The sequence below is a fragment of the Chroococcidiopsis sp. genome (assembly GCF_051657925.1).
Lineage (GTDB): Bacteria > Cyanobacteriota > Cyanobacteriia > Cyanobacteriales > Chroococcidiopsidaceae > Chroococcidiopsis.
The window spans coordinates 1-49,603 of sequence record NZ_JBOFLP010000218.1; the positions used below are offsets into that span (position 1 = coordinate 1).

Below are 49,603 nucleotides of genomic sequence, written 5' to 3' on the forward strand. Positions count from 1 at the left end.
TGACGAGCTTGGTTTATCTCAATGGATTAAATTATCCATTAGCTATAGTGCTAACTAAGTACGATCTATTAGAATCTAATGCAGCAACTCAAAAAGTCATAAAAAATAAATTAGAACCTTTGATCGCTCATCTCAATACCGTCAAAGCTCGCTACGAGATTTTTCACTCCTCTATACCTCTAGTCCGAGAAAACAACATCGTCACTCTCAAACCCAAAGGAACAGCCATCGCTTTTCTTTGGTTAGTATGGGATCTAAACAAAATACATAGCTCCAGTGCAGATAGTCAGCTTTTGGGATTAATTCATCGCCTTATCCCCGGCGATGCCAACGCTCGCTCGAAGAACCCTAACGGAGTGATGCAATCTTTATTCGATTCTAACCGCAAACCGAGTACTCAAAGCGATCGCCACTCCTTTGTTAGAGAGAAAATGGGGTCGAAACTCGGGTGGTTCCTCGGCATTGGTTTTGTTGGAATAGCTGTATTGTCCCTACTCGGTTACCAACGGTCTACTTCACAGATTCGCACGGGTGAAGCATTGTACGATGTTGAAGCTTTACAACAAGCTGGAAAACTAGATAAAGCGATCGCTTCGTTAGAACAACTAGTACAAAACAATCCCGATAATATAGATTTGCGTTTGCGTTTAGCAGAGCAATACGAGCTAACAGGTAATGCTGCTGGTGCGGAAAAAACTTACGACCAAATTTTGGCAAGACAAAACAATAACCTTAAAGCTTTAGTACGCAAAGCTGTGCTGCGTCAAATTCATAAAGATAGTCAAGGTGCGGCTCAGTTATTTGAGCAAGCAGAAGAAGCGGCTCCAGATGCTCTGAAACCACAAATTCGCATCTTAGCTAAAAAAACCTTAAATTCTTCTCAAGAAAATCAGAAGTTGAAAGGAGCGAAAACCACAGAACTCAAGAGCGATTGATAGGTTTTATACTCCAGATAATTGCGGCTAGCCCTCAAATCTTCTCTGTCCGTATAGGGGAAAGTGTAGCATTTATAGCTGCTCAAAATTTGCAATTTGATTGGAAACTTGCCTCTAGCCTCTTTTTGATGAGTGTTGCGTTCAGAGAAGTTCTTCCATTAAAAAAGTCTTTACTAGAAGTGAATTGGCTGTATAATAATTTACAACGCTATCAAGATCGTTTGTATAATATGCAGTTGTCAGAGAAAAAACGTGACAGTCTTGATGCGCGCACTACTAGTAAAAGCTAGCTCAACAACCAACAGCCAATCGGCAATTTATAGGTTGAGTGCTAGCAGATTTACCAAAATAATGTATGAAAAAAAGCCGCAAGTTGCAATTAATAATTCTGTGGTTACCTATATCTAGTTTTTGCTTCTATTTCAATCTCCTTTCAATCGATATAGTAAGAGCAGAAGCATGTTCCGAGCGGGAAATTAATTCTTATATAACCAAGCTGGGCAACACTAACGAATGGATATTCACTGTAGCAGCGCTGAAAAAGTGTGGCGATCGCGCAGTAAAAGCATTGAGTCAAGAATTACAGCAAAAGGACGAAAGCATTAGAATTAATGCGGTTGCCGCTTTGGGAAGTCTGGGAGCAGCGGCGCACTCGGCAATTCCGGCTTTGAGCGTTACAGCTTTAGCAGATAAAAGTCCCGTAGTACGTTCTAGTGCAGCATACGCGCTTGGTAGTATGGGAGTAGCAGCAGAAAGTGCCGTCCCCGCGCTCACAGTCGCACTACAAGATGAAGATAGATCGGTGCGATCGATGGTCGTATCTGCAATTGGTAGCATGGGAGCAGCAGCAGAAAGTGCCGTTCCCGCACTGAGCCAGACGCTCCGCGATCCCGATCGCACGGTGCGATCGAACGCTATCTATGCTTGGGCTAAAATTGCGACTGGATGGCAGCAAAGAGCCGCAACGCTTTCCCATCTCCAATTAGAACGAGACATTCGAGAATTGGAAACGGCGCTGAAAATTATTGAAACCAGTCAAGAGTTATTTCCAGAAGCAGAGGTAGCGCTCTTACGTCAGTCATCGCAAATACTCAAATCGCATCGATACCCTAATTGGAGCGATAACGTACTGAAGTTGCCCTCACAGTATCGATGGCTACCAATTGGTGTAGTATATATCGCTACGCTGACATCATTTTGGTCGCTACTCCTCTGGCAGCGTCCGCTGTGGATTTTAGGTATTAACAATGCATTACAACGATACTCTAGCATTGCTTTACCTGGTTTTTCCGGCAGAATGAAATTGCCAATTAACTGGTTAGTTTTAGTTGGTTTTTTCCACTATCATCCCAGAGTGCTGAATGCTTGGTTTGCTACCCAAACGCTCGATCCTCAGACACAACAGCAGGCACTGGCTCAATCTAATTCTGCAAGCAAACCTAGTGATGTGCCGTTGTTAGAAGCAGACAGCGTGCAAAAATATGCCAAAGCAATCGCCTGGGAATGTATCAAGCAGACATTTCAGCCAGCCGCAGTCAAACGCGAACAATTACTCAGTGAGATTGGGGCGATCGCAGGATACGATACAGCTAAAATTTACCTAGAACATTTAGAACAGAATCTCGGTTTGCTGCAAGCGATCGGTAAGGCACAAGATAAAGTGCGCTTTACTCACGATCTGTTAGCGGAATATCTAGCTAGCCAATATCTAGTAGAATTATGCTGCGACAATGAAAACAACTGGCGCAAGTTTTTGGCGCGAGTAGACACCGTTCCCGATTGCGTGGCGATGAAGAGATTTTTATTATCTGTACGAGACTGCTGCATGGCTTTACAAGCAACAGTAAAAGTTCCTAGCTTTGTGACTGAAGAACTGAGTCAACGTGCTGGCATCGCTCAAAAATCACCATCACAGATCCAGGCTGTATAGCTGGTCGTAAGTCGATAATTAACTGCTCCCTGCTCCCTGCTCCCTGATAACTGACAACTGATTAGCTAAACTACTCGTATAAGAACGATAGTATTAGCAATACATGACACCAGAAGAAATTGCCAACACCCTAACAGATTTATTTCATTCTGCACCCGTACAAGCGATCGCTCCTGGTTCCTGGCAAATCGAAACACCGGAATTTCGCCTGTTAGTACTGCTGTCAGACGATCGCTCTTGGCTGCGAGTATTATTACCAATTGTATCGGCGCAGGCAGCTCAACCGTTTTTGGAACAGTTACTCGAAGCTAACTTTGACGACACTCAGGAAGTGCGCTATGCCTTACATCAAGGAGTCGTGTGGGGAGTCTTTCAGCACAGTCGTGAAAGTTTGAGTACGACAGATTTTACTGATGCGATCGCACGCTTAATTTCCTTAAATCAAGCGGGGTTAACAAATGCATTTAACCAATTAGTAGAAACGAAACTACGGCAAATCGTTACAGCGCAAAAGCAGCAAGGACAATCTCTAGAAGCTACCCTGCAAAATCTGAGCAGAATGTACGACGAGGGATTACTAGGCGACTTACAACAAGGAGCGGAGTCGCGGGAGCAAGTCATGGCAGCATGGAAATATCAGTTAGAAAGGTTGTGGTTGGAAGTAGAACCATAATGGACATTATTCAAATCCTCCGGCAAGACTACCAAAGATTCCCAGATAACCAGACATACAGCATCTATGCTTCAGATGTCTTTTTCCAAGATCCCCTCAACCGTTTTCGTGGTGTCGAGCGATACAAACAAATGATTAATTTCATCAATACCTGGTTTATTGCTGTCAAGATGGATTTACATGACATTCGCCAGGAAGGGGACACCATTAAGACAGAATGGACGTTGAGTTGGAATACTCCCCTCCCCTGGAAACCCCGCATTGCTATTCCTGGCTGGAGTGAGTTACACCTCAATCCCCAAGGATTAATTGATTCCCACATCGATTACTGGAACTGTTCGCGATTAGATGTCGTAAAGCAACATTTTGGTAGTGGAAAGGGGTGATGGGGTTGTCATTTGTCATTTGTCATTTGTCATGAGTGAATGGTAACTGATAACCAATCGCTGATTAGCGGAGTAAAGCTTATGATTGCTAGTCCACAATTACAATGGATGTCGTCGCAAGAGTATTTAGAATGGGAACCTATGCAACAACTGCGCCACGAGTATATCGACGGCGAAGTTGTTGCCATGACTGGAGAAACAAAACCCCATAATCGCATTGCTTTAAACTTAGTCACTGCTTTAGATAGTCATCTGGTTCAAAGTGGTTGTGAAGTTTACATTTCAGATGTGAAAGTACAAGTTGCTAGTGCTAATAGTTATTGTTATCCAGATGTTGTTGTTACTTGCGATCCGAGAGATCGGGAATCTAATTCAATCGTTCAACATCCTTGCCTAATTGTTGAAGTGCTTTCCCCTTCTACAGAAGCATACGATCGCGGTGGTAAGTTTGCTCGATATCGTCAGTTAGAAACTTTGCAAGAATACGTTTTAATTGATTCCGAACAAATCGGTGTAGATTGTTTTCGTTGCAACGAACAAGGTTTGTGGGTACTGTATCCTTATACGACAGAAGATACGATAACTTTGGCAAGTGTGGGGTTATCTTTACCCGTAACTGTACTCTATCGTCAAGTTAAATTTGATACCAAAGAAGCAAAAAGTTAAATCGCGATCGCATTTTGCACTTTCATCTTTTTCGACAGATATATTCAGCCATAGTTGGTGAAAGATAGTTTGATTCAAATTCCAATCTAACCCGATTCAGCATTCCTTCTATAATCCAAGCAAAAGTGCTGTATTCTTCCCGAACGTGCGTTTCAAAATCATCTGCGGGATCTTCAAAATCAACGCCAACTTGCTGTAAGTCATTATAGTACCAAGTAGGAAGTGTCTGCATAGTTCTTTTGCCTCAGTAATTCCTTGCTGCAAACAAAATAAGACATTAATTCGAGCCTAAGTGCAAAACAATACTACCCTGAAGCACATCAGTGCGATCGCCATAACTACTTACAGTAATCGATTGTGTTTTGTCAAAAAATGGTTTTGCTGCCACTTCTAATAGTTTAACTAAAGGTAATTGACGTTCTAAAATTGCTCGACTTTTAGGTAAATCCAAATATAGATAACCTTGATTTGGCTGAGGAATAGCTTTAATGGCAGATTGGAACTGAGAACTCTTCAGTAAAGAACTTGTTTTTGCTGCGTTTAGAGCTGCATCCATTGCTGCAACTGAAGACGTGAAAATTTCGTATTTATCTATGGTAGTATAAACACCTTGGACTTTAGCTTTAAGAGTAAGTAACGAGCGATCGCCTAGCTCGGATGGACTAGATGGAACTGTATTTACCTGCGTCCAAGCATAAATTTTTTGATCTCCAGAAAATAAAGGTGTAATGCTTAAACCTCGATTTTCAGCAATTGTATTGAAGCGCTCGATCGCTAAATCTGTCCCTTCAGACTTCTCGGCAACAAAAATCCAATCAGCACTCGTACTAGCATCTTTTTGGGGCAGCATTCCTAAAGCATATTCTCCTTGCACCCAGCTAAAAATATCTTGCGAGATATTTATACCCCAGCTATCTTGTAATTTAGCTAAAGGTTGAGTTATTAAGCGCGAAATCGCATCATTACTAGAACCAGATAGGACAGTTGTAATTTGTCTCCATAACTGATTTAAATTAGTATTTTGTAAATGGCTCAAATCTAAACCCGCGATCGCTAAATCGATTGTTGTAGGTAAATATTGTAATGCTTGCACGGGTTCAGATAGCATCTTGCCAGCAGGAGCGAGTTCTGTCTGAGTAGCAGTTATTGAGGTTTCTGCGACAATTCCTTGTGGATTCAATTTTAAGGCAATAATTTGACTGTCATAAATTCGATCTGGCAATTCTTTCCCCAACCAAGTTGTCACTTGAGGCAAATTGAGAAAGATTATACCAATTCGCTCAGTAGGTAATAAACTTAATGCGTGTTGATATTGAGCAGAATCATTCAAACTCAGATCGGGTGCTTGGACGTTATTAATTGCTTCTCGCAATACTTTAGGATGGTTGGCAAATAAAATAAAGCGATCGCCCACTGCTGCGCCGACAAGAGAGATTCGTTCTTGTAGGGGCGCACGGCTGTGCGCCCCTACATTTACCCGATCGCGATCGGATAGAATATTAACGCCTTGATAAGTTTCTGAAACTAAATCTCTACCCGCGATCGCCCGTTGGGAAAATAATAATTGTAAAAATTCTCTACTTTTAGGCGGATTTCTGCTAGTTAATACCATTAAATATCCTGGCTGATTGCCATTTGTCGCATCGCGATCGATATCTGGACTCGTCAAAGCCAAAGTAACTTCTTCCCCCAACCAAGGTTGAATGTCTTGGCGATAGTCGAGACTACTACTAGCTAGTAAACTAGATTTAAAGCGTTCTAATTCCTGACGAGACTGCCTGCGATCGCTCGGACGCGCTGCCAATTGCCGCAAAGACTCTAGTTTTTCTGGATTGACGAGCAAAGATACCATTGCAGGTGCTTGCTTAGGCACAAATATCGCTGCTGCTGGTGTATTTGTCGGACCACCTCGTAGTAAGCTGAGAGGACTTTGGCTATTAATCCAATAAAAACAGCCAATCCCGATCGATAGCAGTACTACCACACCAGCTGCTATGGCAGAAAAAAATAAGCTTCGCTTCATGATAATTTACAAATGTCTGGCTAATCGTCATCGGTCATTTGTAAGTCAATGTGGTAATTCACAAGTTTGTACAGACGTTACATGTAACGTCTGTAAACTGACAACTGATATCTGTCCCTAACCCACAGCCCCTCATTATGAATCCTTTTAGCCAAATTAGTGTAGAAGAACTGGCTCAGATGTTAAGTTCTGATGCTAGAGAGCAACTGCAATTGATCGACGTGCGCGAACCGGATGAAGTCGCGATCGCTTATATTGACGGGTTTGAAGTTCTACCCTTGAGCCAATTTGCTGATTGGGCTGATTCTATCCCCGCACGCTTCGATCCTCAAGCAGAAACCATAGTCATGTGCCACCACGGTATTCGTTCGGCTCAGATGTGCCAGTGGTTGAGCCGTCAAGGTTTTACAAATCTTAGAAATTTAGCAGGGGGAATTGATGCTTACTCCGCTGCGATCGATCCATCTGTTCCTAGATACTAGGACAGTTATCAGTTAACCAACAACTGTCTTCACGCCGTGAAGCAGAACGCGTTTACTGTTAACCAACAACCCTTCACTACTCACTATTCCCCGTTCCCCATCCCCAACAACGTTCAGTAATAATTGCTACCAAACAATTTTTAATTTTAAGCAAAAGTACAGTCTATATTAGATTTAGGGTTGCCAAAGCTACATAGAGGATCGCTCCGGTAGAATTTGTCTAGGTAGAGGTTTTAACTCTGCCGGATGTAGGTCATAAGATTTAACATGTATATATTGACAGACGGTAAGTTTTATGTAGACTCAGGGTATCTTTCCTGAGAAATAGCTAAAACCGTGTAGGAGTTGAGGCACAATCGAAATATAACTTTGTATTTATTTAAAACGGTCTATCTTTTTTGCTATCTTGAATAACTAAAAATTAAAAAAATCTACAGATTACATTTACATTTTTTAAACTCGCTTCTCATCTCACTAGTCTCGTTTTACCTATGCAAGTGCAGCTAAACGATCGCCAACAGCATATACTTTGGGCAACAGTACGACACTACATCGCCACTGCCGAACCAGTGGGTTCAAAAGCTTTATTGGAAGAATATAATCTCGGCGTGAGTTCTGCAACCATTCGTAACGCGATGGGAGTGCTAGAAAAAGCTGGTTTACTTTACCAACCTCACACCTCGGCGGGAAGAATTCCATCTGACTCCGGCTATCGAATTTACGTCGATCGCCTCATAACTCCTTCCGATGTGTGGGGACGACAGGTAGAACAGCTACTTCAAGAGCAATTAAAGTGGGAAGATTGGAGCTTGGAAGCTTTATTAAGAGGCGCAGCACAGATTTTAGCCAAGGTGAGTGGTTGCATTACTTTAATTACCATGCCCAGCGCTAACATGGCACGGCTGCGCCACATTCAACTCATTCAAATCGAGTCAGGGCGGATAATGTTGATTGTGGTAACAGATACTTATGAAACCCAGTCAGTATTGTTAGATTTGCCGACTTCAGAAGCGGATACACTCTTAGAATCAGATCCAGAAGTTATAGAAAGAGAGCTACAAATACTCTCCAACTTCCTAAATAGCCAACTGCGCGGGCGATCGCTATGTGAATTAGCATCGCTTGATTGGAATCAATTAGACTGCGAATTTCAACAATATGGCGATCGCTTGAAAACTGTATTTGCAGATATTTGTCGGCGGACTCAGCCGCTCCCAACTAGCACTCAAATTGCAATTCGAGGAGTGTCTGAAGTTTTGCGTCAACCTGAGTTTGCAGAATTACAGCAAGTCCAAACAATTTTACATTTATTAGAAGAAGAACAACAGCAGCTACTACCTTTTATTTTTGAAGAACCGGAATTAGATTCTAACTCCAGGCGGCGAGTTACAATTCGCATCGGCTCGGAAAATACACTCGAACCTATTCGTGGTTGTACCCTAATTTCATCCACCTATCGTCGCGGTACAGTTCCCGTTGGCAGCGTGGGAGTCTTAGGACCAACCCGTTTAGATTACGAAACTGCGATCGCCATAGTCGAAGCTGCTGCTGATTATCTATCTGAGGCATTAAGCAACTGATAGCGTCATTTGTTATTTGCTAATGACGCATGACAAATGACTATTCTACATCTTGCCTTTTTGCATGACTTCTTGTAAATGTTGCCGGATCTCTTGCGCCTGCTGTCTATCTTGTTCGCGTAATTTTTGGAACAACTCTACACAAGGTTGAGAATCCATTGACTGAGCGTCATTAATGTATGTTTCATATGCTTTGACAGCTTCAGCCTTATGGTGTAACGCTGTGAGCAAATCGTATTCTAAATTGCTCATTGCTCTTTCACTTCCAGTCGCAGTCATAGATTTACCCTCCGAAATTCAAAATCGTAACTAATAACCACCTTACTCATCCAAATGGAAGCTTCATCTGTCAAAAAGAGGATGCATGAGGAGTGAGGAGTGAGGAGTGAGGAGTGAGGAGTGAGGAGGGAGGAGAATGGCTGCAATTAACCAATGACCAATGACCAATGACTAATGACTAATGACCGACAAAAACATTGACTCTATCCTGAAACCATATCAGCGCTTCGGCGTACATCTCGGTTTAAAACGAATTCAACGACTGCTGGCTAATTTGGGTAATCCTCAGCAGCAAGTTCCAGTCATTCACGTAGCAGGAACGAACGGCAAAGGATCTGTCTGCGCTTACCTGTCTACCGTACTTAAAGAAGCAGGTTACCGAGTTGGGCGCTATACTTCTCCTCATTTGGTAGATTGGACGGAACGCATTTGCTTAGACGAACAACCGATCGCCCCAGAAACGCTACAGCAGACATTGCTACAAGTACAGCAAGCAATTCCGCCAGACGAGGAAACCCCAACTCAATTTGAAATTATTACTGCTGCGGCTTGGTTATACTTTGCCCAAGCTCAGGTAGATATCGCAGTCATAGAAGTTGGGTTAGGAGGAAGATTAGATGCTACCAACGTTTGCGATCGCCCCTTAGTGACGGTGATTACTTCCATCAGTCGAGAACACTGGCAGCAGCTAGGACCAACCGTAGCAGATATTGCCCGAGAAAAAGCAGGAATTCTCAAACCCAACTGTCCCGCAGTCATCGGACAATTACCACTAGAAGCTGAAACCGTCGTGCGATCGCGTATCGCAGAACTTGGATGTCCCGCTGTCTTTCCCCTGCCATCACGTCAGACTGAGCCTGGATGGGCAGAATTTCAAAGTCAAAAGTCAAAAGGCAAAAGTCAAAATTCCTCTACTCCCTGCTCCCTACTCCCTACTCCCTGCTCCCTCAAATACCCCTTACCTCTACTCGGAGACATCCAGCTGATGAATTCAGCCTTGGCAATTGCCGCTTTACAAATATTGCAGCAACAGGGATGGGAAATTTCGGATGAGGCGATCGCAAATGGGATGGGAAAAGCAAAATGGTTGGGGCGGTTGCAATGGACGACTTGGCAAGGACGTAAACTCCTGATTGATGGGGCGCACAATCCAGCAGCGGCGGAAGCTTTACGTCAATATGTCGATACGCTAGAACAACCTATTGGTTGGGTGATGGGGATGCTATCCACTAAAGACCATGGAGACATTTTTCGCGCCTTATTGCGCCCCAAGGATGAGTTACATCTCGCCCCTGTTCCAGACCATAGTACTGCCGATCCTGAGATACTAGCAAAGCTAGCCCGTGAAGTTTGTCCCCAACTAGCTACGTGTCACACTTATCCAGATCTCTTCGCTGCATTAGAAGCGGCGACAAAATCATCAAATTTAATGATTCTATGCGGTTCGTTGTATTTGGTTGGTTATTTTCTACACACCGCAGGGTAGGGGCGCACAGCTGCGCGCCCCTACATAGGAACTGTTATTTTCCAGCCTTAACATCCCACTCTTTCGCAGCATCTGCGATCGCCACATCGACTGTTTTTTCTCCCAGCATGGCGGCTTGGAGGTTTTCGTAAATGGCGCGTTTGAGGACGTTGATATTCTCCATTGCGGGAATTAGCACTTCTGCTTGTTTTAACTGGCTAGCGCTAACTACCCGCGCCCGATCCATTTCAGATTTATCACCTGTAGGCACGGATTTGAAATAGCTATCAGCTAAGGCGGGAATTGTTGAAGGGAGGACGTTGGCGGCTTTGGCAAAGGCGAGTTGATTATCGCTGTTGGTCACAAATAAAGCAAACTTTATTGCTGCGTCGGGGCGATCGCTATCTTTGGGAATCACGAGATTCATGACGGCAACATTCTTTTTACCTGTGGTTCCGGTAATTTCTGGTGCAACAGCAGAAACTTTCGCAATTTCTGGGGCATTGGTCGAAATTGTTTTGAGAAATTCTGCTCCCGTCCCCAATAAAGCTGTTTCTCCTGCTTGATACATCTCAATTCCGTGGCGATGTCCTTGGGTTAAGGATTCTTGGGGTAAGAGTTCCTGTTTATACAAATTTACCCAGTACTGAAAAGCAGCTTTGCCCGCGGCTGTATTAAATGCTGCTTTACCTTGGTCATCTACCAAAGTTACCCCCATTTGAACGAAAGATTGCAGCACTTCCGATGAGTCTTCTGGGACAAAAGTGGCAAAAAAGGCGTACTTACCAGTTTTTTCTTTGACTTGCTTAGCGACCTGTGCCAGTTCTGCGTAAGTTGCTGGCGGCTTGGCAACACCTGCTTGTTTGAGTAAATCGCTGTTATAAATCGTAACTCGCGTGGTGAGATACCAGGGAATGCCGAAACTTTTGCCGTCAAGCGTACTTGCTTGCCAAATGTTAGGTAAATAAGTGGAACGTACCTCGGGCAAAATTTTATTATCCAATGTCAGCCAAGCATTGCGACCAGCTAACACAGAGGCAAAATCTGGATTTAAGTTAACGACATCTGGAGCTGTTTTTGCTGCGACCGATGTTAAGATTTTGCTCTCCATTGCCGACCAAGGCACGTCTACCCAGTTGACTTTCATCTCAGGATTTTCTTTTTCAAAAGCTTGAATCTTCTGGTTGAAAAAATCAGTGAATTCCGGTTGCAACTGCATCGTCCAAAACTCAATTTCTTGGCTGTTAGAGTTAGATTGAGATGTTTGAGTAGCGACGTTCCCACTACCGCAACTGACTACCCAACTCAGAACAAAACCTAATAAGGTAAGAATTATTAACTTCGATGGTTGTAATCTATTTACAAGTCTTTTGGTCATTGACATTTTTAAGATCGTATGTATTCATTGAACAAGCTTGGTGATTCTAGGTTAAATTGAGTAGCTGTAATGAGTATCAAGTCTTTCAGCTAGACTAATTCTTTACTTCATAGACAAGTAGTAAAACAGTGATTGACCGTCTCAAAAGTTTACTGACAAAGCGTGGATGTGGAGTTGGCATTGAACTAGCTCCTGAACGAATTAATATAGCTCAACTGAAAAAGCAGCGACAGGGTTACAAACTGACAGCTTTTTCCTCCACCCCGGTTCCAGAAGGGCTGTTTCAAGATGGTCAAATTGCTGACCCTCCAGCCCTGGCAGAATTAATTCAAAAGGCACTAACTGACACTAAGATCAAAGCCCAATGGGTAGCGACAGCCGTGCCTGGGCGAGAGTCGATCGTGCGGCTAATTCCTTTACCAGCAGAGCTAAATGACCAAGAACTGAGGGAAATGGTACTGAATCACGAAGCTGGTTTGTACTTACCCTACCCGCGCGAAGAAGCTGATGTTGACTATCAAAAGCTAGGCTACTTCGTCGATGAAGATGGAATTGAGAAGGTACAAGTATTGCTGGTGGCGACTCGCAAGCAAGTTACAGATACCTATATGGATACCTTCCAACATGCGGGGTTAAAAGTTAATGTCATAGAAATTAACAGTTTTGCCTTGATTCGCACGATTCGGGAGCAATTACGGACGTACAGCACGAACGAAGGCGTAGCGCTCGTCGATGTTCAATTTGATAATACAGAAATTGCCATTATTGTTGATGGAGTGCCGCAATTTTCCCGTACTATTCCCATTGGGACGTATCAAATGCAGAGCGCTCTACTGCGATCGATGAATTTACCTGCATCTAGGGATACTCAAATGTTGGAGTCATTCAATCTGCCACTGACTAGTGGAGATGATGATGAACCAGAAGACATGCCAGATGTAGATTCTGGCACTTTGGCAGTGATGCGGGTTTTAGCCGAATTAGCAGACGAATTGCGTCGCTCGATTGATTTTTACCTCAGTCAAAGTGAGAATTTGGAAATGGTACAGGTTCTTTTGTGCGGACCTGGTGGTGGTTTGGGCAACTTGAGTGAATTTTTCCAACAAAAGTTAAACATTCCCACAGCGCCAATCGATCCAGTGGCAGCACTGTCTTTAGATGTAGACGAGGAGAAAATTACTCCAATGCAAAGACCGGGATTGGGAACGGCGATCGGTTTAGGAATCAGAGGTGCATGGGGCAATGTATAGTTTAGATGTAAATTTTCTAAAAGACCGCGCTCCCCAGAAGTCAGGGTTTGCAACTGGTGGAAGCAAACCGCGGATGTCAGCGGTCGGTCAAACACCTCTATTTGTCGGAGCGGCTGTAGCGGCGGTGATTCCAGTGGTGGTTGGAGCTTGGTGGTTATTGTTACAAACACAAAACACCCAGATGGAAAACAAACTAGCTGCGTTAGACGCAGAGTTAAACCGCTTGGGCTTGCAAGAAGAAGCATTGAAAAAAATTCAGGCTGAAACTAGCACATTGCAAACGGATACGAAAGCATTAGCTACTGTTTTCAACCAAATTCGCCCTTGGTCGGCAATGTTACAAGACTTGCGCGATCGCATTCCTAGAACGGTACAAATCGAATCGATCAAGCAAATTCCGGCGATCGCCTCCTCTGGCGCACCACAACCGCCTGCGGCAGCGGGTAATGCGGCTCCACCACCAGCTGCGAACCCAGCTGGTGGGATTGAAATTAGTGGCAAGGCGCGATCGTTTAGCGATGTTAACGATTTCCTATTAACTCTGAAACAGTCAGCGTTCTTCCAAGCGCCTGACACTCGCATTATTTCAGCAGAACTAGCCGAGGCTGCGGTATCGAATGAAAAATCAGCCGTAAAACCACCGTCACTTGTGAGATATACAATTCAATCTAACTTAAGTAATGTCCCAGCCGCCGATCTGCTCCAAGAGTTAGAGCGTAAAGGGACGTTAGGACTGGTGACTCGGATTCGCACCCTGCAACAAAAAGGAGTCATTCAACCATGACTATTAGTGAAGAATTTATTTCTGTAGAAGAAGATCTTGAGGCTGCACCGTCCTATCCTACTGTTTTTGGCGTGACTCTAACTCCAACGATTAGCGGAGCGCTGCTAGCAGTTGTTGGTCTTGGTTTAGGGGGGTACTTGTTTACTTCGTTCGTCACGCCAGCAATGCAAAAGCATGACGAGCTAACAGCAAAACAAAATGAAAAACAAAACTTGGTGCAGCAAAAATCCGCTAGCATGGCGCAGAAGCAGCAAGTAGAAACGGAATTAGCGAAAGCAAAACAGCAAAAAGCAGATATTTTGACTTTATTTGCCAACGAAAGTACGCTCGATACTTTGCTTATCGATCTCAATCGACTCGTACAGTCGGTTAATGGCAAGCAAAACGCTACTGCTAAATTGAAAAAATTTACTCCCGCCAATCAATCAGCCGAAACGATCGCTGATGGTTCGCTTGGCTCTGATGTCAACGGCAAACTCAAACGTCGAATAGTTGATATTAATATCTCTGGAACATTTGACCAAACTCAAGAAATTTTCCGAAGTATTGAACGATTGCAACCATTATTAATCGTGAGAGACTATCAATCAACAATGGTAGCTGCTACCGATAAGGATGGAAAACGTGCTAGTGGTGCGCCAAATATCGATACTTCCTTTAAATTACAGGCACTGATTCCCGTATCTCCAGAGGAAGCAGCAGCAGCGGCAGCGGCAGCGGCTAAGAAAGCGGAAGAGAAGAAATAAATTCGGAATTCGGAATTCGGAATTAAAGATCGGTCAGTTCTTATGGGCGGATTTATCAATAATCTCTGTACCTAACTGAAAAAATTGATCGACCCGCCCTTATAGATATTGTATTCAAGTTGTCGGAATTTGTAGATTTCATAATTTTGAATTTTCGATAGGGGCTGGTTTTCCAGTGAAATCTCGGGATAAATTCGAGAACTTTACTAAATCTGTCCCGTACGGGTATTGCGATCGCTATTTGGAATTAGATATAAGATATGGGGTTGCGATCGCAATCTAATTATCTAATTTTGGAGATATCATTATGTAACAAAATTACCGTACATTTACTGAGATTAGAGATAATGCCAAAATGAAGTCAAAGATTTATAAGTAAAATTTCGCTTGGGAAAAATGCCGAAATAAAGTTAGCTTGCTTGTGGAGTTTTTCAGGTGAAATTATCTCCTTAATTCAGCAAACAGTTATCAAGTGCATAGTGAGGAATTTATCCTACAAAAGCGCTTTCCAGTTCTTAAAAAATAGTTTTTTCATCCAAGGAATGAAACCGATAACTGATAACTGATAACTGTTATAACTCATTCTATTTCTGTAAACTGTCAGGCGAATTTGCGTTTACTAGCTTTCAAATTTAAGGCGATCGCCTGCAATGCGCGTAGAATACCTAAACTTTACTCAAAGTAGAAACAGAACTGTGAAACAGCTTCAAGGTAGTAACATACTATTTATCGGGGTAGCAGTCGCACTCGTCGCAGCGCCGCCAGTATGGGCAAAACCTGCAAAGGTAACAGCAGTCAAGCTAGATCCAACAAATAACGGCTTAAATGTGGTTTTGGAGACTTCCACGGCGGCTCGCCCCCAAGTCTTAACCAGCCAGCAGGGTAATACTCTAGTTGCAGATATTAGTAACGCTCAGTTGAACTTACCCGCAGGAAAAGATTTTCGTCAAGCCAAACCAGCACCAGGTATTGATTCAGTAATTGTTACCCGACTCGACTCTAGTAGCATCCGGCTGATGGTCACTGGTACTACCAATGCTCCCAACGGTCAAATGCAACGTAATGGTCAAAGTGTAACGTTTAGCGTTAGCTCTACGCCAGGAAGGATTGCCCAAGCAAAACCCGCTCCAACAACTGGTACGACATTGAAACCAGGGCAATCGGTAACAGTTCAAAAACCCCTTTTTCCCAATCCAGAAATTACGGTTGACGGAAAGCCAGTACCACCCTCAGCAATGCGCGGGAATCAAGCCCAACCGCCATTCTTGCCTAGAGCGGTTGCCCCACCTGTGGGAGATATGGCAATTTCCAACACCGATGCTTCTCCGGCTCTGATCGATCTTGGCAGTCAAGAACGAGTTCCGCGCCTAGTCTTGCGGGATGCTCCCGTGCGCGAAGTCCTCTCCCTACTTGCCCGTGCTGCTGGTCTCAACTTAGCTTACACAACAGCTACACCTCAAGGGCAACAAGGTCAACCAGCTCCGACTGCGCCTGGAGCGGGGGGAGCCGAGGGACCCAAAGTCACTCTCGATATTCAAGACGAATCCGTACAGGATGTTTTCAATCACGTACTGCGGATTACAGGCTTGCAAGCCAATCGGGAAGGACGCACGATTTTTGTCGGTCCCAGACTGCCTAACGATGCTCGTAATCTAGTAACGCGCAGCTACAGGCTAAATCAGGTCACGGTAGGCGTAGCACTTAACTTTTTGGTCGCAATGGGTGCAGAAAGTGCCGTCAGCCGCGAACGCACGATCACTAGCGTTCAAGCCGTACCTGTAGGTGGTGGACAAGCTCCCGCAACACAAACCCAAACGAGTACAGAGACGCGGATTGAAACCCAACGGATTGATTTTCAAGACTCTACACCCCTACTACGGGGATTAGAAGTTGTCGGTGACGAGCGGACGAACTCCGTTACACTGATTGGTTCTCCCAAGCAAGTTCAGGTCGCTAGCGCCCAATTGATTCAACTCGACTCTCGCCGTCGCCAGGTTGCAATTAACGTCAAGATTGCTGATATTAACCTCTTAGCAACTGAGGACATTAATACCAGCTTTTCGTTTGGGCTGGGTGACACTTTCTTACAAAACGATCGCGGTAGTGGCATCATCAATTTCGGTACGAGGAATCCTCAATCTGAAAGAGATTCAGTACTCCAGCCTGGGTTTGCCAGACAATTTCTATCTCGTTTGCAAGCTCAAATTGTTAGTGGCAATGCTAAGGTTTTAACCGATCCTACTTTGATCGTTCAAGAGGGGCAGCAGGCTACCGTCAACCTGACACAAGAAGTGGTAGGCAACATCACCAGAACCATTACTGGGGGTACAACAACTATCCCTCAAGACACCACGACGATTCAAAAAGAGCGAGTGGGTTTGACTGTTGGGATTAAGATCGAACGGGTTGATGACAACGGCTTTGTTGCCTTATCTGTAGCTCCTACAGTTAAAGCTGTACAAGGAACAGCTAGAACGCCCCAAGGCGATGAAATTGCTTTGATTAACGACAGATCGCTTACTTCTGGGCTTATTCGCCTGCGAGACAATCAAACTTTAATCCTGTCAGGTATTATTCAGGAATCAGACCGAACCAACGTTAGCAAGGTTCCTATCCTTGGTGATATTCCTATTATTGGCGCATTGTTTAGAAGCACTAATAAACAGAATCAGCGTCAAGAAGTCATCGTGTTGTTGACTCCTCAAATTATCGACGATTCAGAGCGATCGTCATCTATGGGATATAACTATAATCCCAGTCCTGATGCGCGTCAAATGCTAGAACGCAGCCAAAATCGCAAAGTTCAAACGCCTAACAGTAGTCGATAGATTGCCAAAGATTTATCATTGTTTTCAAACTTCGGCACGAAGATCCCCCCAACCCCCCTTACAAAGGGGGGCGATAGATCGAAAAGGGGGCAATGGAATCAGCGCTAGTGTAGCGATCTCTCAAAGTTATGCTAAGTTAAATTTCTTGTAGGATGCGAAATTTCGCATCTTTTTTATTATCTTCTATAACTGTCATTAGTCAGTGTTTTATTGCCAATTCCGTGAATTTTCCAGTACATTGCTACGCGATCGCTTCTATCTAAAGTCAGACACATACATTTCGTAAGTGGCTCTATAGAAAGATGTCATATCTATTTATATTTGTTCATCTAGATAATATCTAGACAATATCGGAAAACAACGTGAGAATTTTCTTCTGGGTAACTCTATCATTCGTCATTGTGGGCGCAATTATGCTAATTCTCCAACCCGTAATTGACTTTCACTAACACATTCCCTCTTAAAAAACTTTCCTAGTCCTGACAAAAATCCCAGGTAACCCTTAGCGCCTTAGCGCGACATTTTCTTTAGAACCATGAATTATCTAGTAGCAGTCTTACCAAACCGCATCCAAGCAGAAGCCGCCTATACAGCACTTGAAAAAGAAGGACTACCCAAAGAGCAAATTAACATCCTCGGTCAAGGCTACAAAAGTGCAGACGAATTCGGTTTCATCAATCCCAACGAACAAGCCCGTAAAGGAGCAAGTAGACTAGTAACATGGCTCGTCCCCTTTGGCTTTGCCGCAGGCTATCTCTTCAACTTACTCACTGGTATTGAAATTATTCCAGCATTAGGCGCGATCGGCAACCATCTAATCGCAGGTGTCTTAGGCGCAGTTTCCGGCGGATTAGGCGCGTATTTCGTTGGTGGCGGCGTAGGTTTATCTGTAGGTAGTGGCGACGCATTACCATACCGCAACCGCCTGAACGCAGGCAAATACCTTATTGTCATAGAAGGTACAGAAGAACTCACCCGACAGGCAACACGGATACTGCGATCGTTTGAACCAGAAAACATTCAGGGATATGCTGGATAAGTCGGAAGTCGTAGGGGCGGGTTTTTTGAAGAGATCCGTATAACAACAAATAGTTCTGCGGTTAAACCCACCCGTACACAAGTCAAAACACGTACCACGCACCACGCACCTGCTAGCCGTTCCATCTACAATACTGATAAAAGCCTACAGATCGAGCAGCTATGCAAGCAGAGTACAGCCAGCGTCGCGAACAGTTGATGGCTAAGATTGGCAACGGCACGGCAATTTTTCGCAGTGCGCCAATGGCAGTCATGCACAACGATGTAGAATATAATTTTCGCCAAGATAGCGACTTCTTTTATTTGACAGGGTTTGACGAACCAGAAGCCGTGGCTGTCTTAGCACCCCACCATACCGAACACCGCTTTATTTTATTTGTCCGCCCCAAAGAAAGAGAAAAAGAAGTTTGGACGGGCTATCGTTGCGGCGTAGAAGGGGCAAAAGAAATCTATGGGGCAGACGAAGCTTATCCGATTGCCGAACTTGATGAAAAGCTGCCGCAGTATCTAGAAAAAGCCGACAAGATCTATTATCGTCTGGGACGCGATCGCAATTTTAACGAAAAAGTCCTGCACCACTGGCAGCGTCTCATGGCAACTTATCCCAAACGCGGTACGGGACCAATCGCCATTGAGGATGCTGGCGTAATTTTGCACAGCATGAGATTGGTAAAAAGTCAAGCAGAATTAGAATTAATGCGGCAAGCTGCTGCTATTTCTGTTGAGGCACACAATTACGCCCAAGAAATCGCCAGCCCAGGACGTTACGAGTATGAAATTCAAGCGGAAATGGAACGCATCTTTCGCTTGCGGGGCGGGACGGGGGTAGCATATCCCTCAATTGTGGCTTCAGGAAACAATGCTTGCATCCTGCACTACATTGAAAATACGCGCCAGATGCAAGATGGCGACTTGCTATTAATTGATGCAGCCTGCGCCTACGGTTATTATAATGCCGATATTACCCGTACCTTTCCCGTGAATGGCAAGTTGACAGGCGAGCAGAAAGCACTGTACGACATTGTACTAGAAGCACAAAAACAAGCGATCGCCCAAGTTAAACCAGGCAACCCCTACAGCGCTTTTCACGATACTGCCGTCCGCGTCCTCACCGAAGGATTAGTCGAACTCGGCATTCTGCAAGGGCAAATCGACGATTTAATTAAAGAAGAAAAATACAAACCCTTCTACATGCACCGTACCGGACATTGGTTAGGATTGGACGTTCACGATGTCGGTGTTTATCAACATGGTGACTCCCCCCAAAGTTTACAACCAGGACAAGTACTGACAGTAGAACCAGGACTTTACATCGTACCGCAGACTCAACCTGCCGAAGGACAACCCGCGATCGATCCGCGTTGGGAAGGAATCGGCATTCGGATTGAAGATGATGTCCTCGTCACCGAAACCGGACACGAAATCTTAACCGCAGGAGTGCCAAAATAATCAGTTATCAGGGAGCAGGGAGCAGGGAGTAGGGAGCAGGGAAAGAAATATGGCTTCTGACTTGTGACTTGTGACCTGTGACTTCTCCTTGTCCCCCTTGTCCCCCTTGTCCCCCTTGTCTCCACATATGTCTCCAAAAGTCGTTGAGATACTCTCAGCCGATGAACTCCGGCGAACAGTTAACCGCCTTGCTTCTCAAATTGTAGAAAGATGTCGTGACCTTTCCCAGTTGGTGATTTTAGGCATTCACACTAAAGGCGTTCCTTTGGCACAAATCTTAGCTAGTCAAATTGAAATGCTAGAAGGTGTTTCTGTCCATGTGGGGGCGTTAGATATTACTTTCTATCGGGACGATTTAGACAAAATTGGTGTACGAACACCAGCTAAGAGTGATATTCCGCTGGATCTAACTGGCAAAATAGTCTTATTAGTAGATGATGTCATTTACAAAGGGCGGACGATCCGCGCCGCCCTCAATGCTGTGAACGAGTATGGTAGACCAGAATCGATTTGGTTAGCGGTACTTGTAGATCGGGGTCATCGAGAATTGCCAATTCATCCAGATTTTATCGGCAAACAGCTACCCACGGCAAAAGACGAACAAGTCAAGGTATTTTTGCAAGATTTGGATGGCAGAGATGCGGTAGAGTTAATTGGAAATTAGACCAATAACATTACCATCGGCTGGAAGTGACTTCAGCCTGGACGCGACAGCGAACGAGATATTCAAAATAATATAGGTAAGCGGCGATAATAGTCCGCCCGATAACTGGTGCTGAAAATAAATGTTTTGGATCGTCCCAAGCAGACAACATTAATAAGTATTTAATTACAGAATTTTCCGAAGAATCGTAGGGACATATTGCAATAATAATTGCTATAGCCAAGATTGTAGATACTGCGATCGCTAACCAAGCAAATAGCCCTTCCCACCAACTCATTAAACCGGGAAAAAAGCTCTCACTTTCCTCGGTTGGAGCAGATTGAGTATCGGGGAAAAAGCGGTCTAATATGAGGTGGAGCCAATGATGGATGAAGGCAATAATTAGAATTGGTGCGAGCAAAGATAAAACTGATAAACACCAACTCATCTTAGTAGATAAATGTTCGCCAATAAATCGAATCAAGGGAATGCTAGTTTGTTTAATAATTAGCGTGACAACTCCCATTAACAGTGTTAGCAGAATGGCACTCATCCAAGCACCTGTAGCGGGAAACCAAGCAATAGAGTTCTTTTTCATAAATAGAAAACCACAGACATGCGAACGGTAATTATTTAGATAATCCGTGCGATCGCGTTAAATTTGCTTCAGTGAGAACACCAGATATTGAAATCTGTATTTTCACTGTTGGAAATACATCTTTATGAAGCATATGTTTTTGTAGTGACCAGTTATCAGTTATCAGTTATTAGCTATCAGCAATCGCGCGCTCCTCTTATTCCAACAACTAACAATCAACAACCAATCGCCTAAAAATATATGAAAAACCTATTATTGTACAGCTCTATTTGCTGTTTGGTTACTGCTTCGGGATTGACGGTCAATGCAGAAACACCATCCCTAGTTAAGCAACAAGCAAAAACTCAAATCGCAGCTGCTACGGCAAAGCCTCAAGTAGAACTATTAGAAGCTGGAAATGAACCACGGCAAGAACTACGCTTTCGTCCGCAGGCGAAGGCAAAACAGACAGCTACTATGACCCTACAAATGGATACAGATGTATCTATGGCAGGTCAAGCAATGGCGAAAGTCGATTTACCACCAATAACAGTTGCTATGGATGCAGTAGTAACAAAAGTCGATCCTAACGGTAACATTCACTTCAAATGGTCTTGTTCTAATGTAGATGTGATGAATTCTGCTAGTTTACCACCACAGGTGTTAGAAACGATGCGATCGCAAATGAAAAAGATGGTTGGCACGAGTGGATCTTTCATCATTGATAATCGGGGACAAATTCAAACAGCTAAATTCGCACCGTCTCAGAAGTCAGCGCCAAATTCTAAACCGTTCTCAGAGGAGATGTCAACTTCTTTCAACCAAATGTCTTCACCTTTGCCTCAAGAAGCAATTGGAATAGGAGCAAAATGGCGCGTTACAACTACACCTGCTCTTTCAGGAATGAATGTAAAGCAAACAATAACATATGAGTTAGTAAATTTAAAAGATAATATAGCAACTCTAAATTTATGGTTTGAGCAGCACGCTAACCCACAAAAACTAACTCTACCAGGAATACCAAATGGAGCTACTGTAACTCTAAAATCACTTGAATCCAAAGGTGATGGACGGTTGATGATGCAACTCGATCGCCCTTTTCCGCTTCGTGCTAATCTGATTGCAAACTCTGAAAATGAGATGAGTATACAGCAGGCTGGTAAGGCAGGTGAAGCGATTAGAAACAGTAAATCACGTATGAAAATTAATCTGATATCGAAGTAAGACTATCTGATAATAAAGGCGCTAAATTTAGCATCAGGCGAATAGAATTCGCCCAAGCTTGTCGCAAGATGTAAGATTTACAGATCTTTGCTAATCCTTAGCTGTGATAAAGGGCGACCCGTACCACCCCGACGCACTAAAATTAATTCGGCGCAGATACTTACGGCAATTTCTTCTGGTGTCAGCGCCCCAATATCTAAACCTATTGGTGCGTAAAGCGATCGCAATTTATTTGAAGGAATCCCCTCTGTTTCTAGCGCTTGAATCACCTGACGTACCCGTTTTTCACTCCCAATCGTACCGATATATTTACACGCAGGATTTCGAGCTAATAAGACTTTTAAAGCTGCTAAATCGTACTGAAAACCCCGCGTTACCAGTGCTGCATAAAGTTGCGTATGAGTTGCTAATTGTGTCACAACTGAGGCGATCGCTTGGTGATAAATTGCGGTTGCTTGGGGATAGCGTTCTCGGTTTGCCCACTCTGGGCGATCGTCTTGAATAATAACTTGAAATCCAATTGTATGAGCAACTTTTGCTAATTGTTCTCCTACGTGTCCCGCCCCGACGATTAATAAAGTTGGTGGCGGTTCTAAAGTTTCAATAAAAGATTCTTCGGTGGCAATTAAAGTATTTTCTAATAATAAATATGGCGATTTGTCAAGGGCAAAAGGAGTGACGAGAGTAGCTGTCTGTCCCGACTGGAGTAAATCGAGAATTCGATCGACAAAGGCGATCGCCTCTTTACCAGACCACCTTTCCAACCAGATCTGCATGATTCCGCCGCAAATTCCTTGGGTTTGCCGTTGTGTTGCACCAGTCAGATCGATCTCTACCAATTGCTTTTCGCCTGTTTCCAGTACTGTCATGGCTTGGCGAATGACTTTTGCCTCCCCCGCACCACCACCGATGGTATTGTAGGTACGACCGTCAGCACAGATAATCATCTTGGCTCCTACTTCTCTGGGAACCGAGCCTTTAATGGCGATCGCGGTTGCTAGTACGACTGCTCCTTTTTCTAATGCTTGAGCGAGTTGCTGGTAGCAATTAATAGTCATTAGACTTATTTTGAAAATTAGGAGTCGGTAGGGACGTATACCCGTACAGGAGAATCAAACAGCGTTTCGCTCTTACTCTGCAAACATTTCGGCGAGGGTATCCAAAACTGCTTTTTGTTCGTTGGCATGAATTTGACCCAGCTTTTTGACCAGTCGAGTTTTGTCAACAGTGCGAATTTGGTCTAGAACAATCTGTCCATCTTTACCTTGAAACTGACATGCAATCCTTGTAGGATAAGGTTGACCTTTGGTCGTCATTGGCGCAACGATAACAGTGGCAATGTACTGATTCATTTCATCTGGTGAGATGATGACGCATGGTCTAGTTTTTTGAATTTCACTACCCACTGTGGGATCGAGATTAATCAGAAATACGTCAAAACGCTTAACTACCATTCCCACTCAGTCCGATCCCACTCCGTTGTATTGACACGATCGAGTAAGATATCATCTTTTTGTTCTGCCATTGCAGCAAATGATTTATCCCAGCCAACGCGCGATCGCGGTGCTGCACGCACGATCAGGAGATCGTCTTGAACTTGAATTTCCACTTCCGTATCAATACCACTTTGCTCTAATAGCAGTTTAGGAATGCGGATGCCTTGAGAGTTACCAATTTTGACAATGCGAGTTTTGATCGTGCGAGTTCTAATACCCGTACCCATAATTTACAAGTATGTTTAGCTTTGTAATTACATTGTAAATACAAGCGAGCAGATAGTCAACTTGAGCTGGAATACACTGCTATGAAATAAGGCTACCGCACGTAGCAAGTAGCCTGAGTAACTCTTAGTCCGCAGAGGCGGACTTTGCTTGTGTAGACGCGAATTCGATTCGCCCCCTAATACATCTATGCTGTAGCTGCTGCGGGTTCAGCCGCAGTTGCAGGAGCATATACGCTCACCTTTTTACGGCTTTTACCCTTTCTTTCAAAAGTCACCACGCCATCAATTAGGGCAAACAACGTATCATCGCTACCGATGCCGACATTGTTACCTGGGTGAAACTTCGTTCCCCGTTGTCGTACCAAAATATTACCTGCTCGCACGACTTGACCGCCGAAACGCTTAACACCTAACCGTTGAGCATTAGAGTCGCGACCGTTGCGAGTACTACCTGTTCCTTTCTTATGAGCCATTGTGTCCTCTGCGCTATTTTTTCTATCTCTACTTCATTATTGCGAGCCAAGCGCGATCTACCCAAGATTTAAGGATGTAGCGATCGCGCCCTCATTCTATTCTGATGCAGTTTCCTCTGTGGTTTCAGCAGGTGCTTGACTAGCTGAAGTTTCAGTCGTAGCCGCTGCTTGAGCTGTCAACTTGGAACCATTGAGGTTAATCGAGTCAATCATCAGTCTGGTGATTTCTTGCCGATGTCCCCGCTTTTTGCGCGTCTTTTTCTTGGGTTTCATCTTGTACACCAAGACTTTGCGTCCCCGTAGGTGGCGCACCACCGTTCCTTCTACGGTTGCTCCGTTAATTAACGGTTGCCCGACGGTAACATTGCCTTCGTGCTGCACCAACAAAACTTTTTCAATAGTCACTGTTGCGTCAGGTTCGGCTGCCAGGAGTTCGATATCATAAAAACGCCCTGGTTCTACCCTCAGTTGCTTACCACCGGTTTCAATAATTGCGTAGGTCATGAGTTTGTAATGATTGTGCCGTACAGGTAGCTGATTGCTCGGATTTGAGAACAGTTCAGCTTTTGTTTTCGGTCTACCTGATCCGAGCCAGAATTAGACAGACAATTTACAATTATACCTTGATGTTTGGCATAGTAGTCAAGAAATTTTGGAGCAAGCGGGAAATGCAATTAGCAAGAAACGGCGATCGTATCCCATGACTACAAGCAATGTACAACAGAATAAATGTTAAACAAATGTGTATAGGAATCCGGTTTGATTATTGAAAGAATCTCAATATGGGTAGGGTGTGTTAACCTTTGGCGTAACGAATCCTACGTAAATTTCTACAATTCAATATGAGTCCTATAGTTTATGAATATATAGTTGAAAGAGCGATCGCATGAAAAACCTTTTGGTTACGGGTGCAAGCGGTTTTTTAGGCTGGCATCTATGTCAATTAGCAAAACAACAATGGCGTGTTTATAGTACATACTTTTCCCATGCAATAGAGATTCCTGACGTGACGATGCTGAAAGTCGATTTGCGCGATTTTGAGGCACTCAAGAGTCTGTTTCAACAAATTCAACCTTCAGCGATAATTCACACCGCCGCACAATCGAGTCCGAACTATTGTCAAACTCATGTAGAAGAGTCCTACGCGATCAATGTTACGACTTCTTTGAATCTAGCTGGGTTGTGTGCAGATTATGGCATCCCCTATATTTTTACTTCTACTGACTTAGTTTTTAATGGTTTAAATGCACCTTATCGGGAAACAGATCCGGTATCTCCTGTGAATGCTTATGGAGAACAAAAAGTTCAAGCTGAAGAGGGAATTTTAACACGTTATCCCTTGGCGACAATTTGTCGAATGCCTTTAATGTTTGGTATGGCAACGCCAACAGCTATTAGTTTTATGCAGCCTTTTATGCAAACTCTACAAGATGGAAAAGAATTAGCATTATTTACAGATGAATTTCGTACTCCTGCTAGCGGTACGACAGCGGCTAAAGGGTTGTTGATGGTGTTAGAGAAGCAGGTTCAAGGTATGATTCATTTAGGTGGAAAAGAGCGGTTATCGCGTTATGATTTTGGTCGGTTACTTGTAGAGGTATTTCAACTTCCTGCAACTGGGTTAAAATCGTGTCGTCAGCAAGATGTAAAAATGGCTGCACCTCGACCTGCTGATGTTTCTTTAGATAGTTCTCAGGCTTTTCATTTGGGATATCAGCCTCTTTCTGTAAAAGAGGAGTTAGAGGTTTTGCGCAGCTAAGTCTGTTGTGTTTGCGATCGCACCAGCTGGTTATTTTTCTTCTACTAGCTTGGTAATTTCAATTGCTAGAGCATTATATCCAATTTCTTTACAGACAAAAGCTAGATCGCACAAAGCATAATCTCGTTCGTCAACGTCTTCTAACGTTTTGGCAAGTTGTAAAGCTCGATCTAATAGATTTAATCCTTTATCTTCTATACCGAGCTTGACATATCCGCTACCTATCTTACTAAATTCAGTTATTTTTGTAGATCTGTCGGAGATTGCTTGAGTAGCTTCTAAGGCTCGATCTAAAATTGCCAAACACTTATCTGCTAATTTTATTTCTAGACACGCGATCGCCAATTCGTTTAAGTAATATGCTTTAGTAGCAATATCGGCGATCGTTTCAACTTGTTCCAAGGCATCAGCCAACGATCGCAAAGCATTATCTCTGTGTATTGGCTTGACTTGCTTGCGCAACTTACTAATTAGAAACTGAATTCTTTCTTCAAGTGTAAAATGGTTCTCCATTCCGACTCTTCTGGATTGAGCATCTTTGCCTGCCCAGATATGCAAGTTGACTATGAAATATCTTACCAATGACAGATGACTAAAGATCGAGGACAAAAAATTACTGGATCTAATCGCCACTTGACTCAACTCATCACTTACAGCAAAACCGTTAGTTATAAGTCGAATCAGCGTGGAAACTAGACCCAGTGAATTAAATCAAAAATAAAAGCTGAATTTAATCAACTCTATTTTCTACCACGGGATGGTACTAGACTGAGATAATCAAGGTCAAAGGCAGAAACGCGCTGCGCGTAATTACCTTTGTTGTTAATCGATGCTGCCATATCAGCGTACTTGCGAGGATCTCCTTCCCGCAGCTGCTTCTCTTTCGACTTGCGGCTGTAGAACTGATCCAGCGTGAAACGCCAGTCGGTTTTGACTGTACCAGCAGTTTCGCGGAAATCGTCACCGTAACGAGGGGTAACGAGATTGAAGGGTCTACCTTCCATCCGCTTGCGCTGGAAAGGAACGATGTAATCCCCAAATGCATCGGTGTATTCATCGCTGTCTAGCAAAGCATCTACTAAACCGTAGAATCCTTTCGTACCGATGACAATTGACCAAGCAATTTGTTCTTCTTTGTTGTAAGAAGAACGACCTAAGAAACGCTTGAGGCAAATATCTACAAGCCGGTAGTTATTATTAACTGAAACTACCATTTCGTAGAATCTTTCCGACTTAGCTAAGCCGCGAATGAAGTCGCGCACGGTAATTGCACGATTCTTCAACTGCGATTCTAGTTGAATTTGACGGTTGATTCTAAGAGTTTCGTGTTCGCTAAATACCTGACGGTAAGCAGCCCAGATTAACTCTTGAATCTCTGTTGGAGAATTAGCATCTTCCACACGATAGATGTATGGAGTGTCTTCGTTTTGATCCGCAACGCCGAAGCTGCGGACTCTATGATTTTGCGTAGTTGGTTTGTAATCGAGTAACGGCAGTGCCATGAGGGATTCTCCCGTCTAGGTTAATCGCACAAAATGAAAACAGATAAATTCAAACTGAATTTATCGATCGCTTTCCATGAATTGGAAAGTTTTTGAAACAAGCAAAGCCTATATCTATAGAGCTTTCTAGCTTATTATCCCACGTAGGGTAGGCAGAATGTTGGTTCGTGAGTAAGTCAATCTGTGGCTGTTAGATTTTCCTACTATTAAACTTTCAAAATTACAGCCGCACGGGAAAACTTGCTGAGGGGTTAATCGAAACTGGCGTTGATGATTTTTCCTTGCGTGACATATCGGGAATGTCTATATTAGCCGTGCTGACTGGCTGAGGTGTCACGGTTCTAATATTAAGCGATCGCGCCATGTCAAAGAAGTTACCGATCGCGCCAGCTTTGTAGCGTTCGGTTTCCTCTTTATCGCGCCAGTAGTCAGCGTAACGTGGTGTCACCAAATTAAACGGTCTGTCTTTAAACCGTCGCCGCTGGTAAGGTACGGTAGTATCGCCAAAATTCTGCTGGTACTCTTCGCTATCAATTAGTGCATCGACAAAACCACCCCAGCCAAGGGTAGCAATTTTAATCGACCAAGCAATTTCTTCGTCTTTGTTGTAGGATGCACGTCCTAGCAACCGCTTTAGGGCAATATCTACGAGTCGATAGTTCGAGTTTGTTTCTACCACCAAGCGGCGGAACGATTCTGACTTAGCTAAACCGCGAATAAAGTCCCGCACGGTGATAGCGCGATTCTTCAGTTGAGATTCTAGCTGTTCTTGGCGATAGAACTTGAGAATTTCATGTTCGCTAAAAACTTGGCGATACGCAGCCCAAATCAATTCTTGATTATCGCTGGGGTCAAAACAATCTTCCAAGCGATAAATCCAAGGAGTATCTTCACTGGGGACTTCGTAACCAGCCACCCGCTGATTTTGCGAACTGGGTTTGTATTCGAGTAGAGGTATTGACATATTTACTACAGGGTAAGGGGTAAGGGGTAAGGGGTAAGGGGTGAGAGGCAAGAGGTAAACTTCTTCCTTGTCTCCCTTGTCCCCCTTGTCTTCAGTTCCTCGGATCGGAGGGAATGTAGTCGTAGGGTAAAGTGACTTTGGTAGGTTTAATCGTAGTTTGGGGCAATGTGTCTTTGCGTGTCGTATCGGGGATCTCCATTGTTGAGATTTGAGAGAGAACCCGATCGCGCGATCGCTGGTAGTTGACTTCTGGGGTCAAAATACTACCAGCCATTGTCATAAAGTTAGAGGGAATTGCCTGACGCACCACTTCTTTAGTAACATCTCCGGTCTTGCGGGCGCGGTAGAAGCCACGACCTTGTAAGTTGCGAACGCTTTCGCGATCGCGCCAGTCGCCGTTATAACGTGGGTTTACCAAGTTAAAGGGACGACCTTTATAACGACGGCGTTGATAGGGTACGATGTCGTTGCCGAAGTTTTCGCGGTACTCTTCGCTATCGACGATCGCATCGATAAAGCCGTTCAAACCCTTGGTAGCAATGACAATTGACCAAGCGATTTGCTCTTTTTGGTTATAAGTAGCGCGTCCTAAAAATCGTTTAAAGGAGATATCCACTAAGCGATAGTTAGAATTGGTTTCTCCAACTAACTCGCGATAGACATCCGATTTACCTAGACCGCGAATAAAATCCCGCACGGTGATAGCCCGGTTACGGAGTTGAGATTCGAGGAAGGGTTGGCGATAGCTTTCAATAATCAGGTGTTCGCTGAAGATTTGGCGATAACCTGCCCAGATAATTTCATCGATATCCAATGCCGAGGAAGTATCTGTTAAGCGATAGCCAATCGGCGTATCTTCGCTAGGAACTTCGTAACCCTCAACCCGCTGATTTTGGCTGGAGGGTTTGACTTCAAGTAATGGTATTGACATTTTCAGTTATATAGTGATGCGTGGTGCGTGAAGAATGGGGTGTGGGGTGTGGGGTGTGGGGTGTAGGGTTTAATTGCGCTCATGGCGCGAATTTCCCCTTGTCTTCCCGACTCCCGACTTCCAACTTCCGACTTACGGCTTCATTCATTGCTAGTTGGGCGCGGGCGCGGACTGCTGAATCGGGATCGGACTCAATAATTTGCATTAAATGAGGCTGAATTTTTGCTTGTAGGTCTGATAGTTGTAGCAAACCATGCAAGCCCACCACAGCCGCGTAACGAATCGACCAGTCGGAGTCTTGAGAGACTGAGAGTAAGATTTCCAGGGCTTGATGTTGTGCTGCCGTGCGCTCGGCTGGAGTGGCGATCGCTTGCCAACGCATGCTGCCTAACCCCTTAGCTGCTGCCCTGCGGACGCTGGGAGCAAAGTCTGTCGCTGCTGCTGTCGCCAACACTTCTAAAGCAAGAGGGTCGGCGATCGCAGCTATAGCGCGAATGCTATAAGCCCTGGCTCCGTAGTTATAGCCATCCAATTTATCAATTAATGGCTGTACTGCTTTCGCACCCAATTGCGTTAACCCCTCTACCGCTGCTACTGCGGCAACTGGGTTGTTGTAACCCAGTACGGCAATTAAAGTTGCAATCCCCGCCTCATCTTTCGCTGCTGCCAGCGATCGCACCGCTGCCACCAAGCTTTCGGGCGAATCTGCCCGATCTACGGCTTGAATGAGGTTTTGGGTCGAGTCGGTCATGAGAGGGAGTAGGGAGTAGGGAGTAGGGAGTAGGGGAAGAGGGCGAGGCTAAACTCTTTACACCTCTTGCCTTTACAGCAAAGAATCCATCAGTCTCATCAAATGGATGGCTGGATCGGAAAGTTGAGTTGGCTGGGTTTGCAGTTGCGACTCTAGGAGTCCTTTGAGGGAGAGGAGTTTGAAGCTATTTTCCGCCCTACAGGAGGCGATCGCTCCGGCTGCACTGATGTAACCAATTGCCCCTAGATCTGATAAAACGACCCGTCGCAATTTCAGGTCGTCGCTGTTCAACCCAGCTACTAAGCGCTGTCCGTAGCTATCTTCTTGAGTCAGCTGGTACATTGCCCGCAGTGCCGCATATTGGATTTTGGGACTGGGATGCTCTGTAAATGGCTGAATCAGAGGGATGGCTGTTTTGGCTTGTAGCGCTCCCAAAGCTTCGAGAACGCTATCGTAGGGCTGAGTCAGATGGGGTCTACCTGGTACGTCAACGGCAGCATCAACGCCGCCATCCAACAGTTTCACTAAAGCGGGGATGGCAGATGGATCGCCTAACATGGCTAAAGATTGGGCTGCGGCTTCTCTGACGTAGAAATCGTCGCAGTCCAAACAGCAAATAAGCCCTGGGACTGCCCGCCGATCGCTCAGCTTGCCCAAGGCTCTTGCTGCATTACGGCGCAGGGGATAACCGCCTAATTCCGTCCGGTCGGCTTCATCTTCTAGGGCAGCGATCAAAGCATCAACGGCGGCTGGTTCTCGGACGCGAAATTTGCCCAACCACCAAGCTGCGTAATAACGCAAACTTAAGTCCGGCGATCGCAAGTTAGCGATCGCTTGTTCCACCGTTAATCCCGTTGCTGCTACCTCTAGTTCTTCCGCACTAGACTCCATTGCGTCAAACCTATGCCTACTTCACAGTCGTTAGTGGTTCGATCTTGACGATTTTGCCACCCAAGCGAGTAATCCGCTGCATTTCCTCATTCATCCGGCTGTAAGGGACGGTGACGAATACGCTACCGCTGCGGCGGATCTCGTAGTTATTTTTGTCAGTTTCGTCGTTCTGCCGCAAGCCTACGACTTCATAACGAAACATCCGGCTAGAGGCGGAGGAAATTCCGTTTGCACCAACAGTTGTTTGACCGAACATTGCTTCTATATCTCCTGTAACCGTTAGCTATTCAGTTAAGTGCAGATTCCTGAGCTTTACTTATCGGCTTTTGTCGCCTTGCTTTTGCCTTCGGCTTTGACATTTTGATGAGCTGCGGTCGCATCGCTTTTTGCTTTACCGTCACCATCAAAAGTTACGGGTGCAATGCTCACGATTCTGCCACCCAAGCGGTGAATCCGTTGCATTTCTTCATTCATGCGGTTGTAGGGAACCGTAACCACAAAACTACCACTACTGCGAATGGGATAGCTCAATTGGTCAGATTCGTAAGTCTGACGCATCCCCTCAACTTCATAGCGAAATATGCGATTTTCGGCGTTACTGAGCCTACCACTGCCAAGTGAGGTTTGACCAAACATAGTTAGATTAAGAGGCGCTGCGATGATTAAATGTATCGTTTGTCATTTGTCATTTGTCATTGGTTGAAACGAATGACGAATGACAAATGACCAGTGACGACTAAGCTGGATTCACGCTGACGATTCTGCCACCCTTTTTGGTGATTTCCTGTAGCTTCTGCGATAACCGCTCGTAAGGAACCATAATGGCAGTGCTGCTTCGGCGCACTTTGGGATAACCTGGTTGCAACAGTCCCGTGACTTCGATCCGGTAGACGCGTCCGCTTTCTTCTTGTGTCCCGCCGATTGCTTTTTTAGGAGCCGAATCTTTAGGAATCGCCGCACCAAAACTCCAGCGCGTACCGCTAGACGGTTGAACGATTGTAGAAGATTGGTTGCGACCGATTTCTCCCATGAGGCGGGGAGATTTGCCACCAATCGAACCGCGATCGCTTGTAGCGTAACCGCGATAGAGGCGGAACATCCGGCTAAAGCCTACTGTTCTCGATCCTGGTTCGACGGAAAATCCACGATAGTACGGTACGACGTTGTTACCAAAGTTGTTGTCGTATTCAACGCTATCTAAGTAAGAGTCGATCTCGGCATCGTAGCCAACATCTTCGCAAAGCTCTGTGTGATAGGCTAACTCAGCCTCATCGTAAGGGGGGCGACCCAACAAATGCTTAAAATTGAGTTCGACAAAGCGTTGGTTGGAATTGGGATAGAAAAACTTGTTTTTGTATAAATCTGACTTGGCAACAGCGCGGACAAAATCTTTGACAGTAAAGTTTCCTTGCCGTAGTAAAGATTCAGATGAAGTCAGGCGTTCTGCCTTCATCACGTAATCGTTCCCTAAAACTTGACGATACACGGCTCGGATGACCGATTGCAATTCTTCCTCTGTCCAATCTGGTCGTAGTTCGACTCTGGATGAGGCATCAAATGCAGAAATACCCAGCCGTCCTGCTGCTGCTAAAATATCTGCTGGTAAAACGCTCATACACCGCTCTCCCGAAGCAACTAATCTTAAAGTGGGTTTGCTGACTATTGGTTTTCTGACAAATGCGAAAAACAATGCCCAGAGCTAGGTGCAACTGCTAGTTCTCTCGATCCAGCACTTGCACCCCTCTCTGGGCAAGCTTGACGCTCTCTAGCTTAGAGCGTTGATGGCGTAGTCGAGGTAGGTGTTAGCTTCGTTAGCAGCTTGTCCAGACAGACCGTGGTTGGATTTGATGTGCTTGAGAGCTTCAACGTACCAGCTAGGAGACAAATCGAAGGAACGGTTGATTTCGTCTAAACCAGCGATTAGGTACTCATCCATTGGACCTGTACCACCAGCTACTAAACAGTAGGTAACCATCCGCAGGTAGTGACCGATATCGCGAGCGCACTTGGATTTACCGCGTGAGTCAGCAGCGTACTGGGGTCCTTGCATTTGGGTGGTGTAAGGAAACTTGCTGTATACAGCTTGAGCAGCACCGTCAACGAGTTGTTGAGCTTTGCTGGTCAGAGCGCGAGCAGCTTCCATGCTAGCAGCAGCGCGATCGAAACGACCGTTGATTGCTTGTAGCTCGGTGTTGCCTAAGAAACGACCTTGGGTATCGGCAGCGCCAATTGCTTCAGTAATTGGTGTTTTCATTGTTTGAAATTCTCTAAATATTTGCAGTTGGTTAACTTGGGTCAGGTTAAGGACGATTGGCGTTTAGCTAGTCATTGCTAATCGCTAAAAGCCTTACTTATGCAACAGCAGCAGCAGCGCGATCGAAGTAGCTAGCAACTTCAGACATCAACTGGCTGCAGTCGCCTTGGGTGATACCGTTGGGATCGTTAGCAATCTTGACTGCAGCTTCCTTCATTTTTTGAACGCCTACAGCTACGGAAGAACCAGGAGTTCCCAAAGCTTGGTAGGTTTCGCGCAGTCCGTTCAAGCAGCGATCGTCGAGTACGCTTGCATCACCTGCCATAACAGCGTAGGTGATGTAGCGCAGAATGATTTCCATGTCGCGCAAGCAAGCAGCCATGCGACGGTTGGTATAAGCATTACCACCAGGAGCGATCAACTGGGGCTGCTCTTCAAACAAAGCGCGAGCAGCGTTGGTAACGATGGTGGAAGCGTTGCTGGTGATGCGGTTTACGGTATCCAGGCGCTTGTTACCATCTCTTACTAGACCGGAAAGAGCGTCAAATTGCTCGGTGCTCAGGAACTCGCCTCTGGAGTCGGCTTGAGCAACAACCTTTGCAAATGCGTCTAACATGAACTAATTTCTCCTACTTGCGAAAGTTGAGCGCAGTTTTTTGATTAAAATTGGCGGTGTTTTATCAAGTTTGGAATAAATCACAACAAACACGAGCCGCGTCCTCGGTTAAGCTGGTTTTTTATTTCCTCTACCAACGATTGTTATGTTGTCGTCAGAATTATGAGAAAAACTTCTACTTTTATGAGAAAATATCCAACTTGTTTTTTTCCTGAGTTTTGCTGAACTTCTGTCTGTTATTGATCCCTCCAGGTTATGTTTATACAACGCCATAAGTGCATTATTTATTACGAATTGTTAAAGTTGACGTGATTCCGTCAATAAAAGCTCCAAGTCCTTTACATATAAGAGATTTCACAGTTAATTTTTGTGATTTTCTTTAAAAAACTTAGTAGTATTTATACTTATTGCTCGGTATAAATATGTTTTTATATTTTCTTAATATTTGCTTGATGTAAGTAAAAAGAGCAAATACAGAGTTTTTAAATCTTTATAGTCATGAAATAAATGTAAATAAATATGAAGAGTTTACTGATAAATATTACCGATAATTACGAAAATATGGTTGTTGGTTGTTGGTTAACAGTTGACGGTAAGAGAGTGGTGCGTAAGGAGAATTCGGAATGAATTATGACTTGTGACATGTGATTTGTGACTTGGTTGTAGCTTCCTCAGCTCTTCTGTTCCATCCGAATCCCCAACCCCAAAACTTTTAATTACCCTGCAAGTGCCATGCGGATGCGGATCTGAACCACTCGGTCTGATTCTTGAGTTAGAGCTTGTTGCAGGACAGCGATCGCCTCCTGCGTACCTATTTCTGCTAAGGATAAGGCAGCAGCGTAACGCAGCGCCCAATCTTCGGGTGACAGCAATGCCCAACTCAGTTTATCCACGGCACGGTGAATTATCTGAGCATCGATCGCCGTACTACCAATTTTGCCCAAACCTCTAGCAGCAATGCGCCGAACGTTTCCCTGACAGTGATTGGCTACAGACACCCCAACCACTTCCTCTAACACGGCGATCGCTTGACAATCACCAATTTGAGCTAAAGCTTGAATGATGTGTGCTTGTACCCCTTGATCTGTAGCCGTGTAGTAGGTGGAAATTAGGGCTTCTAACGACAGAGAAGCCAGTTGAACGAGTTGAGAGGTAGCAACTGCTCTTACACCTGGATGATGATGGCTTAATGCCTCGATGAGAGGGGGAACCGCATCGGGGTTATGGTAAGCAGCAATCTTCTCAATTATCGCGATCGCCTCTGCTGGAGTCGAGCTAGCACGTAACTGTTCGATAAGATTTTCTAATAAATAGTTAATTTGCCCTACGGAGGAGCCAGGGTGTTGACCGAGCTTAAATTGTGTCATGTTAACCTTTGATTTTTGACTTCTGTACGAGCGGGTGCGCGCAAATAGATTGGTAAGATTAGCTGAAAATTTTGGGTCAAAACCCGCCCCTACAATTCCTGACTTCTGTACGGGCGGGTGCGCGCAAATAGATTGGTAAGATTAGCTGGAAATTTTGGGTCAAAACCTACCCTATAGTTGAATTAACAAATCGTCGATCGCATTGAAAAGCAGCCCAGAATCAGATGATGTTGTATCTCTTGCATCACCATTCAATCCAGCTTCTAGAATCTGCTTTAAATTCAGCAGCTTCAAATTGTTGGGAACCCTAGCCGCAATAATTGCCTGGATAACCTCTTGACTTTGACCGATCGCCCCCAAATCGAAAATTGCTGCCCAGCGTAAATAAACATTGTCGTGGTTGAGAGTTTTGATAATGCGTTCTATGTACTGCGGTTCGCGAGTTAATAAATACATATACCGCGCTGCCGCACACTGCACCCGCTCTGAGGGATGCTGTAGGCAAGGCTCGATCTGCAAACGAGCCGACCAAACTTGTAGGGTTCCCAAAGCTTCAATCAAAGCCTCATCTGGCTGCTGTTGAGAATGAAATAAATCGAGCAAAGGGTTAATTGCACGTCGATCGCCAATAGCAGCTAAAGCTTGAATGACTGCTTCTCGCAGTTGTAGATCTTCCTGACAGTTTAATGCTTCAATTAGAGCTGGCAAGGCTTGGGAATTTTTTAATTGTCCTAATGCTCTAGCCGCCTGACGACGCAAGGGATATCCCCCTGCTTCCAACCGATAGCGATCGTCGGTAAGAGCTTCGCACAGCGCCGCACAAGCCGACTGTACTTGATGCTTTCCCAACCACCAAGCGGCATAGTAGCGAATTTGATTATCTTCTCCTGCCAAAGCTGCGATCGCGGCTTCTGGGGTCAAAATTGGTTCTTGCATAAATGTTGGGAGTGAGGAGTGAGGGGTAAGAGAATTTTAGATTTTGGATGCGCGGATTTTGGATTGTAATTCTCCCTCGTCTTCCTTGTCCAATTGTCCTTTCCCTCGCTCCTCGCTCCTCACTTTTCGCCCCTTACTTAGACGGGAGTAATTCTGACGATCTTGCCACCAGTTTTGTGTATTTCCTGGTAAGTTGCTGACAGCCTCTCAAACGGTACGTTGTATGCTTGTATGCTACGGCGCACGGGTACTCTACTGCCAACTGTACCCGCCACGGCTTCGACGACAAACATGCGATTGTCACCTTGAGCGGGAGAAACTCCCAGCGTTCCAGAGGATCTGGAGCCAAAAGACAAACCAGAGGGCGATGAAGGTGGTGTAATCCAGTTAGTTTGATTGCGAGATATTTGGGTTCTCAAGCGAGCATTACGCCGCCCATATTGCGAGTTATCGCTACTAGCTGCACCGCGATACAACGCAAACATGCGAGGAAAGCCTACAGTTTTTTGACCGAGTTGAGATTGAAATCCGCGATGGAAAGGTACAACCCAATCCCCAAAAGCTGCATCGTACTCGGGGCTATCTATGTAAGAATCAATTTCCGCATCCAAGCCTTTTGAGGCATATAAATCAACATGGTAGGCAACTTCTGACTGGTCGTAGGGTGCGCGTCCTAATAAGTGCTTGTAGTTTAATTCGATAAAACGCCCCTGAGAATTACTGTGGAAAAAGCATTCTCTGTAAAACTCAGATTTTGCTAAAGTTCGCACGAATTGCCGCACCGTAGTTTTGCCATTGCGCAACAGCGATTCAGCGCTAGCAAACCTTTGACTAGCATAGACTCCTTGTCGCCCGAATACTTGCTCGTAAGCAGCCCGAAAGACTCTTTGTAAATCGTCTTCAGTCCAATTTTGTCGCAGCTCGACTTTTCCGTCTGCGATCGCATCATTGACTAACTGAGCTATGACTGTTCCACTCATTTTTGATTCCTTCTATTTTACCGATTACTAACAATTAATTGGTAATTGATAATTGGTGTTGAGAATTGGAAGCATTCCATTACCCATTACCTATTACCCATTACCAATTAGGCAAAAGTTGATGTTGATGTTGTTTTAGCTCAAAGCATTGATCGCGTAGTTGAGATAAGTATTAGCTTCACCAGCAGCATCGCCAGACAAACCATGATTGTCGCGGACGAATTCTAGTGCAGCAACATACCAGCTAGGAGACAAACCAAGGGCGCTGTTGAATTCTTTCAATCCAGCAACCACATATTCATCTAGGGGACCAGTACCACCGACAACGCAGCAATAGCTAATGGTGCGAAGATAGTGATCGATATCGCGCACGCACTTGGATTTACCTTCGGGAGTGGAAGCGTATTGAGAACCCTGCATTTGAGTCGTGTAGGGAAACTTTTGATAAACGTGATTGGCAGCTGCTTCTGCCCATTTTTTCCCATTATTAGCAAAAGCTTTGGCTGCTTCTATACCAGCTTGAGCGCGATTAAACCGACCGAAAATTGCTTGCATTTCGGTATTACTAACGAATGAACCACGTGCATCAGCAGCAGCGATCGCTTCAGTTAAAGGTGTTTTCATGTGTGAATTCTCTCCTGATTTAATAAGTTAGTAGCTGTCAGTTATCAGTTATCAGTTAACTGTTAACCAACCACCAATGACAAATGACAAATGACCAATTAAGCAACTGCACTAGCAGCGCGATCGAAGTATCCAGCTACTTCAGACATCAATTGGCTACAATCGCCGCGAGTAATGCCTTTGGGGTCGTTGGCAATTGAAATTGCCGCATCTTTCATTTTTTTAATTCCTGAAGCGACTGCATCACCAGGAGTACCTAAAGCTTGGTAGGTTTCCCGCAGTCCGTTCAAACAGCGATCGTCCATGACGCTAGCATCTCCAGCCAAAATGGAGTAGGTAACGTAGCGCAAAATAAAGCCTAAATCGCGGATGCAAGCAGCTTGATTACGATGGTGAAAACAAGCACCACCAGGGTTAAATACTTCTGGTCTTTCGGCTACTAATGCGCGATAGGCATTCGCCACAATTGTAGAAGCGTTGCTCGTCAGACGGTTCACTACATCTAAACGCTTGTTGCTATCAGATACCATCGCCTGAAGTCCGTTCAGTTCATCACCACTCAGGTAAGAACCTTTGCGATCGGCTTGTTCGACTACGCGAGAAAAAGCGTCAAGCATTTTTTCAATTCTCCTAAATTTTATTGCTTCTATTTCTATCGGTGCGAGCGCACGGGAAAGCACAAACAAAACTTTGTCTCAGGCAGAATATTTCTCTATGCCAACGATAGCTACTACGATAAAATCGCTGTTTAGCTATAAAGTATTCTGAGAAAATATCGCTAGAAACAAAAGTTTTATTTGCTATAAATTCCTCGTAAGTTTTTTATACAATGCGCTCGATCGCCAATTAGTTAAATAATATTAAACTGTGTAAAAATGCACGGAAAGCTAATAAATTGATTTGCTCAAATAGCTTTCAGTTATCCGAAATGAAAATTAAGTTACATAACTTAATTGTGTCTGTCAAAACTTGATGTAATTTGGCTAGGCAATTTTACAGATAAATGCCTTGTCTTGTTTGGCTCTGAGAGCATTAATACTTATCGATCTCCCATCCAAATTTATTACGTTTTGTAAATAAAAATTAAGAAATCGTAGAAATATTTTTCAGTTTTTTCACTCTCATGAAAGATGGCAATTATGAAAGCCAGGATTTCGTAGGGTGCGTTATTCAACACACCCTACCAATTGCTAGCCATTCTCCGCCGCAGGACTTCCAATAGCGTGTTAAATTCTGCTGGAGGTGCTGCCGTCACCTCGATCGCCTCTCCAGTGACTGGGTGTTGTAGCGTGAGTCGCCAAGCGTGTAAGGCTTGTCCAGAAAGATTGACACCAACAGAACGCCCAGAACCATAAATCGGATCGCCCACAATGGGATGACCGATATGAGCGCTATGGACGCGAATTTGATGGGTGCGCCCCGTTTCTAATTGAAAATGAACTAAAGTATAGTTTCCTAACCTTTCTTTAACTTGCCAGTGGGTGATCGCTGCCCGTCCTCCCTTTTCTACAGGGACGATCGCCATCTTTTTGCGGTCTGTGGGATGGCGACCGATGGGAAAATCTACAGTTCCATTGGGCGATCGCGGCGCACCGTAAATAATACCCAAGTACTCGCGGCGGGCGGTTTTTGCCTTGAGTTGTGCTTGTAGGTGTTGTTGGGCAAAGTCAGTTTTGGCGATCGCGATCGCTCCTGTTGTATCTTTATCCAAGCGATGGACGATGCCAGGGCGTTGCACTCCGCCTATGCCTGGTAAGTTGGGACAGTGGGCGAGCAAAGCATTAACTAAAGTACCATCAGCATGACCTGGGGCGGGATGGACGACTAACCCCGCAGGTTTGTTAATTATTAGCAGGGAATCATCTTCGTAAAGAACATCGAGGGGAATTGCTTCGGGTTTGAGTTCTAAAGGCTGAACGGCAGGAATTTCGATCCGAATGCGATCGCCTGTTTTCACATCTATTTTTTTTGCCGTGCAAACTCGATCGTTAATCTGGACGCAGCCTTGTTCGATCAACTGTTGCAGGCGCGATCGCGACAATTGTGTGAGTTGTTGGGCAAGGTAACGGTCTAGGCGATCGTCACTAGCTGTTACCTGTAAATGAATTTCTGTCACGACTACTCTAAATCGATTCCTCTGCACTTCGCATTGTTAATTTTATCTAAGTCGCCCTTCATTCATCTTTGAGGCAAGCAAGAGTGCAGGTTCGATTGTTAGAAAAGATCCGGTGTATCAATTACTTTTTATCACAAAGGTTCATCTTTCTCCGAAATACAGCACTATAACAGATTTAATTTTGCATCGATGGATACAGAAATAGCTATATGGCGATTTTTAGAGGCACGATAAATAACGACACATTAACTGGCACTGTAGGCGACGACCAAATCTACGGTTTAGCTGGGGATGACACTTTGCAAGGCAGTTCGGGCAACGATCGCCTCTACGGTGAAGACGGAAACGATTACCTCTATGGCGACAAAGGTAGCGATCGCATATTCGGTGGGAACGGTGACGACCATCTTCAAGGGGGTGACGGTGATGACTACATCGAAGGAGGTGAGGGTAGTGACTATACAGAGGGTGGTAACGGCAACGACTATTTAGTCGGAGGGAATGAGAGTGAAGCCTTATGGGGAGACTCTGGAAACGACAAAGTTTTCGGTCAGAGTGGCAATGACTACATTCATGGAGGTGATGGCGAAGACTATTTAGAAGGCGGAGAGGGTAGCGACGAAGTTTCAGGCGATAGCGGTAACGACAAGCTTTATGGCAATATCGGCAATGATTTTCTAGATGGTGGCGGCGATCGTGACATCTTGGAAGGTGGCGATGGAAACGACTACCTAGTCGGAGGTGGAGGCAAAGACACAGTATATGCTGGTGCTGGCGATGATTTTCTCATTGGCGGTTACGATTCCGCCATTGGCTTTGGCGGGAACGACTATATTGGTGGCAAAAACGACATCGATTTGTTATTTGGCGGTGCTGGAAAAGACACTTTTGGGATCGGTTATAGTACCGACGATGGCAATCCAACCACAGATGGTAGGCGAGATTACAGTTTAATTAAAGATTTCAATCCTCAAGAAGATACAATCCGGCTGAATGGCGCTAAAAGTAACTATATTCTGAAACCATCTCCTCAAGGTTTACCTCAAGGCACGGCAATTTATTTTGACAAACCAGGCAGTCAACCGGACGAACTGTTGGCAATTGTAGAAAATAAATCGGGATTGAAACTGAGCGATCGCTACTTTACTACCACTGCTGAGGATAATTTTTACGGAACCTCTCAAGACGATTATTTTGACGCTGGGGTAGGAAATGATTACGTCAGGGCATTTGACGGTAACGATACCTTATTAGGTGGCGATAATGATGATTTCATTGTTGGCGACAAAGGTAACGATATCATCTCAGGTGGTAATGGTAATGATTCACTTTTGGGAACAACTCCATTTAGCCCGATGGATTCAGATTTCGTCAGCGGCGCTCGTCCCAATCCGCAAGTTTTGGGCAAAGGACAGATAGACACTTTTACAGGTGGTGCAGGCAAAGATAACTTTTGGCTGGGCGAGTCATTAAGCGGTAAGTATTATTCTTCCTATCGTTACTACGACGATGACAACGCTTCAACTGTTGGCAACAATGACTATGCGTTAATTACGGACTTTAACCTTCAAGAGGACAGGATTACACCGATCGGACAACCGACTGACTATCTACTAAAAGCAACCTCTGGTAGTTTACCCGCAGGCACGGGAATATACATCAACAAACCTGGAAACGAACCAGACGAACTCATCGGCATTGTTAAGGATATATTGCCAACACAGCTAAATTTGAGCAATTCCTACTTTTTCTACACTAATCCCGAACCCATCTCTGTTCCAATTTAAGACACGAGTAGGTCAGTTATCAGCGAACAGGAGTTGTAGGGGCGGGTTTGGCAAAAGATTTGCGATCGATGACAATAAATCTCGATCCATAACCCATCTGTACGCGAGTCGAGAATTTTTGAATTTTAAATTGCTCGCCTGCTCCTGAAGCTTTCTTCCTCTACTTTTGCGCTAAGGCGAATTCCTTCGCTCGCTAATGAAAGTGACTGATTTTGCTGAAAAATTCTAAGTTAGATTATAGCATAAAACTGAAAAAATTGATTCAACATCCATGCTTTAATGATGCCATTAGAAGCTATTTCAGAGATGTATTTAAAGCTTAGATTGTATGACAAAGTGTGAGAAAGATAAGACAAATTTAAAGCTTGTATTTTTGAAATCCTTCTTGTTTTTCTACCTTCTAACCCAACTCGAAAATGCTAAAATAAAGAAGAAAGCAACTAGCCAATCGACATCAAAGTAAGTTGAAATAGACCGTAGCTAATAGCTTAATTTCTATCGCTTTTTCGTGAAAAAATTTGAGTTGGTCGAAGATTGATAATGGTAACGCAACTGAATCACTACCCAGCCGCGATCGCCCAAGCAGCACAGAGAGTCAACGAACTGGACTCGCAAATTATAGCAGTTCAACAGCTAATTAGCCGTGAAGAAGGAAACGCCGATCGGCTATCGGCATTTGATGTAAACTTAAAAAACGACACTCAACGTAAGGCACGTCGCTTTGAAGTTCTGCTAACTCATCAAGAATATCAAACGGCAGTCAATACACTCATGCGGCTGACAGCTGATAAAGCTAATGCGATCGCGCACTTAGAATATTTACGCAATCAATTTAGTGTTGCCAAATTAGAAGCAAGACTAGAAATTGCCAAGCAACTCACTGATTTTGAGTCGCGAGAATTAGTAGGTTTGTAAGAACAGTTATCAGCGATCGGTTATCATCACAAACAATCCATAAATTGTTAGTCACTGGTCGCTGTCGCGCCTGGTTACTGATAACTGGTCACTGGTCACTGATTTAATTCTTTATCCCAACCCTTCCATGACGCAAGTTACTTTAGAAGAAGTTACTAAATTGCAGACTGAATTGACAAATTATCCCAATGCTCTTGCTGCTTTGCAAGAAATAGAAGAGTGTGAGGGAGATTTAGAAGATGCAGCTATGGTACTAGCAATTCGAGCCGGACAGCAACCAGATATAGCAAATGCAGAGTGGCTATCTAGTTTGGCAAAGAAATGCCGTGCCTTTATTTGTCGCCAGGAATTGCGATCTGCGTTAGCAAATGAATCCTTTGCGCCAGTAGTAGAACAACTAACAGCAGCTAAAATCTGCCCTACCCTACTGGTAATGCCCGTCTTGTTATACGTTGTAAAACAAGGTGTAGATGAATTCTGTCAACCTCTCGATCCGGTAGCTTAAAATGTTTTCTACTCAAGTGCTTAGCGACTTAAAGTGCGTAAAAATCTTTGCATACTGGCAAAAATTCCTGGTTTCCTCGATCCAGAAGCATTTGCAGCATCGGCTGTATTAGCTTGACTCGTACCCCCGTAGAGAATGGCATCAATTTCATCACCCATTGGTTTTGTCGGTTGTTCGGCAATTAACTGAAACTCTTCTTCTACTTCCCGCCAAATTTGCCATTCACCAGGGTAGGAACGGAACACGGAGATGTTTTCAATTGGGCGCAGATAGTAACAAGATTCAATATTATTGAGAAAGCGAGTACGTAATTGTCTTCCAGCGTAACCAATCCCGACGATCGCCACATCTTCTAAACGAGGATTGAGCATCAATGTAGGACATGTAGCTAACTCGCACAACTTTTCTACCCGTTCGACTTCTACCGCAGAAGGCGAAACAAATAACAAAGCCCCATCCTCTGGTTCGATCTTTTCTTCCAGAGGCGATCGCGTGCCAATATCGACAATTTTAAATGGTACTTCTCCCCAATCTCGCCGTGCTAGCGCCGCCGCACCCGCATCGGGAAAAAACACCTTAAGTTGGGAGCCGAACTGAGTAAATTCTGCTAAAAATTGCTCGGCAACAGACATCGGTTTGAGTTCTGGGATCGCTAACTCCACTTGCAGGCGAGTATATCCATCCGCGATTGCCGCTGAAGTGGCTACTGCTGCTTGAGCGATCGCCTGTTCTAGTGTTTTGGGAAATTCTGTCATATGAGAGGGGCGAGGAGCGAGGAGTGAGGGGTGAGGGGGAGAAGAGAACTGAGGGTGCAAAAGGGCAGAGGAGAAATTACTAGTCACTGGTTAGGAGTCACAAGTCGCAAGTCAGAATTAACTGTTCCCTGTTCCCTGCTCCCTGCTCCCTGCTCCCTGATAACTGTTAACTGTTAACTGTTAACTGTAATTTTACAGGTATGAGACGCTCCAAAATTTGCTTAAGTACCGTCGCCGTCCAGTCAATATCGGCTGCTGTGGTTTCTCTACCTAGAGTTAAGCGAATTCCACTCAAAGCCGCAGCTCTGTCATATCCCATCGCTACTAAGACTGGACTTGGAGAAAGCTTCCCACTATGACAAGCAGAACCAGCGCCGATTCCAATTCCCGCTAAATTCATTTGCCGCACGATAGTTTTCCCGCTGACTTTCTCGCCATCTGCGCCTTTAATGTAGAAACTAGCGTGGTGCGGTAGACGTGACAGGCGATCGCCTGTAGGAACTAGTTGAGGTACGTCAGCCAATTGAGCAAACAAGCGATCGCGCAATGACACCAAGCGCGATGTTTCCGTGGGCATTTCTTGCGCGGCGAGTTCTGCGGCAATGCCAAAACCAGCAATAATTGGTACTGCTTGCGTTCCCGAGCGCAGTTTCGATTCTTGTCCGCCACCACCCAGCAACGGTACTAACTCCACTCCAGGACGAATATAAAGCGCTCCCACCCCTTGAGGACCGTAGATTTTATGACTGGAAAGGGATAGCAAATCTACGGGTAACTGTTGCAGATCTATAGGCAAGCGTCCGGCAACTTGGACAGCATCTGTGTGAAACAATGCGCCGTGGGAATGGGTAATCTTGCCCAATGTCTCAATTGGTTGTAGTGTTCCGACTTCACTTTGACCGTAAATGATTGAAACTAAAACCGTATTTGGTTGAAGTGCTGCTTGCAAGCGTTCGGGATTCACGCACCCGTTGCCATCTACTGGTAAACGAGTCACCTGCCAACCCCACCGTTCTAGTAACCGTGCTGGCTCTGCGATCGCCGAGTGTTCGACGCTAGAAATAATCAAGTGCTGGGGACTACTATAGCGTTGGGCAACCCCCATAATTGCTAAGTTATCTGCCTCTGTACCACCGGAAGTGAAGATAATTGACTCGGCGTTACGGGCGTTGACTAAGCTAGCCACCTGCATTCTGGCTTGTTCCAACACCGTTGCAGCGCGTCCGCCCCACTCGTGCAAGCTAGATGGGTTGCCCCATTGTTGAGTCAACACTGCTTGCATAGTCGCGATCGCCTCTAAACGAGTCGGCGTTGTCGCGCTGTAGTCGAGATAAATCTGCATGGATGTCAAGAGAATATGTGGTGCGCGATGAATGGGGTGTGGGGTGTGGGGTGTGGGGTGTGGGGTGTGGGGTGTGGGGTGTGGGGTGTGGGGTGTAGTGAGTAGCTAGTGGCTAGAATTGCTCCCGATCTCTCCTCTGCACCTGAAGCTCCCTTGTCTCCTCACCCCCTCACCCCTCACTCCTCGCTCCTAATTAGACACTTCTGCCATCTCAATGATCTGTCCGTCAAGATCTTTGACCAAGAAGTTTAACGGTTTCTGGCTGAGAATTTTGTGTTTTAAATTCATCATTTCCACCCGCATCAAGACTTGTTCCAAACACTCGCGATCGAAACAGACATGGCGCTGCTGGTTTTTCTTCCCTAAACTAGCTCCAGTAATGATGTGGAGTTGGGTGTTTTTCTTGAGTTGATACCACAATCCATCGGGACCGTTAAATCCTTTGGTGCTGGTAAAACTGGGACTAGGAGAGATGTAGTAAGGATCGATCGTTCCAGCTGCGCCCAAGGTTTGCTCGTAGTTGTAGTAGTAGTGTAAAGGAACTTCGGCAGCGGGGAGATTGAGCATTCCTTCGTAAAGCTGACGGGCAATCTCTAAGTCAGATACCATGACGGTATAGACTTTCGGGGCGCTGGTGAGAAACATCCACATAGCAACCGCATAGGCTGCTAGTAGCATCACCATAATCCCCTGTGTAGAGAAGAGGCTATCCAGGGGTAGGGAGGGCAAAAAAGCACCTAAAGTAGGCGGAAGCAGAAACGATGTCGAACTCACTGCTGTAACCATGAATGGGTGATGGGGAATAAATAACTTGAGTTTTCGTGTGCTAGCACAAAATTAACCCAATGATACTAGTCTATCAAGAGGAGAATTATTCGTTTGTAAATTGTAATTGAGTCGGTTAGTTAACGGTTAACAGTTGACCATATTTTTAGTTCAGAAATACGTCTCCAGTCGGTTGAATTTGCAGAGATTGCTTATCTATCCCAAGGTCGGTGGTTGCATCTAGCATTAATTCTAGTACTCCTGGAGTAGGCGATCGCCCAGTTGCGTTCAGTAATCCGCCATCTTCGCGCTTGAATGTCACAGTTATGGGTGCAATTAAGTTTTTGAGCGTGACATCCGATTTCCCTGGTAGCGATCGCGGTGCTGTATTGCCAATTGCTTGATAAGTGATTTTTGCTCCTGTCTGATTGATCAGCTTAATACTAACTTTGCCTTGATTCAATAGCACTGTCGTACTGGGAGGCTGCTGCTGTTCGGGTAGGGGTGGTTGAATGGGAGCAGGCGAAACTTGTGGGGTAGGGGAAACTTGCGTATTGGGAGGCTGCTGCTGTTCGGGTAGGGGTGGTTGAACCGGAGCAGGCGAAACTTGTGGAATTTGTGGAGTTTGTGAAATATAGCTATTGCGTGGTGCTACTGTTGCGATATGAGAAAGAGGGTTAAGTACTGACTTGTGCTCTGCTTGGGCTATGGCAGGGGCAGGTAAATCGACTATCAAACTGCTACAAATAAAACCTAGCATTGCGATCGAGCCACGCCGCCTAATACTATAGTTCTTCATTTTTTCTCCAGTTATATATATATTTACGTGAATCTAGATTTGACTGTTTTTCCAGCCAAGGCTGCATCTGAACTGATGAGTTATATAAATAAACCAAATTTCTCTAGCAATAGATAGTTAAAACTTTGCTTTTAGAGAAGCATTTGGGTAGTTCGACATTGAATTATAGCAACAAATAATACATACCACCTGCTATTTCTCAAGAGGGGTTGGATCGTTCTCTAGTAACAAATGACCAATAACCAACGACAAAACAGGGTAGGAGACAACTCCTACCCTGACTCAAAATTAACTTCAAATGTTCCTAAGCTGTTTCCCACATTTGCCGGACTCTTGGAGGTAAGCAGTTAGCAATTTCTTTAACTCTTTCTTCCGATAGTTCGTCCTTGGTGGCAGAAAATACAGCTTTAACTACTTGTTCGGTATCTAAATCGAAGGCAGTTTTTGCTGTTGGTGCTTCACCTTTAACCCGTGCCAAGAAGCGATTGTCATTAACGTTAGTAATGTCAGAACTGTCTGAGTGGTAAAAAGGCGGACGAATTCTACTCAAAAAGCGAACAATGGGATTGGTATCATTCCACAACTCAGCTATTTCCATTTTTAAAGCTTTATCATCTGTGGGAAGTACCTCTTTGTGCAGTTCGTCTGCAACTCGATCTGATGCTTCCGTTGTCATTAAATCGCGCATGACGCGATAAACGACTTCTGTGACATCTCTAGCATCAAAAAGATCCTCCAGTCCGCTTTTCAGCATGACTTTTTCTAGGAAAGGCATATCTTTCGTCGCAATAGGAACCGATGGTCCTTCTTTTAATTCTTCTGGGGGTTTTGCCTCCATTTTCTCCAACATCCGACGACCTTTTTCTGTCAACTCTGCCTGCTTGAAAGTAATTAAATGCGGCAAAGGTCCATCAGAAGCACCAAAGGTATTAGCAACTCTAAAATCAACTTCTTTGGGATTTACAGCATCGGGAACATCTTCCTGGTTACCGTAGGCATTCCCACTAAATTCAGCCTTAATATACTGCTTTTGATTCAGATAATCTAAGTGTCCTAATAGTTCGGCTTTTGTTGGTTCGCGACCGATAAAGTCATCAGCAGTAAATTTTACTGGATGCAATTCTTGCCCAGTTTCATTGATTTTTTTCAAAATAATGTAGACAACATCTTCTCTTAATGGAATGGTCATGAAATTACCCCTTAGCTTTTTATGCAGATTTTGACTGTAGCTAAAGAGAACCAACAAATTGTTTTTCAGTCCCTCTAGTACTTGACTCAATTCAAGCCTTAGTGTAAATGAACTGAAGGAGGATCGAATTTAGTTCGGATCTACAGCCATTGGCATTTAAGGTATTAAGAAAAAATACTTGCTTACATCTGTCACAGGAAACATATTCGGAAATTTTGAGGCATGAGCTTGAAGAAACAGCTTGGTTGTAATTGTCTATTTCCCCAAAGATATATTTTTTGAAGAAAGGCTTTGGGTTGCTAGAAGTCGTAGCAGAATCGTACAGAATTTGCCATTAGCCTGCGATCGCGCCGCGTTTCTGTAAGAGTGGTAGACTCAGCCGTAGTATTTGCTGCTATCCATCGCATAACCCAAGCATACAGCTTCATTCCCAAGCTTCTAATTCGCGAATCCAGGTTTGCATCAATGCGATCGCTTGAGTGCGACGAGCCTCAAATGTGGCAGCAATCCAAATAAATAATAATCCGACTACAATTCCAATTGCCCATAGTAGTAACGAGTAATTATCGATAAATAACCAGAGCTGACGCAAGACTTTTGTAATAAAAGTTAGCGTACCGACATATAAATAAGCGCGGGTGCGAAATACGATTCCTGCTAAAATTAAACCTATGCCCAGAAAAATAGTTAAAATTCCTTGCCACAAGCTATTATCTGATTGATATAAAGCTGTCAGACAAAATAACCCTACAGCTAAAGTGCGGAGAATGTGGCGCTTTTCCTTTTCGGTAGGCGATCGCAATGTCGGATCGACTTGGACAACATATAGTAACGAACCACTCAATACGGAAACATACCACAAAGGATCGGTGAACTGCCAATTTTGAATCAGTCGAATAATTGCCCAGTCTGATAAAACAATACTTAAATAACTGAGGCGAATTTTATTTTCTATCCTTGCTAACCAAGCATAGAAAGCAGCAACCAGAAATAAACTTGAAATGGAAATTCCGTCTGATGTAAGTAAGACAATTACCCCTGGCAAAACAGTAGCAGAACGCTGCCACGGTTGTTTCGACCATCCCCAAGTTTGCCAAGGTAACATATATAAAATATAGGCAAAAATACAAGCGATCGCGGCTGACCAATCTAGCAGTGCAGACAGAGGTAAAATTCGATTTAAGAGGTAGGCGATCGCAATTGTTAATTGTACGACTCCTAGATATACCCAAAAATTTCGATTCCGTCCTTGCCAAGCTGCATAAGCTGCTAATATTACTGTGACTCCCAGCCAAAGATTGCTATCAAAGTTACTTAAAGTCA

At 44.6% G+C, this 49,603-nt stretch carries 53 protein-coding genes and 1 pseudogene; 20 read left to right on the forward strand and 34 right to left on the reverse strand.

Annotated elements, in window-relative coordinates:
• The 5 genes from ACRC32_RS17375 to ACRC32_RS17395 form a co-directional block, all read left to right on the forward strand.
• The coding region (locus ACRC32_RS17375; RefSeq protein WP_438555148.1) for a tetratricopeptide repeat protein at positions 1-935 on the forward strand (935 nt) is incomplete at its 5' end.
• 355 nt (positions 936-1,290) lie between these two features.
• The gene (locus ACRC32_RS17380) at positions 1,291-2,865 is read left to right on the forward strand and encodes a HEAT repeat domain-containing protein (protein WP_438555149.1); all 1,575 of its coding nucleotides are present in this window, start codon (positions 1,291-1,293) and stop codon (positions 2,863-2,865) included.
• A 103-nt stretch (positions 2,866-2,968) separates the two neighbouring features.
• Positions 2,969-3,538 (forward strand): hypothetical protein, encoded by a 570-nt coding sequence (locus ACRC32_RS17385; RefSeq protein ID WP_438555150.1) that lies wholly within the window; start codon positions 2,969-2,971, stop codon positions 3,536-3,538.
• Complete coding sequence (locus ACRC32_RS17390) at positions 3,538-3,924, forward strand: DUF2358 domain-containing protein (protein ID WP_039717053.1); 387 nt, start codon at positions 3,538-3,540, stop codon at positions 3,922-3,924. The genes ACRC32_RS17385 and ACRC32_RS17390 overlap by 1 nt, the downstream gene beginning before the upstream one ends.
• Before the next feature lie 81 nt (positions 3,925-4,005).
• Positions 4,006-4,590, forward strand: coding sequence for a Uma2 family endonuclease (locus tag ACRC32_RS17395; protein ID WP_438555151.1), 585 nt, complete (start codon positions 4,006-4,008; stop codon positions 4,588-4,590).
• Between the two features lie 22 nt (positions 4,591-4,612).
• Here the strand turns inward: ACRC32_RS17395 and ACRC32_RS17400 are convergent, their stop codons facing one another.
• On the reverse strand, positions 4,613-4,822 hold the full coding sequence (locus ACRC32_RS17400) for a hypothetical protein (RefSeq protein WP_438555152.1): 210 nt from the start codon (positions 4,820-4,822) through the stop codon (positions 4,613-4,615).
• A 45-nt stretch (positions 4,823-4,867) separates the two neighbouring features.
• Entirely contained in the window at positions 4,868-6,613 is a 1,746-nt protein-coding gene (locus ACRC32_RS17405) for a DUF3352 domain-containing protein (protein WP_438555153.1), read from the reverse strand.
• A 137-nt stretch (positions 6,614-6,750) separates the two neighbouring features.
• On the opposite strand from ACRC32_RS17405, the gene ACRC32_RS17410 reads away from it, so the two are divergent.
• Entirely contained in the window at positions 6,751-7,095 is a 345-nt protein-coding gene (locus ACRC32_RS17410; protein ID WP_438555154.1) for a rhodanese-like domain-containing protein, read from the forward strand.
• A gap of 491 nt (positions 7,096-7,586) precedes the next feature.
• Complete coding sequence (gene hrcA / locus ACRC32_RS17415) at positions 7,587-8,675, forward strand: heat-inducible transcriptional repressor HrcA (RefSeq protein ID WP_438555155.1); 1,089 nt, start codon at positions 7,587-7,589, stop codon at positions 8,673-8,675.
• A gap of 45 nt (positions 8,676-8,720) precedes the next feature.
• Here the strand turns inward: hrcA and ACRC32_RS17420 are convergent, their stop codons facing one another.
• Positions 8,721-8,954 (reverse strand): hypothetical protein, encoded by a 234-nt coding sequence (locus ACRC32_RS17420; protein ID WP_192155366.1) that lies wholly within the window; start codon positions 8,952-8,954, stop codon positions 8,721-8,723.
• 181 nt (positions 8,955-9,135) lie between these two features.
• On the opposite strand from ACRC32_RS17420, the gene ACRC32_RS17425 reads away from it, so the two are divergent.
• Entirely contained in the window at positions 9,136-10,440 is a 1,305-nt protein-coding gene (locus tag ACRC32_RS17425; RefSeq protein ID WP_438555156.1) for a bifunctional folylpolyglutamate synthase/dihydrofolate synthase, read from the forward strand.
• A gap of 34 nt (positions 10,441-10,474) precedes the next feature.
• Here ACRC32_RS17425 and ACRC32_RS17430 read toward each other — a convergent pair whose 3' ends face one another.
• Positions 10,475-11,797 (reverse strand): ABC transporter substrate-binding protein, encoded by a 1,323-nt coding sequence (locus tag ACRC32_RS17430; RefSeq protein WP_438555157.1) that lies wholly within the window; start codon positions 11,795-11,797, stop codon positions 10,475-10,477.
• 128 nt (positions 11,798-11,925) lie between these two features.
• On the opposite strand from ACRC32_RS17430, the gene pilM reads away from it, so the two are divergent.
• The 7 genes from pilM (at position 11,926) to pyrR (ending at position 20,556) form a co-directional block, all read left to right on the forward strand.
• Positions 11,926-13,047, forward strand: a complete 1,122-nt coding sequence (pilM, locus tag ACRC32_RS17435; RefSeq protein ID WP_438555158.1) for a type IV pilus assembly protein PilM — start codon at positions 11,926-11,928, stop codon at positions 13,045-13,047.
• Entirely contained in the window at positions 13,040-13,831 is a 792-nt protein-coding gene (locus ACRC32_RS17440; protein WP_438555159.1) for a PilN domain-containing protein, read from the forward strand. Before pilM ends, ACRC32_RS17440 begins: the two co-directional genes overlap by 8 nt.
• Positions 13,828-14,577, forward strand: coding sequence for a pilus assembly protein PilO (locus ACRC32_RS17445; protein ID WP_438555160.1), 750 nt, complete (start codon positions 13,828-13,830; stop codon positions 14,575-14,577). The genes ACRC32_RS17440 and ACRC32_RS17445 overlap by 4 nt, the downstream gene beginning before the upstream one ends.
• Positions 14,578-15,227: 650 nt before the next feature.
• Complete coding sequence (locus ACRC32_RS17450; RefSeq protein WP_438555161.1) at positions 15,228-17,405, forward strand: AMIN domain-containing protein; 2,178 nt, start codon at positions 15,228-15,230, stop codon at positions 17,403-17,405.
• Between the two features lie 535 nt (positions 17,406-17,940).
• Positions 17,941-18,444, forward strand: coding sequence for a hypothetical protein (locus ACRC32_RS17455; protein ID WP_317107720.1), 504 nt, complete (start codon positions 17,941-17,943; stop codon positions 18,442-18,444).
• Between the two features lie 161 nt (positions 18,445-18,605).
• Entirely contained in the window at positions 18,606-19,892 is a 1,287-nt protein-coding gene (locus ACRC32_RS17460; RefSeq protein WP_438555162.1) for an aminopeptidase P N-terminal domain-containing protein, read from the forward strand.
• 127 nt (positions 19,893-20,019) lie between these two features.
• On the forward strand, positions 20,020-20,556 hold the full coding sequence (gene pyrR, locus ACRC32_RS17465; protein ID WP_015155429.1) for a bifunctional pyr operon transcriptional regulator/uracil phosphoribosyltransferase PyrR: 537 nt from the start codon (positions 20,020-20,022) through the stop codon (positions 20,554-20,556).
• 10 nt (positions 20,557-20,566) lie between these two features.
• Here pyrR and ACRC32_RS17470 read toward each other — a convergent pair whose 3' ends face one another.
• A complete protein-coding gene (locus ACRC32_RS17470) occupies positions 20,567-21,133 on the reverse strand; it encodes a hypothetical protein (RefSeq protein WP_438555163.1) in 567 nt (188 codons plus the stop codon).
• Between the two features lie 240 nt (positions 21,134-21,373).
• On the opposite strand from ACRC32_RS17470, the gene ACRC32_RS17475 reads away from it, so the two are divergent.
• Positions 21,374-22,336 carry a DUF6263 family protein gene (locus ACRC32_RS17475; RefSeq protein ID WP_438555164.1) on the forward strand — a complete coding sequence of 321 codons (963 nt, stop codon included), beginning with the start codon at positions 21,374-21,376 and terminating at the stop codon, positions 22,334-22,336.
• 77 nt (positions 22,337-22,413) lie between these two features.
• On the opposite strand, the gene ACRC32_RS17480 is transcribed toward ACRC32_RS17475, so the two are convergent.
• The 5 genes from ACRC32_RS17480 to rplU form a co-directional block, all read right to left on the reverse strand.
• Complete coding sequence (locus ACRC32_RS17480) at positions 22,414-23,394, reverse strand: XdhC family protein (protein ID WP_438555165.1); 981 nt, start codon at positions 23,392-23,394, stop codon at positions 22,414-22,416.
• Positions 23,395-23,466: 72 nt separating this feature from the next.
• Positions 23,467-23,790, reverse strand: coding sequence for a type II toxin-antitoxin system PemK/MazF family toxin (locus ACRC32_RS17485; RefSeq protein WP_438555166.1), 324 nt, complete (start codon positions 23,788-23,790; stop codon positions 23,467-23,469).
• Complete coding sequence (locus tag ACRC32_RS17490) at positions 23,784-24,059, reverse strand: AbrB/MazE/SpoVT family DNA-binding domain-containing protein (RefSeq protein WP_438555167.1); 276 nt, start codon at positions 24,057-24,059, stop codon at positions 23,784-23,786. Before ACRC32_RS17490 ends, ACRC32_RS17485 begins: the two co-directional genes overlap by 7 nt.
• A gap of 185 nt (positions 24,060-24,244) precedes the next feature.
• Complete coding sequence (gene rpmA, locus ACRC32_RS17495; RefSeq protein WP_015155423.1) at positions 24,245-24,532, reverse strand: 50S ribosomal protein L27; 288 nt, start codon at positions 24,530-24,532, stop codon at positions 24,245-24,247.
• 96 nt (positions 24,533-24,628) lie between these two features.
• Entirely contained in the window at positions 24,629-25,036 is a 408-nt protein-coding gene (rplU, locus tag ACRC32_RS17500; RefSeq protein WP_438555168.1) for a 50S ribosomal protein L21, read from the reverse strand.
• Between the two features lie 382 nt (positions 25,037-25,418).
• Between rplU and ACRC32_RS17505 the strand changes: the two genes are divergently transcribed.
• Positions 25,419-26,291, forward strand: coding sequence for an SDR family oxidoreductase (locus ACRC32_RS17505; protein WP_438555169.1), 873 nt, complete (start codon positions 25,419-25,421; stop codon positions 26,289-26,291).
• A gap of 30 nt (positions 26,292-26,321) precedes the next feature.
• Here ACRC32_RS17505 and ACRC32_RS17510 read toward each other — a convergent pair whose 3' ends face one another.
• From ACRC32_RS17510 to ACRC32_RS17590, 17 genes are all read right to left on the reverse strand, one after another.
• Positions 26,322-26,804 carry a hypothetical protein gene (locus tag ACRC32_RS17510; protein WP_438555170.1) on the reverse strand — a complete coding sequence of 161 codons (483 nt, stop codon included), beginning with the start codon at positions 26,802-26,804 and terminating at the stop codon, positions 26,322-26,324.
• Positions 26,805-27,031: 227 nt separating this feature from the next.
• Positions 27,032-27,793 (reverse strand): phycobilisome rod-core linker polypeptide, encoded by a 762-nt coding sequence (locus ACRC32_RS17515; RefSeq protein ID WP_438555171.1) that lies wholly within the window; start codon positions 27,791-27,793, stop codon positions 27,032-27,034.
• 220 nt (positions 27,794-28,013) lie between these two features.
• Entirely contained in the window at positions 28,014-28,757 is a 744-nt protein-coding gene (locus tag ACRC32_RS17520) for a phycobilisome rod-core linker polypeptide (RefSeq protein ID WP_438555172.1), read from the reverse strand.
• Positions 28,758-28,848: 91 nt separating this feature from the next.
• Entirely contained in the window at positions 28,849-29,688 is an 840-nt protein-coding gene (locus ACRC32_RS17525) for a phycobilisome rod-core linker polypeptide (RefSeq protein WP_438555173.1), read from the reverse strand.
• Positions 29,689-29,767: 79 nt separating this feature from the next.
• Entirely contained in the window at positions 29,768-30,439 is a 672-nt protein-coding gene (locus tag ACRC32_RS17530) for a HEAT repeat domain-containing protein (RefSeq protein WP_438555174.1), read from the reverse strand.
• Positions 30,440-30,511: 72 nt separating this feature from the next.
• A complete protein-coding gene (locus ACRC32_RS17535) occupies positions 30,512-31,330 on the reverse strand; it encodes a HEAT repeat domain-containing protein (RefSeq protein WP_438555175.1) in 819 nt (272 codons plus the stop codon).
• Positions 31,331-31,346: 16 nt separating this feature from the next.
• Positions 31,347-31,586: a phycobilisome linker polypeptide gene (locus tag ACRC32_RS17540; RefSeq protein ID WP_438555176.1), complete on the reverse strand. Its 240-nt coding sequence runs from the start codon at positions 31,584-31,586 to the stop codon at positions 31,347-31,349.
• A gap of 56 nt (positions 31,587-31,642) precedes the next feature.
• Entirely contained in the window at positions 31,643-31,966 is a 324-nt protein-coding gene (locus tag ACRC32_RS17545) for a phycobilisome linker polypeptide (protein WP_438555177.1), read from the reverse strand.
• 100 nt (positions 31,967-32,066) lie between these two features.
• The gene (locus ACRC32_RS17550; protein ID WP_438555178.1) at positions 32,067-32,945 is read right to left on the reverse strand and encodes a phycobilisome linker polypeptide; all 879 of its coding nucleotides are present in this window, start codon (positions 32,943-32,945) and stop codon (positions 32,067-32,069) included.
• A gap of 150 nt (positions 32,946-33,095) precedes the next feature.
• Entirely contained in the window at positions 33,096-33,584 is a 489-nt protein-coding gene (gene cpcA / locus ACRC32_RS17555; RefSeq protein WP_106167420.1) for a phycocyanin subunit alpha, read from the reverse strand.
• Between the two features lie 97 nt (positions 33,585-33,681).
• Positions 33,682-34,200: a phycocyanin subunit beta gene (locus ACRC32_RS17560; RefSeq protein ID WP_106167421.1), complete on the reverse strand. Its 519-nt coding sequence runs from the start codon at positions 34,198-34,200 to the stop codon at positions 33,682-33,684.
• A 716-nt stretch (positions 34,201-34,916) separates the two neighbouring features.
• Positions 34,917-35,567, reverse strand: a complete 651-nt coding sequence (locus ACRC32_RS17565) for a HEAT repeat domain-containing protein (protein ID WP_438555179.1) — start codon at positions 35,565-35,567, stop codon at positions 34,917-34,919.
• Positions 35,568-35,738: 171 nt separating this feature from the next.
• Positions 35,739-36,503, reverse strand: coding sequence for a HEAT repeat domain-containing protein (locus tag ACRC32_RS17570; RefSeq protein ID WP_438555180.1), 765 nt, complete (start codon positions 36,501-36,503; stop codon positions 35,739-35,741).
• 137 nt (positions 36,504-36,640) lie between these two features.
• Complete coding sequence (locus ACRC32_RS17575) at positions 36,641-37,483, reverse strand: phycobilisome rod-core linker polypeptide (protein WP_438555181.1); 843 nt, start codon at positions 37,481-37,483, stop codon at positions 36,641-36,643.
• Between the two features lie 135 nt (positions 37,484-37,618).
• Positions 37,619-38,107, reverse strand: coding sequence for a phycocyanin alpha subunit (locus ACRC32_RS17580; protein WP_438555182.1), 489 nt, complete (start codon positions 38,105-38,107; stop codon positions 37,619-37,621).
• Positions 38,108-38,205: 98 nt separating this feature from the next.
• Positions 38,206-38,724 (reverse strand): phycocyanin subunit beta, encoded by a 519-nt coding sequence (locus tag ACRC32_RS17585; protein WP_438555183.1) that lies wholly within the window; start codon positions 38,722-38,724, stop codon positions 38,206-38,208.
• A gap of 563 nt (positions 38,725-39,287) precedes the next feature.
• A complete protein-coding gene (locus ACRC32_RS17590; RefSeq protein WP_438555184.1) occupies positions 39,288-40,223 on the reverse strand; it encodes an RluA family pseudouridine synthase in 936 nt (311 codons plus the stop codon).
• Between the two features lie 209 nt (positions 40,224-40,432).
• On the opposite strand from ACRC32_RS17590, the gene ACRC32_RS17595 reads away from it, so the two are divergent.
• From ACRC32_RS17595 to ACRC32_RS17605, 3 genes are all read left to right on the forward strand, one after another.
• Complete coding sequence (locus ACRC32_RS17595) at positions 40,433-42,010, forward strand: calcium-binding protein (protein WP_438555185.1); 1,578 nt, start codon at positions 40,433-40,435, stop codon at positions 42,008-42,010.
• A 540-nt stretch (positions 42,011-42,550) separates the two neighbouring features.
• The gene (locus ACRC32_RS17600; protein WP_438555186.1) at positions 42,551-42,925 is read left to right on the forward strand and encodes a hypothetical protein; all 375 of its coding nucleotides are present in this window, start codon (positions 42,551-42,553) and stop codon (positions 42,923-42,925) included.
• Between the two features lie 127 nt (positions 42,926-43,052).
• The gene (locus ACRC32_RS17605; protein WP_438555187.1) at positions 43,053-43,430 is read left to right on the forward strand and encodes a hypothetical protein; all 378 of its coding nucleotides are present in this window, start codon (positions 43,053-43,055) and stop codon (positions 43,428-43,430) included.
• Between the two features lie 20 nt (positions 43,431-43,450).
• On the opposite strand, the gene ACRC32_RS17610 is transcribed toward ACRC32_RS17605, so the two are convergent.
• From ACRC32_RS17610 to ACRC32_RS17640, 7 genes and pseudogenes are all read right to left on the reverse strand, one after another.
• Positions 43,451-44,185, reverse strand: a complete 735-nt coding sequence (locus ACRC32_RS17610; RefSeq protein WP_438555192.1) for a DUF1995 family protein — start codon at positions 44,183-44,185, stop codon at positions 43,451-43,453.
• Positions 44,186-44,351: 166 nt separating this feature from the next.
• Positions 44,352-45,527 (reverse strand): cysteine desulfurase family protein, encoded by a 1,176-nt coding sequence (locus ACRC32_RS17615; RefSeq protein WP_438555188.1) that lies wholly within the window; start codon positions 45,525-45,527, stop codon positions 44,352-44,354.
• A gap of 189 nt (positions 45,528-45,716) precedes the next feature.
• On the reverse strand, positions 45,717-46,313 hold the full coding sequence (locus tag ACRC32_RS17620; protein WP_106545538.1) for a glyoxalase-like domain protein: 597 nt from the start codon (positions 46,311-46,313) through the stop codon (positions 45,717-45,719).
• A 145-nt stretch (positions 46,314-46,458) separates the two neighbouring features.
• Complete coding sequence (locus ACRC32_RS17625; RefSeq protein ID WP_438555189.1) at positions 46,459-47,091, reverse strand: hypothetical protein; 633 nt, start codon at positions 47,089-47,091, stop codon at positions 46,459-46,461.
• Between the two features lie 304 nt (positions 47,092-47,395).
• Positions 47,396-48,280: a DUF2267 domain-containing protein gene (locus tag ACRC32_RS17630; RefSeq protein ID WP_438555190.1), complete on the reverse strand. Its 885-nt coding sequence runs from the start codon at positions 48,278-48,280 to the stop codon at positions 47,396-47,398.
• 299 nt (positions 48,281-48,579) lie between these two features.
• The gene (locus ACRC32_RS17635; RefSeq protein ID WP_438555191.1) at positions 48,580-48,708 is read right to left on the reverse strand and encodes a hypothetical protein; all 129 of its coding nucleotides are present in this window, start codon (positions 48,706-48,708) and stop codon (positions 48,580-48,582) included.
• Positions 48,705-49,603, reverse strand: a pseudogene (locus ACRC32_RS17640) (DUF2157 domain-containing protein); the annotation flags it as partial. The pseudogene ACRC32_RS17640 and the gene ACRC32_RS17635, both read right to left, overlap by 4 nt.

What these genes read in the sequence shown, in the direction of transcription:
- ACRC32_RS17380 (WP_438555149.1), top strand. Translation starts at nt 1,291, where the DNA reads ATGAAAAAAAGCCGCAAGTTGCAATTAATAATTCTGTGGTTACCTATA.
- ACRC32_RS17385 (WP_438555150.1), top strand. Translation starts at nt 2,969, where the DNA reads ATGACACCAGAAGAAATTGCCAACACCCTAACAGATTTATTTCATTCT.
- ACRC32_RS17390 (WP_039717053.1), top strand. Translation starts at nt 3,538, where the DNA reads ATGGACATTATTCAAATCCTCCGGCAAGACTACCAAAGATTCCCAGAT.
- ACRC32_RS17395 (WP_438555151.1), top strand. Translation starts at nt 4,006, where the DNA reads ATGATTGCTAGTCCACAATTACAATGGATGTCGTCGCAAGAGTATTTA.
- ACRC32_RS17400 (WP_438555152.1), bottom strand. Translation starts at nt 4,822, where the DNA reads ATGCAGACACTTCCTACTTGGTACTATAATGACTTACAGCAAGTTGGC.
- ACRC32_RS17405 (WP_438555153.1), bottom strand. Translation starts at nt 6,613, where the DNA reads ATGAAGCGAAGCTTATTTTTTTCTGCCATAGCAGCTGGTGTGGTAGTA.
- ACRC32_RS17410 (WP_438555154.1), top strand. Translation starts at nt 6,751, where the DNA reads ATGAATCCTTTTAGCCAAATTAGTGTAGAAGAACTGGCTCAGATGTTA.
- hrcA (WP_438555155.1), top strand. Translation starts at nt 7,587, where the DNA reads ATGCAAGTGCAGCTAAACGATCGCCAACAGCATATACTTTGGGCAACA.
- ACRC32_RS17420 (WP_192155366.1), bottom strand. Translation starts at nt 8,954, where the DNA reads ATGACTGCGACTGGAAGTGAAAGAGCAATGAGCAATTTAGAATACGAT.
- ACRC32_RS17425 (WP_438555156.1), top strand. Translation starts at nt 9,136, where the DNA reads ATGACCGACAAAAACATTGACTCTATCCTGAAACCATATCAGCGCTTC.
- ACRC32_RS17430 (WP_438555157.1), bottom strand. Translation starts at nt 11,797, where the DNA reads ATGACCAAAAGACTTGTAAATAGATTACAACCATCGAAGTTAATAATT.
- ACRC32_RS17440 (WP_438555159.1), top strand. Translation starts at nt 13,040, where the DNA reads ATGTATAGTTTAGATGTAAATTTTCTAAAAGACCGCGCTCCCCAGAAG.
- ACRC32_RS17445 (WP_438555160.1), top strand. Translation starts at nt 13,828, where the DNA reads ATGACTATTAGTGAAGAATTTATTTCTGTAGAAGAAGATCTTGAGGCT.
- ACRC32_RS17450 (WP_438555161.1), top strand. Translation starts at nt 15,228, where the DNA reads ATGCGCGTAGAATACCTAAACTTTACTCAAAGTAGAAACAGAACTGTG.
- ACRC32_RS17455 (WP_317107720.1), top strand. Translation starts at nt 17,941, where the DNA reads ATGAATTATCTAGTAGCAGTCTTACCAAACCGCATCCAAGCAGAAGCC.
- ACRC32_RS17460 (WP_438555162.1), top strand. Translation starts at nt 18,606, where the DNA reads ATGCAAGCAGAGTACAGCCAGCGTCGCGAACAGTTGATGGCTAAGATT.
- pyrR (WP_015155429.1), top strand. Translation starts at nt 20,020, where the DNA reads ATGTCTCCAAAAGTCGTTGAGATACTCTCAGCCGATGAACTCCGGCGA.
- ACRC32_RS17470 (WP_438555163.1), bottom strand. Translation starts at nt 21,133, where the DNA reads ATGAAAAAGAACTCTATTGCTTGGTTTCCCGCTACAGGTGCTTGGATG.
- ACRC32_RS17475 (WP_438555164.1), top strand. Translation starts at nt 21,374, where the DNA reads ATGAAAAACCTATTATTGTACAGCTCTATTTGCTGTTTGGTTACTGCT.
- ACRC32_RS17480 (WP_438555165.1), bottom strand. Translation starts at nt 23,394, where the DNA reads ATGACTATTAATTGCTACCAGCAACTCGCTCAAGCATTAGAAAAAGGA.
- ACRC32_RS17485 (WP_438555166.1), bottom strand. Translation starts at nt 23,790, where the DNA reads ATGGTAGTTAAGCGTTTTGACGTATTTCTGATTAATCTCGATCCCACA.
- ACRC32_RS17490 (WP_438555167.1), bottom strand. Translation starts at nt 24,059, where the DNA reads ATGGGTACGGGTATTAGAACTCGCACGATCAAAACTCGCATTGTCAAA.
- rpmA (WP_015155423.1), bottom strand. Translation starts at nt 24,532, where the DNA reads ATGGCTCATAAGAAAGGAACAGGTAGTACTCGCAACGGTCGCGACTCT.
- rplU (WP_438555168.1), bottom strand. Translation starts at nt 25,036, where the DNA reads ATGACCTACGCAATTATTGAAACCGGTGGTAAGCAACTGAGGGTAGAA.
- ACRC32_RS17505 (WP_438555169.1), top strand. Translation starts at nt 25,419, where the DNA reads ATGAAAAACCTTTTGGTTACGGGTGCAAGCGGTTTTTTAGGCTGGCAT.
- ACRC32_RS17510 (WP_438555170.1), bottom strand. Translation starts at nt 26,804, where the DNA reads ATGGAGAACCATTTTACACTTGAAGAAAGAATTCAGTTTCTAATTAGT.
- ACRC32_RS17515 (WP_438555171.1), bottom strand. Translation starts at nt 27,793, where the DNA reads ATGGCACTGCCGTTACTCGATTACAAACCAACTACGCAAAATCATAGA.
- ACRC32_RS17520 (WP_438555172.1), bottom strand. Translation starts at nt 28,757, where the DNA reads ATGTCAATACCTCTACTCGAATACAAACCCAGTTCGCAAAATCAGCGG.
- ACRC32_RS17525 (WP_438555173.1), bottom strand. Translation starts at nt 29,688, where the DNA reads ATGTCAATACCATTACTTGAAGTCAAACCCTCCAGCCAAAATCAGCGG.
- ACRC32_RS17530 (WP_438555174.1), bottom strand. Translation starts at nt 30,439, where the DNA reads ATGACCGACTCGACCCAAAACCTCATTCAAGCCGTAGATCGGGCAGAT.
- ACRC32_RS17535 (WP_438555175.1), bottom strand. Translation starts at nt 31,330, where the DNA reads ATGGAGTCTAGTGCGGAAGAACTAGAGGTAGCAGCAACGGGATTAACG.
- ACRC32_RS17540 (WP_438555176.1), bottom strand. Translation starts at nt 31,586, where the DNA reads ATGTTCGGTCAAACAACTGTTGGTGCAAACGGAATTTCCTCCGCCTCT.
- ACRC32_RS17545 (WP_438555177.1), bottom strand. Translation starts at nt 31,966, where the DNA reads ATGTTTGGTCAAACCTCACTTGGCAGTGGTAGGCTCAGTAACGCCGAA.
- ACRC32_RS17550 (WP_438555178.1), bottom strand. Translation starts at nt 32,945, where the DNA reads ATGAGCGTTTTACCAGCAGATATTTTAGCAGCAGCAGGACGGCTGGGT.
- cpcA (WP_106167420.1), bottom strand. Translation starts at nt 33,584, where the DNA reads ATGAAAACACCAATTACTGAAGCAATTGGCGCTGCCGATACCCAAGGT.
- ACRC32_RS17560 (WP_106167421.1), bottom strand. Translation starts at nt 34,200, where the DNA reads ATGTTAGACGCATTTGCAAAGGTTGTTGCTCAAGCCGACTCCAGAGGC.
- ACRC32_RS17565 (WP_438555179.1), bottom strand. Translation starts at nt 35,567, where the DNA reads ATGACACAATTTAAGCTCGGTCAACACCCTGGCTCCTCCGTAGGGCAA.
- ACRC32_RS17570 (WP_438555180.1), bottom strand. Translation starts at nt 36,503, where the DNA reads ATGCAAGAACCAATTTTGACCCCAGAAGCCGCGATCGCAGCTTTGGCA.
- ACRC32_RS17575 (WP_438555181.1), bottom strand. Translation starts at nt 37,483, where the DNA reads ATGAGTGGAACAGTCATAGCTCAGTTAGTCAATGATGCGATCGCAGAC.
- ACRC32_RS17580 (WP_438555182.1), bottom strand. Translation starts at nt 38,107, where the DNA reads ATGAAAACACCTTTAACTGAAGCGATCGCTGCTGCTGATGCACGTGGT.
- ACRC32_RS17585 (WP_438555183.1), bottom strand. Translation starts at nt 38,724, where the DNA reads ATGCTTGACGCTTTTTCTCGCGTAGTCGAACAAGCCGATCGCAAAGGT.
- ACRC32_RS17595 (WP_438555185.1), top strand. Translation starts at nt 40,433, where the DNA reads ATGGCGATTTTTAGAGGCACGATAAATAACGACACATTAACTGGCACT.
- ACRC32_RS17600 (WP_438555186.1), top strand. Translation starts at nt 42,551, where the DNA reads ATGGTAACGCAACTGAATCACTACCCAGCCGCGATCGCCCAAGCAGCA.
- ACRC32_RS17605 (WP_438555187.1), top strand. Translation starts at nt 43,053, where the DNA reads ATGACGCAAGTTACTTTAGAAGAAGTTACTAAATTGCAGACTGAATTG.
- ACRC32_RS17610 (WP_438555192.1), bottom strand. Translation starts at nt 44,185, where the DNA reads ATGACAGAATTTCCCAAAACACTAGAACAGGCGATCGCTCAAGCAGCA.
- ACRC32_RS17615 (WP_438555188.1), bottom strand. Translation starts at nt 45,527, where the DNA reads ATGCAGATTTATCTCGACTACAGCGCGACAACGCCGACTCGTTTAGAG.
- ACRC32_RS17620 (WP_106545538.1), bottom strand. Translation starts at nt 46,313, where the DNA reads ATGGTTACAGCAGTGAGTTCGACATCGTTTCTGCTTCCGCCTACTTTA.
- ACRC32_RS17625 (WP_438555189.1), bottom strand. Translation starts at nt 47,091, where the DNA reads ATGAAGAACTATAGTATTAGGCGGCGTGGCTCGATCGCAATGCTAGGT.
- ACRC32_RS17630 (WP_438555190.1), bottom strand. Translation starts at nt 48,280, where the DNA reads ATGACCATTCCATTAAGAGAAGATGTTGTCTACATTATTTTGAAAAAA.
- ACRC32_RS17635 (WP_438555191.1), bottom strand. Translation starts at nt 48,708, where the DNA reads ATGAAGCTGTATGCTTGGGTTATGCGATGGATAGCAGCAAATACTACG.